The 57,671-nt window shown below is 36.6% G+C and carries 49 protein-coding genes and 1 pseudogene (2 of these 50 running past the window's edge); 37 read left to right on the top strand and 13 right to left on the bottom strand.

Annotated elements, in window-relative coordinates; translation table 11 throughout:
• The 31 genes from CAP51_RS01250 to CAP51_RS01105 form a co-directional block, all read left to right on the top strand.
• Window positions 1-2,214, top strand: the 3' portion of a protein-coding gene (locus tag CAP51_RS01250; protein ID WP_087618918.1) for a type VI secretion system Vgr family protein. Its footprint begins 333 nt before the window's first position; only the last 2,214 of its 2,547 coding nucleotides appear in the window; the start codon falls outside the window, past its left edge; the stop codon is at window positions 2,212-2,214.
• Window positions 2,215-2,217: 3 nt separating this feature from the next.
• Window positions 2,218-3,123 (top strand): hypothetical protein, encoded by a 906-nt coding sequence (locus CAP51_RS01245; RefSeq protein WP_087618917.1) that lies wholly within the window; start codon window positions 2,218-2,220, stop codon window positions 3,121-3,123.
• A complete protein-coding gene (locus tag CAP51_RS01240; protein ID WP_087618916.1) occupies window positions 3,113-6,070 on the top strand; it encodes a T6SS effector BTH_I2691 family protein in 2,958 nt (985 codons plus the stop codon). The genes CAP51_RS01245 and CAP51_RS01240 overlap by 11 nt, the downstream gene beginning before the upstream one ends.
• Before the next feature lie 15 nt (window positions 6,071-6,085).
• Window positions 6,086-7,180 (top strand): DUF6708 domain-containing protein, encoded by a 1,095-nt coding sequence (locus CAP51_RS01235; protein ID WP_087618915.1) that lies wholly within the window; start codon window positions 6,086-6,088, stop codon window positions 7,178-7,180.
• Window positions 7,164-7,334: a hypothetical protein gene (locus CAP51_RS17265; RefSeq protein ID WP_171294699.1), complete on the top strand. Its 171-nt coding sequence runs from the start codon at window positions 7,164-7,166 to the stop codon at window positions 7,332-7,334. Before CAP51_RS01235 ends, CAP51_RS17265 begins: the two co-directional genes overlap by 17 nt.
• Before the next feature lie 15 nt (window positions 7,335-7,349).
• On the top strand, window positions 7,350-7,730 hold the full coding sequence (locus CAP51_RS01230; protein ID WP_087618914.1) for a hypothetical protein: 381 nt from the start codon (window positions 7,350-7,352) through the stop codon (window positions 7,728-7,730).
• Entirely contained in the window at window positions 7,694-8,440 is a 747-nt protein-coding gene (locus CAP51_RS01225; RefSeq protein WP_342744242.1) for a DUF6708 domain-containing protein, read from the top strand. The genes CAP51_RS01230 and CAP51_RS01225 overlap by 37 nt, the downstream gene beginning before the upstream one ends.
• Window positions 8,441-8,793: 353 nt before the next feature.
• Window positions 8,794-11,520 carry a type VI secretion system Vgr family protein gene (locus CAP51_RS01220; RefSeq protein WP_087618912.1) on the top strand — a complete coding sequence of 909 codons (2,727 nt, stop codon included), beginning with the start codon at window positions 8,794-8,796 and terminating at the stop codon, window positions 11,518-11,520.
• Window positions 11,521-12,630 carry a DUF2515 family protein gene (locus tag CAP51_RS01215; RefSeq protein ID WP_171294698.1) on the top strand — a complete coding sequence of 370 codons (1,110 nt, stop codon included), beginning with the start codon at window positions 11,521-11,523 and terminating at the stop codon, window positions 12,628-12,630.
• A complete protein-coding gene (locus CAP51_RS01210) occupies window positions 12,614-13,498 on the top strand; it encodes a hypothetical protein (RefSeq protein WP_087618911.1) in 885 nt (294 codons plus the stop codon). Before CAP51_RS01215 ends, CAP51_RS01210 begins: the two co-directional genes overlap by 17 nt.
• A gap of 37 nt (window positions 13,499-13,535) precedes the next feature.
• Entirely contained in the window at window positions 13,536-14,120 is a 585-nt protein-coding gene (locus CAP51_RS01205) for a hypothetical protein (protein ID WP_171294697.1), read from the top strand.
• Between the two features lie 9 nt (window positions 14,121-14,129).
• A complete protein-coding gene (locus tag CAP51_RS01200) occupies window positions 14,130-15,287 on the top strand; it encodes a type VI immunity family protein (RefSeq protein WP_087618909.1) in 1,158 nt (385 codons plus the stop codon).
• A gap of 198 nt (window positions 15,288-15,485) precedes the next feature.
• Window positions 15,486-16,367: a hypothetical protein gene (locus tag CAP51_RS01195; protein WP_171294696.1), complete on the top strand. Its 882-nt coding sequence runs from the start codon at window positions 15,486-15,488 to the stop codon at window positions 16,365-16,367.
• Between the two features lie 187 nt (window positions 16,368-16,554).
• A complete protein-coding gene (locus CAP51_RS01190; protein WP_087618907.1) occupies window positions 16,555-17,082 on the top strand; it encodes a hypothetical protein in 528 nt (175 codons plus the stop codon).
• Between the two features lie 494 nt (window positions 17,083-17,576).
• The gene (locus tag CAP51_RS01185; RefSeq protein WP_087618906.1) at window positions 17,577-18,143 is read left to right on the top strand and encodes a hypothetical protein; all 567 of its coding nucleotides are present in this window, start codon (window positions 17,577-17,579) and stop codon (window positions 18,141-18,143) included.
• A gap of 9 nt (window positions 18,144-18,152) precedes the next feature.
• Window positions 18,153-19,106 (top strand): DUF2059 domain-containing protein, encoded by a 954-nt coding sequence (locus CAP51_RS01180; RefSeq protein ID WP_087618905.1) that lies wholly within the window; start codon window positions 18,153-18,155, stop codon window positions 19,104-19,106.
• Window positions 19,107-19,204: 98 nt separating this feature from the next.
• Window positions 19,205-19,873: a type VI secretion system lipoprotein TssJ gene (gene tssJ / locus CAP51_RS01175; protein ID WP_087618904.1), complete on the top strand. Its 669-nt coding sequence runs from the start codon at window positions 19,205-19,207 to the stop codon at window positions 19,871-19,873.
• 1 nt (window position 19,874) lies between these two features.
• Window positions 19,875-21,212 (top strand): type VI secretion system baseplate subunit TssK, encoded by a 1,338-nt coding sequence (gene tssK / locus CAP51_RS01170; protein WP_087618903.1) that lies wholly within the window; start codon window positions 19,875-19,877, stop codon window positions 21,210-21,212.
• 21 nt (window positions 21,213-21,233) lie between these two features.
• The gene (gene tssL, locus CAP51_RS01165) at window positions 21,234-22,481 is read left to right on the top strand and encodes a type VI secretion system protein TssL, long form (RefSeq protein WP_087619849.1); all 1,248 of its coding nucleotides are present in this window, start codon (window positions 21,234-21,236) and stop codon (window positions 22,479-22,481) included.
• A 27-nt stretch (window positions 22,482-22,508) separates the two neighbouring features.
• The gene (tssM, locus tag CAP51_RS01160) at window positions 22,509-26,027 is read left to right on the top strand and encodes a type VI secretion system membrane subunit TssM (RefSeq protein ID WP_087618902.1); all 3,519 of its coding nucleotides are present in this window, start codon (window positions 22,509-22,511) and stop codon (window positions 26,025-26,027) included.
• A complete protein-coding gene (locus CAP51_RS01155) occupies window positions 26,021-26,569 on the top strand; it encodes a TagF domain-containing protein (RefSeq protein WP_087618901.1) in 549 nt (182 codons plus the stop codon). The genes tssM and CAP51_RS01155 overlap by 7 nt, the downstream gene beginning before the upstream one ends.
• Before the next feature lie 11 nt (window positions 26,570-26,580).
• A complete protein-coding gene (tssA, locus tag CAP51_RS01150; protein ID WP_087618900.1) occupies window positions 26,581-27,621 on the top strand; it encodes a type VI secretion system protein TssA in 1,041 nt (346 codons plus the stop codon).
• A 15-nt stretch (window positions 27,622-27,636) separates the two neighbouring features.
• Window positions 27,637-28,152: a type VI secretion system contractile sheath small subunit gene (gene tssB / locus CAP51_RS01145; protein ID WP_087618899.1), complete on the top strand. Its 516-nt coding sequence runs from the start codon at window positions 27,637-27,639 to the stop codon at window positions 28,150-28,152.
• Window positions 28,153-28,171: 19 nt separating this feature from the next.
• Window positions 28,172-29,659 carry a type VI secretion system contractile sheath large subunit gene (gene tssC, locus CAP51_RS01140; RefSeq protein ID WP_087618898.1) on the top strand — a complete coding sequence of 496 codons (1,488 nt, stop codon included), beginning with the start codon at window positions 28,172-28,174 and terminating at the stop codon, window positions 29,657-29,659.
• A gap of 153 nt (window positions 29,660-29,812) precedes the next feature.
• Window positions 29,813-30,298, top strand: a complete 486-nt coding sequence (locus tag CAP51_RS01135; RefSeq protein ID WP_087618897.1) for an Hcp family type VI secretion system effector — start codon at window positions 29,813-29,815, stop codon at window positions 30,296-30,298.
• A gap of 80 nt (window positions 30,299-30,378) precedes the next feature.
• Window positions 30,379-31,155: a type VI secretion system accessory protein TagJ gene (locus CAP51_RS01130; RefSeq protein WP_087618896.1), complete on the top strand. Its 777-nt coding sequence runs from the start codon at window positions 30,379-30,381 to the stop codon at window positions 31,153-31,155.
• Between the two features lie 7 nt (window positions 31,156-31,162).
• Window positions 31,163-31,636, top strand: a complete 474-nt coding sequence (gene tssE, locus CAP51_RS01125) for a type VI secretion system baseplate subunit TssE (protein ID WP_087618895.1) — start codon at window positions 31,163-31,165, stop codon at window positions 31,634-31,636.
• A gap of 7 nt (window positions 31,637-31,643) precedes the next feature.
• A complete protein-coding gene (gene tssF / locus CAP51_RS01120) occupies window positions 31,644-33,524 on the top strand; it encodes a type VI secretion system baseplate subunit TssF (protein ID WP_087619848.1) in 1,881 nt (626 codons plus the stop codon).
• A gap of 10 nt (window positions 33,525-33,534) precedes the next feature.
• The gene (tssG, locus tag CAP51_RS01115) at window positions 33,535-34,524 is read left to right on the top strand and encodes a type VI secretion system baseplate subunit TssG (protein ID WP_087618894.1); all 990 of its coding nucleotides are present in this window, start codon (window positions 33,535-33,537) and stop codon (window positions 34,522-34,524) included.
• Window positions 34,525-34,544: 20 nt separating this feature from the next.
• Window positions 34,545-37,178, top strand: a complete 2,634-nt coding sequence (gene tssH, locus CAP51_RS01110; RefSeq protein WP_087618893.1) for a type VI secretion system ATPase TssH — start codon at window positions 34,545-34,547, stop codon at window positions 37,176-37,178.
• 110 nt (window positions 37,179-37,288) lie between these two features.
• Complete coding sequence (locus CAP51_RS01105) at window positions 37,289-37,552, top strand: PAAR domain-containing protein (RefSeq protein ID WP_087618892.1); 264 nt, start codon at window positions 37,289-37,291, stop codon at window positions 37,550-37,552.
• 215 nt (window positions 37,553-37,767) lie between these two features.
• On the opposite strand, the gene lon is transcribed toward CAP51_RS01105, so the two are convergent.
• Both lon and CAP51_RS01095 read right to left on the bottom strand, forming a co-directional pair.
• Window positions 37,768-40,194, bottom strand: coding sequence for an endopeptidase La (lon, locus tag CAP51_RS01100; protein WP_087618891.1), 2,427 nt, complete (start codon window positions 40,192-40,194; stop codon window positions 37,768-37,770).
• Window positions 40,195-40,335: 141 nt separating this feature from the next.
• Window positions 40,336-41,373: a helix-turn-helix transcriptional regulator gene (locus tag CAP51_RS01095; RefSeq protein WP_087618890.1), complete on the bottom strand. Its 1,038-nt coding sequence runs from the start codon at window positions 41,371-41,373 to the stop codon at window positions 40,336-40,338.
• 323 nt (window positions 41,374-41,696) lie between these two features.
• On the opposite strand from CAP51_RS01095, the pseudogene CAP51_RS01090 reads away from it, so the two are divergent.
• The 4 genes and pseudogenes from CAP51_RS01090 to CAP51_RS01075 all read left to right on the top strand — a co-directional run.
• A pseudogene (locus CAP51_RS01090) lies at window positions 41,697-43,130 on the top strand (circularly permuted type 2 ATP-grasp protein); the annotation flags it as partial.
• A gap of 24 nt (window positions 43,131-43,154) precedes the next feature.
• Window positions 43,155-43,757 carry an alpha-E domain-containing protein gene (locus CAP51_RS01085; protein WP_087618888.1) on the top strand — a complete coding sequence of 201 codons (603 nt, stop codon included), beginning with the start codon at window positions 43,155-43,157 and terminating at the stop codon, window positions 43,755-43,757.
• Window positions 43,754-44,533: a transglutaminase family protein gene (locus tag CAP51_RS01080; protein ID WP_087618887.1), complete on the top strand. Its 780-nt coding sequence runs from the start codon at window positions 43,754-43,756 to the stop codon at window positions 44,531-44,533. The genes CAP51_RS01085 and CAP51_RS01080 overlap by 4 nt, the downstream gene beginning before the upstream one ends.
• Window positions 44,534-44,549: 16 nt before the next feature.
• Entirely contained in the window at window positions 44,550-45,284 is a 735-nt protein-coding gene (locus tag CAP51_RS01075; RefSeq protein WP_087618886.1) for a proteasome-type protease, read from the top strand.
• A gap of 53 nt (window positions 45,285-45,337) precedes the next feature.
• On the opposite strand, the gene CAP51_RS01070 is transcribed toward CAP51_RS01075, so the two are convergent.
• The 11 genes from CAP51_RS01070 to ppk2 all read right to left on the bottom strand — a co-directional run bounded on the left by CAP51_RS01070 (window position 45,338) and on the right by ppk2 (window position 54,996).
• On the bottom strand, window positions 45,338-45,805 hold the full coding sequence (locus CAP51_RS01070; protein ID WP_087618885.1) for an Mpo1 family 2-hydroxy fatty acid dioxygenase: 468 nt from the start codon (window positions 45,803-45,805) through the stop codon (window positions 45,338-45,340).
• Window positions 45,806-46,155: 350 nt separating this feature from the next.
• Window positions 46,156-46,785 (bottom strand): septal ring lytic transglycosylase RlpA family protein, encoded by a 630-nt coding sequence (locus CAP51_RS01065; RefSeq protein ID WP_087618884.1) that lies wholly within the window; start codon window positions 46,783-46,785, stop codon window positions 46,156-46,158.
• A gap of 324 nt (window positions 46,786-47,109) precedes the next feature.
• The gene (gene mltB / locus CAP51_RS01060) at window positions 47,110-48,093 is read right to left on the bottom strand and encodes a lytic murein transglycosylase B (protein ID WP_245809047.1); all 984 of its coding nucleotides are present in this window, start codon (window positions 48,091-48,093) and stop codon (window positions 47,110-47,112) included.
• Between the two features lie 25 nt (window positions 48,094-48,118).
• The gene (gene rodA / locus CAP51_RS01055; RefSeq protein WP_087618882.1) at window positions 48,119-49,264 is read right to left on the bottom strand and encodes a rod shape-determining protein RodA; all 1,146 of its coding nucleotides are present in this window, start codon (window positions 49,262-49,264) and stop codon (window positions 48,119-48,121) included.
• A 129-nt stretch (window positions 49,265-49,393) separates the two neighbouring features.
• Window positions 49,394-50,059, bottom strand: coding sequence for a hypothetical protein (locus tag CAP51_RS01050; RefSeq protein ID WP_087618881.1), 666 nt, complete (start codon window positions 50,057-50,059; stop codon window positions 49,394-49,396).
• A 48-nt stretch (window positions 50,060-50,107) separates the two neighbouring features.
• Complete coding sequence (gene queF / locus CAP51_RS01045; RefSeq protein ID WP_087618880.1) at window positions 50,108-50,920, bottom strand: NADPH-dependent 7-cyano-7-deazaguanine reductase QueF; 813 nt, start codon at window positions 50,918-50,920, stop codon at window positions 50,108-50,110.
• Window positions 50,920-51,693, bottom strand: a complete 774-nt coding sequence (locus CAP51_RS01040; RefSeq protein ID WP_087618879.1) for an ABC transporter permease — start codon at window positions 51,691-51,693, stop codon at window positions 50,920-50,922. The genes queF and CAP51_RS01040 overlap by 1 nt, the downstream gene beginning before the upstream one ends.
• Window positions 51,690-52,655: an ABC transporter ATP-binding protein gene (locus tag CAP51_RS01035; RefSeq protein ID WP_087618878.1), complete on the bottom strand. Its 966-nt coding sequence runs from the start codon at window positions 52,653-52,655 to the stop codon at window positions 51,690-51,692. Before CAP51_RS01035 ends, CAP51_RS01040 begins: the two co-directional genes overlap by 4 nt.
• Window positions 52,656-52,837: 182 nt before the next feature.
• Window positions 52,838-53,425 carry a hypothetical protein gene (locus CAP51_RS01030; RefSeq protein WP_087618877.1) on the bottom strand — a complete coding sequence of 196 codons (588 nt, stop codon included), beginning with the start codon at window positions 53,423-53,425 and terminating at the stop codon, window positions 52,838-52,840.
• 91 nt (window positions 53,426-53,516) lie between these two features.
• Complete coding sequence (gene rlmH / locus CAP51_RS01025) at window positions 53,517-53,996, bottom strand: 23S rRNA (pseudouridine(1915)-N(3))-methyltransferase RlmH (protein ID WP_087618876.1); 480 nt, start codon at window positions 53,994-53,996, stop codon at window positions 53,517-53,519.
• 79 nt (window positions 53,997-54,075) lie between these two features.
• Window positions 54,076-54,996, bottom strand: coding sequence for a polyphosphate kinase 2 (gene ppk2, locus CAP51_RS01020; protein WP_087618875.1), 921 nt, complete (start codon window positions 54,994-54,996; stop codon window positions 54,076-54,078).
• 317 nt (window positions 54,997-55,313) lie between these two features.
• On the opposite strand from ppk2, the gene CAP51_RS01015 reads away from it, so the two are divergent.
• Both CAP51_RS01015 and pstC read left to right on the top strand, forming a co-directional pair.
• Window positions 55,314-56,345 (top strand): substrate-binding domain-containing protein, encoded by a 1,032-nt coding sequence (locus CAP51_RS01015; RefSeq protein WP_087618874.1) that lies wholly within the window; start codon window positions 55,314-55,316, stop codon window positions 56,343-56,345.
• Window positions 56,346-56,448: 103 nt separating this feature from the next.
• Window positions 56,449-57,671, top strand: the 5' portion of a protein-coding gene (pstC, locus tag CAP51_RS01010) for a phosphate ABC transporter permease subunit PstC (RefSeq protein ID WP_087618873.1). The gene runs 157 nt beyond the window's last position; only the first 1,223 of its 1,380 coding nucleotides appear in the window; the start codon lies at window positions 56,449-56,451; its stop codon lies beyond the right edge, outside the window.

Here is a 57,671-nt window from a genome sequence, read left to right as displayed (position 1 = left end):
ACCGAACAAACGAGTCAGAATCAACTGAGCGGAACCAGATATTATCGGGGCTTGGTCAATCGGGTGGAAGCATTATCAGTGCGCAACCGCCATGCCTTGTATAAAATCATTCTGGTACCCTGGCTATGGTTACTGACTAAACGCACAGATTATAAAATCTATCAAAATAAAAATGTGCTGCATATTATCGAAGAAGTATTACAGCGTTATCCGTATCCAGTTGATTATCGTTGTCATACGGACTATGCAGCCCTGGATTTTCAGGTACAGTATGGTGAAACGGATTATGACTTTATCGTTAGGTTAATGCAGGAACATGGTATCAACTATCATTTTGAGCATAGCCGTAATCACCTGACCTTAGTGTTATCCGACCATAATGCAGCTTACAAAGAGATGGAAGCCAAAGGCTATCGGCAATTGAGTATCTATCCACCGAATCAGCGTTTTCCGGAACAGGCCGAATATATCGAACAGTTTGAACCTGCCCAGCAACTGGTGAGCGGCATAGTAAGCTTAAGTGATTACCAGTTTAAACAGCCACAACTGGTGCAGACAGCAAGTTCGCAATATCTGTGGGAACATCGTCATGCGGAACAGGAAATATATGAATGGCAACAAGGTGACTTTGTCGATGGTGAAGCCGGACAGATCAAAGCAACGACATTATCAGAAAGCCATTATCAACAGGGTTATCGAGCACGAGGGAAAGGACGCTTAAAAGGCTTGCAAACCGGGTATAAATTCACATTGAATAATCACCCGAATACGGCCAGTAATCGTGGTTGGCTAGTGTTAGGGACACAAACCCTGATAAGAGATATTAGTGAAGAAAAGGCTGATAACCAGTTTTATGATGCACAGGTAGAGTTTCTAGTGCAGCCGGAGGACCAGACCCTTCGACCAGATAGAACCTTTGAGAAACCCTATGGACGCCCGCAGACGGCTACAGTAGTGGGTCCGGAAGGAGAAGAAATCTATACCGATCAGTATGGTCGGGTGAAAGTGAAATTCCACTGGGATCGTTATGGACAGGAAGCAGAGCAAGGTATTAACACTTGCTGGTTAAGAGTATCGACTGGCTGGGCAGGCAACAATTACGGGACGATCCATCTGCCAAGGATTGGTCAGGAAGTGATCGTAGATTTTTTTAATGGTGATCCGGACATGCCGTTTGTCGCGGGACGACTGACGAATCCTGAACAAATGCCATTATGGGAGTTGCCGAGTCAAAAAGCATTATCGGGAATTAAATCAAAAGAACTGGACGGCCAGCAAGGCAACCAGTTGGTGATGGACGATACGCCGGAACAGGTACAGGTTCATTTGAGAAGTGACCACCAAGCCAGTGAATTGAATCTGGGTTATATCACGCGTATAGCTGATGTGAGTGGTCGAATGGATTACCGTGGAGAAGGCTTTGAGTTAAGAACGGATGGGCATGGCGTCGTTCGGGCAGAGAAGGGCTTGATATTGACCAGCTATGGCAAGCGTGATGCAGAGAGCTATGTAAAGGATATAGCAGCAATCACAGGTCAGTTACACAGTGCGGTTGAGCAACACAAGGCGCAGACAGAAGTAGCGATACGACAAAAGGCAGATGATCGTACGATAGAATCGACAGCACAAACAGAGTTGAAAGCACAAGTAGAAGAGATAGAAGGCAAGACTGGAGAGGGTGATTATAAAGAATTGTCTAGTGCGCATGTCGTGATTGGCACACCCTCGGGTGTTGGAATTGCTGCAGGTCAAAGTATACATCTGACATCTGAAGAACAGATTGCGTTGAGTAGTGGAGAGGATGTAAGTCTGGCCGTAGGAGGACGCTTATTTGCCAGTAGTTATTCGGGCATAAGTTTGTTTACGCAACAGGGTGGTGCGAGGTTATTTTCGGGTCAGGATAAGGTTGAGATTCAGGCGCAGGATGGGAAACTAGAGGCGATTGCAAGGCAAAATGTTGAGATTATTTCTACAGAAGATCAAATTGAAATCACTAGTCCTACAGAAATTAATCTATCTGCGAATGGTGCACAAATCAAAATTAATGCAGAAGGAGTATTTATTACAACTGCGGGTAATTTTGAGGTGAAGGCGTCTAACCATAAGTTGCTAGAAGGACAGCAAGTGGTTAAAGGTGTTCCACAGCTTAGTTCGTGTCAATTACGGATGGCTGGTGCTGCCAGTCAGGGTGATGCAGAGGTAGAAATAGGTTAGGCCATGCATATTATTCCATTAGAAAAGAATTTAGATATAGAAACTTATCAATATGCAATTATTGACCAAGCTTTGGTGGGTGTATTAAATGGATATGAAGAAGTAAAAATTTCATTAGCACCAGAATTTAGTATTCTAGAAGAAAATATTTATCCTGTACTTATTGATTTAACCAAGCTTGATAATGAAATGCGGCAAGAGCTGTATAGTGAACATCAGTCTTTTATAAAATATTATCAACAGCCTTTATTAAGTATTTTATTTACTTTGAAACAAGAGATAGCAGAGGATAAAAACTTTGATTTAAAAAAGTATTTTCATACTTTATTTTATTATAAAAAGTCAGAAAAATTTTATTTAAGAAGGTTATATGATCCAAGAGTAATCCTACAATTGAATTGGTATGATGATCAGATCGATTTATTAAATTTAGTTTTTTCCCCATTTGAGTGTATGAGTTTATACCATGATCTGAATTTATATAGTTTCAAGTTGGTTACCTATAGAGAAGCAGCCAAAATAAATTTACAAAAGGTAAGCAAAATATTAGAAAATATTGATTTTATGCCGATAAGTTATGCGAATCGCCTGGTTAATAAGTTAAATATAAAAGATTTAGAGCTTGGTTTTTTTGCTCAAGTTTGTAAGACAGCCTATACGAATTTACAGCGTATTCAGCAAAAAAGTAATCAACAGATTACCCAGTTTGACATAGTTGCTTTACTTTTTCATATGCAACTATTAGGAGTGAATTATTTACAGCTAGATCAGGTGTTAAGTTTGCTTGCAAGTGATGAGGGCTACGATCAGGCCAGTAAAGCACTTGATATCCAAAATTGGGAGAAAGTTTTTCAACAATTAAATGTATCAGATATGAATTTAAAGAATAGGGTGATATATGAGTCTTAGTCGAACACCATGTGATTTTTGTCGTCGTGATGATGGGTTGGTAATTATGCCAATTCGTTATGTAGCAATACCCACTTCTTCAGATGATTATCAGATTACATTAGATGAAGTTAATCATGAAATAGATGCATTGTATGCGGAAATGGTGGACTTTTCTTTTGAAAAACAAATGGTTTTATCAGAAATAATAGATGAAAAAAATCAAGAAACGACTTCTTTTGAGCAGTCAAGCGATAATAATGAACAAGAAGGATCTACCTCTGAAGGTACTTCATCTCCTCCTACATTGGAAACAATAACTGTTAAAGCATCTAAAAGTTCTTATAGTTACCTTAATTCTATAAATGAAATTAATGCCCCGGCTGGTTATGGCTTTGCACAATCATTTATGCGGTTGGGATATCTGTATGTTTATTTAGAGCATTCTAATCAATTAGAAGAATATATAGTGAGTTCACAAGGTTATTTAAAAAAATTATTAAACACTAAACCTAATACCCACCCTGATACTGAACCTTGCAATAATTATGGGCATCGCCAAGTATCACGTACTATTACAATTCCGCACATAGAAGAATTGACTAATATTTATTTGTGTTATTCCACAGTTAAATGGACGGAGCAAGTACGGGCAAATATTTCAAATCATTTAGATATTATGAAAAGAATTGATGCTAAAGCTTGGTTAAATGGTCAGAGTTGTCAAAATATTCCTCCTTTGTTAGGAGGCTATAACGCCATCGAGATGATAGAGGAATCATTTGGTGGCGAAAAGAAAAAACAAGCTGGCTTTTGGGGATGGTTTAAAAGAAAACAAGACGTTGTAGATAATGATGAGCGGTTTTCCCAAAGTGTAACGATTACACCACAATTTCAGCAAAAACGGGATATTATAGGTTTAACTGAAGTTGATGGTCTATTATATATTAAAAATGAAGATAGTGAGACTGAGCAAAAAGAGCAACTATTAAATGCTCGTGTTGCTCATCTTTCAGAAAGCAAAAAGGTAGAGTTGGAAAGTAATCCCATTAAAAAACGCGCTTTTATGGGAATGGTCGTGACATTGGATGATCCGACTGGTTTAGCCATGGATATTGGTGGCTATATCGCAAATTTTTATACAAATGCATTAAATGATGATAAATATTTTAGTGATTTAGAACGTACGGCAGTTCATATTGAAACAATGCGTACACAAATTAAAAATCAAGCTATAATGGCTGACTTAGCAGACCGAAGACAAGATGCTTTTCAAAATGTTGGAAATAATACAATTTCTGCATCTGTTATTGCAGCCACAGCACCTCATATTTATCAACAAAATAAAGATAAAATTTTAGGTTTAGATCGTCTTTACCCCACTGCAAATGAGGTGAAACAAATTGAAAATTCTGCTTGGGCAAAATATAGTCCTACAATAAATTTATCTCTCTTTGAAACGAATCTTAATGTCGCTAAAACTAAAGAAACAGAAATTAAGCAAGATGCCCAACCAATTGAAGAATGGTATAAGCAGATATTACAAACGACAGAATTTAAAAATGTATTTACATATCATTTTGATGAGAATGATGTATTTAGTCAGTTATCTTATCTCACTGTTTCTACCATCATTTTGCAAGGGATTTCAGTTAGTGAAGAACTGATAAATTTTGTGAATGATAATTATCTTAAACAGGAGTTCAAGCCTGAGAATTTTGTGGGTAATGCTTTGGTGGTCAATAATCCGAAAATCAGAGCCAAATTTGAAAGCCTTACGTTGCAAAGATCGGATATTAATTTGCCAAGTTTGGTTGATGCAATGCGTAACTACCTACTTGAATTACCAAAACCGCAGTTAGAGGTATTATTTGATTATATGGGGCATTTGCTGGTTGCGATCAGTCCGGCATTTTCTAAAGTCACAGGTTTGTTGAGCACTGGATTTAGACGAGAGTATACATTGCTCAATGGCTGGCTAGAAGCTGGTGATCCTCGTACAGTCAGACGTGCATATACTTGGACTGGATTAGCAAGCCAGTTTAATATTGCGATGACTGAATTGCAGTTAGGTTTGACGACAGCTGCTGGACCCAAACGAACAGCTGAGAACCTAACAAAAGCACTTGATTCAGCAACAGCAAGTCAACCGAACAGTGCTGTGGCACAGATGCAAAATCAGGCAGCAGCATTAGGCGATCAACGGATTACTGTGACTTTTGCTATTCATGACATATCCAATTTAAATATCCGAGGCAGTAATTCAACAGTAGCACATCAATTTGTGAGTCAATTTGAAACAAGTTTATTAAATGTTAAAGAGTTAGGGAAAAGTTCAATTGCAGGATTCTCAGATATTGCTGGTGGAATATTTCAGGGATTATTTATTGGCTCGGCCTATCGTGACATGATGCGTCTGAAAAATGCAGAAATGATTAGTAAGTTCACTGGTACTGCGATCGCAATGACCTATTCTATGGCAGGTGGTGTTTATAGTATTACCGCAGCCAATGCAGCGAAAAGTTATGCTATGCGGGGATTGGTGTTTACCCCGAATAAACTTTTGGAATATATATTTAAGTCTTCGCCTATAGCGAAGTTTGTCGTTATTGTGACTGGGGCGATGACTACTTGGGCAGATATTGCAAGGGGATTTAAAATAATGATCGGGCAAAATGTTTTAGTAGGGAGTGCTTATTTTACGGGTAATATTTTATTATTTTCAGGTCCGGTGGTATGGACTTTTGCAAAAAAAGGGTTAATTGGTAAAGGTACTCGTAATGTTGCAACTGCAATGATTGTAGCAGGGATTGCACTATTGTTTTGGTCGGCATCCAAAGTACGTCAAGAAGAGGTGCTAGCATGGTTAAATGCCTCATTATTAGGACAACGATTACCTAATAATCTGATCGCACCATTTGCCACATTTGAACATCAAATGGATAAATATAAAGAAATTTTTAGCTAATTGGATATTAGAAACATGAACTTAAAGGCACGATTAATAAGGCAACTAATTAATATCAATAATCGTATTAATAGTGGGCAATATATAACTAAAGTTAAAAGAGAAGATTTATTTGCAACGAAATTTCTAAATCAAAATGGGTATAATTCAGGACTGGATCAAGATCGCTGGAATTATTTCTCTGTTATTAAGATGAATAATACTTATCTGGAGATGAGTGATCCAAGTTATGCGACTCGTGGTTTTGGCAATATGTTAATAGCCTATTGTTTATTAGTTTGGGCCTCATTTATAGCATATTTCTTTTGGGAGTCCATTCTTAGTTATTCGATTTACGGAAGTAGAGTTATTACGGGGTTTTTATATGCTAGTATTCTTTGTTCTTTGTTCTTTGTGCTAGCCCCTTTATGCCTCGGCTTTAGTTTCGATAACTATCATTACACTCACTATCCCATTCGTTTTAATCGCAAAAATCGTAAAGTCTATTTTATGGATAAAGGTGGTCAGTTTTATAGTGAAAGCTGGGAAAAGGTACTATTTTATATTACTAAAGAGGGTTCTGAACGCTGGGATGATATGTCAGCAAGTTATGAGTTGCGAGCAGCGATTGTTGATGAACAAGGTTTAATTCAGCATATTGCCGGGATTGGTGCACCAGTCCCGAAAGAGTTTTTGGTCGAAGCGCAATTTAGAATGATTACTACGTATATGAATATAGGTCCGGAGCTTTTATATCCGGAATATAAAGAGGATATGGAATACAATGAAACCGAGCTCATGGCACGAGTGACGTTTTGTAATGATATAGATGGTAAGAAAGAAAGTCCCGCATTTAGCCGTTATCGAGTGAATATGCGTAATTATGGTGGACGGTTGTGGCATCTTGTAAGTTGGATTGGTCTACGTGTACCTTTATTGATGATAGGACGAATCATTGGAATGAAGACCTGTACCGTACCTGTATGGCCAGAATGGATTGAAGCAGAGAATAAGATTGCAAAGAATGATAAATATATCGTTGATGCCAGCATTAATGAGTACTATCACTATAATGTTTGGAAAAGAAAGGTTGAAGTGATAAAGAAATTTCCAAATGGTGAACCTTTATAAGTTTGTATTTTGGTCGGCATCCAAGGCGCGTCAAGAAGAGGTTCTATCATGGCTTAATGCCTCGTTATTAGGACAACGACAACCCAATAATCTGATCGCACCATTTGCCACATTTGAACAGCAAATGAAAAAGTATCAAGAAATCTTTAATTAGTTGAGTAATAATTTGATGAGCTTAAAAGTAAAAATAATGGAAAAGATTATTTCTTTTGGAAGGCGTGCTCATTCATATGGTGTAAATATTCCTAAAGAAGAGCTAGGAGCGACGAAATTTTTGAATCAGAATGGTCATAACTCAGGATTGGTTCAAGATCGTTGGAATTATTTTTCCATCATTAAGATGAATAATACTTATCTGGAGATGAGTGATCCAAGTTATGCGACTCGTGGTTTTGGCAATATGATAATGGGTTATTGTTTCTTGTCCTGGTTTTTTTGGATTGGATATATATCTATTGATACCATTAGAATGATATTTGAAGGGTATTATGGCTTATGGCATATTTTTGTTAAATTTTCTTTTTTCTTTTTTCTTTTTTCTTTTTTCTAATTCCTTTATGTTTCGGCTTTAATCATGATAACTATCGCTATACCCACTATCCCATTCGCTTTAACCGCAAAAATCGTAAAGTCTATTTTATGGATCAATATGGTGAGTTCCATACAGAAGATTGGGAGAAGGTACTGTTTTATATTACTAAAGAAGGCTCCGCTCGTTGGGATGATATGTCAGCAAGTTATGAGTTGCGAGCAGCGATTGTTGATGAACAAGGTTTAATTCAGCATATTGCCGGGATTGGTGCACCAGTTCCGAGAGAGTTTTTGGTGGAAGCGCAATTTAGAATGATCACCACGTATATGAATATAGGTCCGGAGCTTTTATATCCGGAATATAAAGAGGATATGGAATACAACGAAACCGAGCTCATGGCACGAGTGACGTTTTGTAATGATATAGATGGTAAGAAAGAAAGTCCCGCATTTAGCCGTTATCGAGTGAATATGCGTAATTATGGTGGACGGTTGTGGCATCTTGTAAGTTGGATTGGTCTACGTGTACCTTTATTGATGATAGGACGAATCATTGGAATGAAGACCTGTACTGTACCAGTATGGCCAGAATGGATCGAAGCAGAGAATAAGATTGCAAAGAATGATAAATATATCGTTGATGCCAGCATTAATGAGTACTATCACTATAATGTTTGGAAAAGAAAGGTTGAAGTGATAAAGAAATTTCCAAGTGGTGAAAAATTATAGATTCATTTGTATTTAAAAATAGTAATGAAAAAGGACGTAGTACAATTGAGCAAATCAATAATTATGTTCTTGTGATGTCAATATTAGAACTTGATAATATGTGGAGTACTTTTCAATAAACTGAATAAATTTCCATTTGCTAAAAGTATGAGGCATGCCTTACTAATATTTTGAAAAAATTTTAGTTTCAGTCGTTGCTTGGATATTATTGGTTTATAGCTACCTTCATCTTAGTTAAACAAAAAAGATAAGATAAAATGAAATGCAGTGTATATTTGCATAAACAAAATACAACAAACATTTTTTGAGAAATCCATTATTCTTTGATTTTTAAAATCAATTTCATATATAAAATGCACCATCAAATCCAACTATACGGCACAGCCTTGCCAGAAAGTGATTATGGCACACCTTACTTTTGGTTTGACACCTTGTCTGGCCATGAAAAGATCAATGCATTATTTGAATATCAACTGATTGTTAAAGTACGTGATCAATACTTTAATCCGGCCCATGGATATCGGGGACTAGAGGGTTATGTATCACCGCAAGAAGCAGCGACAGGCGGAAGTCCGGCCTCACATCTCAATTTACAAAGTTTGATTGGCACAGAAGTCGGCATACAAATGCGACTGGACGGACTCATTCCGTTGTTAAATGGATTGGGCGGTAATTTACAAGCGACTACTGAACAAACGAGTCAGAATCAACTGAGTGGAACCAGATATTATCGGGGCTTGGTTAATCGGGTGGAAGCATTATCAGTGCGTAACCGCCATGCTCTGTATAAAATCACTCTGGTACCCTGGTTATGGTTACTGACTAAACGCACAGATTTTAAAATCTATCAAAATAAAAATGTGCTGCATATTATCGAAGAAGTATTACAGCGTTATCCGTATCCAGTTGATTATCGTTGTCATGCGGACTATGCAGCCCTGGATTTTCAGGTGCAGTATGGCGAAACGGATTATGACTTTATCGTTAGGTTAATGCAGGAACATGGTATCAACTATCATTTTGAGCATAGCCGTAATCACCTGACCTTAGTGTTATCTGACCATAATGCAGCTTACAAAGAGATGGAAGCCAAAGGCTATCGGCAATTGAGTATCTATCCACCGAATCAGCGTTTTCCGGAACAGGCCGAATATATCGAACAGTTTGAACCTGCTCAGCAACTGGTGAGCGGCATAGTAAGCTTAAGTGATTACCAGTTTAAACAGCCACAACTGGTGCAGACAGCAAGTTCGCAATATCTGTGGGAACATCGCCATGCAGAACAGGAAATATATGAATGGCAACAAGGTGATTTTGTCGATGGTGAAGCCGGACAGATCAAAGCAACGACATTATCAGAAAGCCATTATCAACAGGGTTATCGAGCACTAGGAAAGGGACGCTTAAAAGGCTTGCAAACTGGGTATAAATTCACATTGAATAATCACCCGAATACGGCCAGTAATCGTGGTTGGCTAGTGTTAGGGACACAAACCCTGATAAGAGATATTAGTGAAGAAAAGGCCGATAACCAGTTTTATGATGCACAGGTAGAGTTTCTAGTGCAGCCGGAGGATCAGATCCTTCGACCAGATAGAACCTTTGAGAAACCGCATGGACGCCCGCAGACGGCTACAGTAGTGGGTCCGGAAGGAGAAGAAATTTATACCGATCAATATGGTCGGGTGAAAGTGAAATTCCACTGGGATCGTTATGGACAGGAAGCAGAGCAAGGTATTAACACTTGCTGGTTAAGAGTATCGACTGGCTGGGCAGGCAACAATTACGGGACGATCCATCTGCCAAGGATTGGTCAGGAAGTGATCGTAGATTTTTTTAATGGTGATCCGGACATGCCGTTTGTCGCGGGACGACTGACGAATCCTGAGCAGATGCCATTATGGGAGTTGCCGAGTCAAAAAGCATTATCGGGGATTAAATCAAAAGAATTGGAAGGTCAGCAAAGCAATCAATTGGTGATGGACGATACGCCGGAACAGGTACAGATTCATTTGAGAAGTGACCACCAAGCCAGTGAATTGAATCTGGGTTATATCACCCGTATAGCTGATGTGAGTGGTCGGACGGATTACCGTGGAGAAGGCTTTGAGTTAAGAACGGATGGGCATGGCGTAGTACGGGCAGAGAAGGGCTTGATATTGACCAGCTATGGTAAGCCTAATGCAGAGAGCTATGTAAAGGATATAGCAGCAATCACAGGTCAGTTATACAGTGCGGTTGAGCAACACAAGACGCAGACAGAAGTAGCGATACGACAAAAGGCAGATGATCGTACGATAGAGTTGACAGCACAAACAGAATTGAAAGTACAAGTAGAAGAGATAGAAGGTAAGACTGGAGAGGGTGATTACAAAGAATTATCTAGTGCGCATGTTGTGATTGGCACACCATCGGGTGTTGGAATTGTTGCGGGTCAAAGTATACATCTGACATCTGAAGAACAGATTGCGTTGAGTAGTGGAGAGGATGTGAGTCTGGCCGTAGGAGGACGCTTATTTGCCAGTAGTTATTCGGGCATAAGTTTGTTTACGCAACAGGGTGGTGCAAGGTTATTTTCGGGTCAGGATAAGGTTGAGATTCAGGCACAGGATGGGGCGCTGGAAATGCTTGCCCGTATGGGAATACAAATTATTTCTACAGAACAGGGCATTAATATCACAGCCAAAAATGGTATTAAGCTTAATGGTGGTGGATCACAAGTTGAGATAAACAATGGTGTAACATTTACTACAAGCGGTAAATTTGAAGTAAAAGCTTCGGAACATAAGTTTTTAGGGCCACAAAATGTTGGTGTAAATATAAATAACCTCCCGGCATTAGAAGTTTTTAATGAGCAGTTTGAGATGAAGTTACCTTCAGGGGAGCCACTGTCCTTTATCGATTATAAAATTTCATCAGCAGAAAATGGATTTATTGCACAATCAAATGAAATAGGAAAAACGCAAGTCGTTCATTCAAAACAAGAGGAAGAATTAAAACTCGATTTATTATGGATGAATTTAGATTTTTCCGAAGATGCAGAATCTGCAATAGATATAAATAATAAAGGAGAAGATTAAATGTCTGATAGTTTAAATTGGACAAGTAATACCAATACAACTGAAAATAGTTGTCAAAATGCTCAATGTGATTGTTTGACTTTTTGGGAAATTTATCAGCAAGAAGCCATCAAACGTCTTTCTAATATAACGAATAAAAATACATATAGTTACAAACTCGAACCAGGTTATGAAGCACGTGCCCGGAGGATTGCCGCAGTATATGCAAAAATTTATCTGGAACAGGAATTAAATGGTAATAATAATTTAAAAGGACGTTATTACTGGATGGGTTTAGGAGCTTTTGCTTCTAAAACAGTTGCTGCGGTATTTAAACATGGCTTAACAAGGTATGGATATTATTTTACTCCATTATCATTTGTACGTGATCCCGTTCATGCTTTTGCCAAAGGTAATCTTTGGCTGTTTATGGATATTGCTACATGGCATTATGCATGGAGTGTTTCGCCAAGTTCATTTAACAGTTGTAAATCAATACGTAATACCAATAACTACAAGCATATTAAAACCTCGCTAGATAATTTGCCTTGGTCATCGTGTTTATCGCAAATTAAATATTTACAACTTACGCCGGAAATTAATCAGGCATTTGAACTATTACCAAGTATTGAACGGGTGTTTAAAACAATTAATACTCGGCAGACAAAATTTAGAAATGCTAGTGAAGACTTATTTAAACATTTACTCACTATCGCTGTACAGGAACAGCATAATATTCTACAACCTGTTGTATGGGAAGAAAACTCTGTACAGCGGATGGCACAAATACAACGTACAACAAAAATACCTGATGCTACGCTGGTACTGTCTAGTGACTATGAAGTTGCCGCAGTTAAACCGAACTCCAAAGGGCAATATGTAGGCAGACATGCTGAGGACTTGGCAAAACTTCCTGAAGCACCTTATAGCGAACCTTTAGATGGTACTAGAGTTGAAAATTATGATAGTCGCATGAAATGGATACAGGAGGCAGCAAAAAAATATCATAGATTAATGCAACGTGAAAGAGGTCGTCTTTTTTTAGAAAAAGAACTCGCTATTATTGCAGGATGGATCAATAGTACAGCCAACTTCCATATCGGACGAAATAGTAATGATGGCAAGATTTAAATTATTTGTGCTTATTCTAGTAGTAAGCTTAATTGTGGCATGTCAACCTAAAGAAATAAAGAGTAATGAAAATATGAGAAATGATAAAATTATAAATTTACATTTTGGTGAGCAAGGCATACAGGACTTTCAGAAATATACAGGAGGCAAAATTGATCGTCAGCCTGCTGGTATGAATTTTATGACTTTGAACTGGCAACCGCCTCATTTAGGTAAAGTAAAAATTGACAATGGACAAGCCAGTTTAGTGATTGACCATGTGTTTTCAGTCATGGGAGTTCAAGTTGCTGATGATCCTCATATTAAAGGTATAACAGCCTTAGATATAGATGCAAGCTTACACCAAGCAGAATTTGTAAGCCCGCAAGATGCTTATATTGCGTATGTAAAATTGATGGAACATTTAAATCAACAAGGCTGGAAGCAATTTTTTTATCGGTCTGATGCTCGTATTGCCAAAGAAGATAACTTAAAACATGTGTTTGAAAGATTTAAAGTGATTGATCCAACATATCGTTTTAGTTATGAAGAATGGCAAAAAGTAATGAATAATTTGCCTGCTGGTATAGTATATCGTTTATATAATAATGGAATTTTCTTAAGTGTTAGTTTATACCGAAGTGCTGTCAATGAAAAAAAACAGGAACAATATATGCTTCGTTATGATATTCAAACGATTCGTTATAATGAACGAAATACAATTGAAAAATCATATGAAATGAATGACAGTGAGTTTGCAGCAGCATTTGAAAAAGCTCGTGAGCGTGAGAAGCTTTCAAGACAAGAAGAAGAGCAAGAAATGAAGGCAAAAGGTTATCGTATAGATGAAAGTTATGTTGATCCTGATGTGTGGGAATATATAAAGTAATGTGATCAAGGATTTACCCACATCGAAAGCGAAAATATTGGCACAGTGGGCAGGTGTAGTATTAACAGAAATCTATGATATGGAGCTTGATGATGCATTTATTGTAGTTAAGCTTAAGCAGTTAGCTGCGTCTATTATGTTTGAATTTATCGACGAAGTTTTACAATGTCAAAGTTCATTAAAAACAGAAGTGTGTTTTGGGGCAAAAAATGAAGACCCCAGAACGATGATTCCACCAACTCGGCTAACCCGTGCAGGTGCTCTAGGTATTAATCCTTTTTATCCTAGTCCTTATCATAACCAGAAAGGCAGTATTTCTGCGGATTTGATCATTCTAGAAAGTCGGCTTGAACCAGTCTCCAAAACCAATCTCTTTGCCATAATAGAAATTAAATTTCAGAATGATAGAATAAAAGATCAACAGTTTAAATCTTATGAAAGATTATTGAAAGAATCGAAAGAAGTTAAACAAACTAAATATGGAAAAAGTAATAATTATTCGAGTAAAGGTTTGGTGAAAGGTGGTTGTATTTCTTTATTTCGTTATCCAGAGGATAAAGCATTAGTAAGAGGAGAGGACAAAGAGCAATCGAAAAGCCAGCAAGGGTGTAGAAAGAAATAAGGAAAAGATATGAGTACTACACAAATTTATATGACTAATGAAGACATAAAAGGTTGGATTGATGATATTAAGAATGACAATGCTCTTGTCTTAACTGGTTTAGAAGGTGAAGATTGCTATGGTATTGGACCATATTTTAGTTGTTATATCCTACATGATGAAGCAGAAGTACATAACCTGATAAAAAAGATAGTAAGGCTATTCCATTGTTTTAGTGAAATAAAAAATGAAGATTGGACATGGGTATTGAACCCAGCCAAAGACATTATGGTTGAGATAGATAAATTTGACATAGTAACCCTGGAACAGCAATGTTTAAAAGAATATGAAAAAGAGGATTTTGTTTCGTTTAGTGCAACTTGTTCAGATGAAACAGTATTTAGTTCAGCAGTGTGGGGATTTGAATTTACTATAGATAATAGTGATATTTGTTATGCCACATTCAAAGTTAACTTTAGGTATGCTTGGTATTTAGCAAGTCATCAAAATCGAGAAATTTGGCATGACTTTATCAATGAGTGTATTCAGAGCTTAAAACCAATGCATGCTTATAGCGGCTTTGAAATAGCCTCTGCACCACTTGGACGCGAAGGTGGTTTCGAGCGTAATACTTTGGAACGTATTGCAGCAGATTATTTTTATGGACTGGATATTGATCATCCAATGAAAATGGGATTCCATACCCACTTTAAAACGAATGGCTATATTGATTATCAAGGATTAGGCTCAGGTATTCGTACCCCGGTATGGAGCTTTATGTTGGCACCATATTGGTTAAAGCAATTGGGCATGACATGGCAACAAGTTATTGACTATTTTGCGCCCTATCCACAAGTTAAGATTAGTCAGTATATCTACGATGATCATCGAGTTGGGCTATGGATACAATTGGGTGAGCTGGATTTATATCCGGTTGAAGAAGGTTTACCCCCTTTATTGGTATATGCCAATAAACTGATTCGACCTATTCGATGTGATCATCTGGAATTGACCATTTATGATCGTTGGGAAGATGATCCAAATCCATTTTTTGATTATGAGAGCGGTGTAGCATGGATGCGCCGTTTTGATGTTGCAGAAGATGTTGAACAATATAATAAAACAAAAGAAATTCCAGAAACACTAAGAGCTTTGCCTGAAGATATATGTCCGAAAACGGGTTGGTAGATTGCGCCACATTTGCGAGGGAAGAGACAATATTTTAAACAAGGTGAAATAATTGAAGGAAATAAAGCCACAGCACAGGGAGATTTAATTATTTGGTATTATCGATATGATGAACAGGATTTATAAATGAGGAAGTAGGTTTTAAAATGGAGAAAGTTACTTTGGTTGGGAAGTATTGAAAATGTGTGAAATAGTACTATGACAAAAGTTAAATTTTTGTTTCGGATATTGTTCTGTATCACATTAGTATTGTTTATTAATGCTTGTCAACAAGAAAAATCTATAATGAAGAATAATGAAATTATAAACTTACATTTTGGTGAGCAAGGCATACAGGACTTTCAGAAATATACAGGAGGCAAAATTGATCGTCAGCCTGCTGGTATGAATTTTATGACTTTGAACTGGCAACCGCCTCATTTAGGTAAAGTAAAAATTGAAAATGGGCAAGCCAGTTTAGTGATTGACCATGTGTTTTCTGTCATGGGAGTTCAAGTTGCTGATGATCCTCATATTAAAGGTATAACAGCTTTAGATATAGATGCAAGTTTACACCAAGCAGAATTTGTTAGTTCGCAAGATGCTTATATTGCGTATGTGAAACTGATGGAACATTTAAATCAACAAGGCTGGAAGCAATTTTTTTATCGGTTTAATCCCCGTATTGCCAAAGAAGATAACTTAAAATATATCTTGGAAACATTTAAAGTAATTGATGTTACGCATCGACTGAGTTATGAAGAATGGCAAAAAATAATGAATACGGTTCCTATGGGAATAAATTATGAGCTCTATAGTCAGGGTATTTTACTACAAATAAGTTTATATCGAAGTGCAGTAAATGAAAAGAAACAGGAACAATATATGATACGGTATGATATTCAAACGATTCGTTACGATGAACGAAATACAATTGAAAAATCATATGAAATGAATGACAGTGAATTTGCAGTAGCATTTGAAAAAGCTAGTGAGCGTGAGAAGCTTTCAAGACAAGGAAAAGAGAAAGAAATGAAGGCAAAAGGTTATCGTATAGATGAAAGTTATGTTGATCCTGATGTGTGGGAATATATAAAGTAATGGCAATACGAGAGACTATCAGAATATATAAAATCTATGGTGAAATTGTACAGAAGAGAAAGTAAAAGGCTCACGGCTTGCCAATCCCAAGCATTTTAATGAATTTGAACAAATATATGCATATTTAATATCATCGTTATAATATTTAAATGTATAATTATATCAGTTATTTTTGGTAAATTTTCTTATGAATAGAAAACAGAAAAATAAATTTTTATTAATTTTCTTTTCAATTATTTTGATTGTAATTTTAGTGCCTGCATATCCTCGTAATGATTTTGAAATCAAATTATTGATGTTTATTGCAAATAATTTAAAAGTGACTATTGGTTCAAATGGTTCATTACCATTCTATACTGCTATAACGAGTATTTATATTTTTATAGTTAGTTTAGTTTTTGGTGGTGTTATTGTATATAGAATTTTAAAAAAGATTGGTTTAAATAAAAAATTTCAACTTGCTTTTTATCATCATTTTTTTGAAATGTCTATTTCACATCAAGGTTGGGAAAAACGTTGGTTAAAAACTCCATTACGCAAGAAAATTTATATCACATGTATAATGCTTTTTTTAGGCTTTTTCTATATATGCCATTTCTTTTTAGAAGATATTAGTTTTGCTTCTGGTAAGCGAGGGGAGATAATTGGGCTTGCTTATAATAATAAAATTGGAGTTATCATATTCGAAAGTTGCTCTTCAATTTTTTTATTATAGTTGTAATCTATTTTTTATTCTTATTTATTTATATTTTTAACATTATACGAGGTGTAGGTTGTGGATTATCACCACAAATAAAAAAATAATCGTCAAAAAAGAAATAATTAATGTGAATAGCGAAGTGAATCAGTTAAGATAAAGAATGGTAAATTCACATTTAGGTGAACAAAAAATACAGCATTTCCAGAAATATAAAGGGGGGAAGACGGATCATCAGCCTACAAGTATGAATGTAATGACATTACGATGGCAAGCTCCTCATCTAGGTAAAGTGAAAATTGAAAATGGATAAGCCAGTATGATGATTGACATGTGTTTTTAGTCATGGGGGTTCAATTTTTTATAGAAATGTTGTTAGCTGTGTCGAAGTTTTGGATATGAACAATACGAAATTTTGAAAACCAAAATGATACAATATGATATAGAAATAACGAATTGAAAATAATAATATACAAAACACATGGATCATGTCATAAAATTAAGAATTTTGTATGAATCAAGGGTTGTATATCTATCGTAAAAAATGGTTAAAGCTATCTATGTTTTCTAAATTATATATATTTACATGCATGTGCATTCTTATCAGCGGTTCGAGTATCGTGCAAGCAGCACCTGTCTCAGAGCAAACGACACAACAATTTTTTAAGTTGATTGATGAAGATAATATTCTTATCCAGAAAAAAGTGAACTCCTCACTTTATCATCAATATGCGTTATCACGTGTTTATAGCTTTCTTGGCGGGGAACAACCATTAAATGCTGAACAAAGAGAACTAGTTGCAGAGATTGAAAAACTTTATATGGATATGGACACTGCTCGCTTAAATTCGATTAGATCCGAATCATTTGAAACATATAAGGAATTATTTGAAACTATACATAGTGAAGAAAGCGTACAAGCACAATTAAATTTTATGTCATCGTCTATTGGCCAATCAATTTTATCAAAACAACCTCAGCGTCAAGTTGCAATTCAGCAACTTTATCTTTCTCTACCTATAGAGCTTAGTCAACAAGCAGATTTGCAAGATGCTCTACGCAGCATATTAAATAAATAGGATTATAATATGAGAAAGATATTTTTAGCCATTTCTTTACCATTCTTATCGTCGATAGTGGCAGCAAATACTGAGAATGAAAATAAATTTTTTGTGGCTTATCAAGTCGCACAATCAAGTAATTTACCCCAAACTATCCATCGTTATGTGGTTTCAGAAGATATACTTGATCAAATTGCAATAGAAAGCCTTAAACAGATAGGTACACAAGAGTTGATTGCAAAGTATAAAGATGATCAAATTTTTAGAAATAAGATAAAAAGTGCAGTAAAGGAATATCTTGATAGTCGTCAGGTTGCAAACCTATATGATGATGCAGCGACAAAAATTTATAATCAGATCTATTCTTTAGAAGAGTTGAAAGCACAGTATCATTTGAATCGATCAATTCAAGGTCAGAAATTTTTATCTGATAACCTACAAGTTAATCAAAAAATGCAGCAAGCATTAGCCGAGATTAACAATAAATATGATAATGCTAATTTTCAGCAAAAACTGGAGCTCGGTGTACAGAAAAGTTTACAAAAGTTATTACCAGTGGTTGAGGAAAATGACAATATAGAGCAGCAAAGTAATAAGATTGATAATCTAAAACAAGAGGAAGTTTCAGGAGTAACGTCGCCCCTTGATATCAGTCAATCTGAATCTTTAAATCAATCGTCACTTATAGATAAATCTCCTCAAGATGTGATGCAGATTGCTGATCAGCAATCGATTACAATAGAAATAAAAAAGCAATTACCGGTTGATGATTCCACGATAACCAATAATGCCAAAATAACGCCTGAACAGGCTAATCAACAGATTTTATCTGAAACAGACTTAAATGCCAATATACAAGAGAATCCGGCTATAATCGATAATGATCACTCAGCTTTAAATTCTTCTTTAGAATCTCAGTCTGTACAGGTTGAAGATCATGAAGTTGTTAGCTCAGAGATACAAGGAGAAAACAATCAATAATAAAAACACCCTAAACGATGAGGATAATTTGTTATCAAAGTTAAATTGATGGGCTTTGGTGATTCAAAAACACAAATATTTAATTTGAGTGACTAGATATGATTTTTTTAAAATTTATAGTTATAAGTGTAATTTGTATGGCGCTATATGGCTGTGTTTCAGTTCCAGATAAAAAAAATGCTAAAAATGATTTGGATGTTTTTATTTTCTCATCGGACGATATTAATGAAGACGTTTTAGGTGAAGCTTCTCCGGTTCGTGTCAGTATTTTACAACTAGCAAATGCTGTGGAATTCAATCAAATGAGTGAGTTAAGCGCTAATGCCGGTTATAAAACGCATTTGGGTGAAAGTGTATTGGACGAAGTAAATTTCACGATTCGACCATCTAGTCAGATGGAATTCAAATTACCCTTAAAGGATCAAACAGAATATTTGGGTATTGTTGTAGCATATCGTGATTTAAGTAAAAACTGGAAATTGGCGCTTTATAAACAAGATAAAAAATGGTATCAGAGCGGTGGCGATTTTCTTTATTTACAAGTGACATCGGATGGAGTTATTCCATTAACCAAGAATGAGGCTTTAACGAAAATTGCTGCTAAGAAACTTGAGCAACAAGGGCAAGTTTTGCAAGATTTAACAGATAAAGAAAAAGACAAAATTCTCAAGCAGCTTGATAAAGCGATGGAAGATAAAAAGGCAGCTGATTTAAAACGCGGGATTTTTATTGAACAAAGCAATAAAAATATACAGGTTGGAGAATAAGATGGTAATCGAACGTAAAGTCGTATGGGGAGAAGGTACATTAATTTCTCCACAACATTTTCAGCAACTAGAACGTTATTATGATTATCAGCTTAGTCAGTATTATTTGGCTGGTACAACATATGGTTGGGGATTTCAGGAATTAGTACTTAATCTCGCAGCAAGTCGGACAGGCGTATTATCTGTTGAACGATTAAGTGGTTTTTTTAAAGATGGAAGCTTTTTTAATGAAACTCTGGATTCTGCACCCCATTTAACGTTACATATTCCGGCAAATATTGAGAATGAATATGTTTATTTGGTTTGGTCAAATTTGTCGACATATCAAAGAAACTATAGTTTTATTGGCGATCGGGAACAACAATTGAGTCGATTTATCTCTAGTCATTTAGAGTTAAACGATTTAACCGAATTAAATTTACCCAAGCGTAATATTGTAGTTGCAGCACCTAACCTAAGATTAGCGCTTGCTCAGGATATTCCAGAAGGAACATTGAGCCTACCTATTGCATTAGTTGCTTCTACGACCAATACAGGTGAGGTATTCTTGAATGAAAATTTCATTCCACCATGTATTAATATGCAAGTAAACCAAAGATTAAGAGACTATCAGTCTGAGATCATGGGATTATTAAAACAAAGGGCGATTGCACTTGCCAGTATATTGACCAATCCTTCATTGACTTCTACAGGCGATGTTCGTGATTTTTTAATGTTGCAAACTATTAATCGCTATAGCGCTTATATGCACCATATTTCTACGATTTTATCTATACATCCATGTCAGGTTTATGAGAGTTGGCTAAAACTTTATGGTGATTTGAGTACGTTTAAAACCGAAAAAATGCATATGGATTTACCGGTTTATCATCATGATCAATTGCAGGCTAGTTTTGAACATTTGGTGCGCTTGTTACGTGATGTGTTATCAATTGTTCTTGAGCAAAGAGCAATTTTGATTCCATTAGAGATTAGAGATGAAGCAACACGCGTTGCTATTACACCAGATCGTACACTTTTAAATTCGTGTAATTTTGTGTTGGCAATTCAGGCTAGTATGCCATCTGAAGTATTGCGGCAACGTATTCCTGCAACAGCAAAAATTGGCTCAGTAGAAAAAATTAAGGATCTGGTATCCTATCATCTACCGGGAGTTCGTTTAAATGCATTATCAACAGCACCGCGTGAGTTACCTTATCATGCTGGTTATAGCTATTTTGAATTAGATAAAAGCTCTGAATTATGGGCGGATTTAAACAACTCTTCAGGCATGGCGATTCATCTGGCAGGCGACTTCCCTGATTTACAAATAGAATGCTGGGCAATTAAATCAATTTAATGAATTAAATCGAGAATGATCATGCAAACAATAAAGTTTGAAGAAATTGAATCAAATATTCTGAACCAAGATAATGCTGAATTAAAGCAGAAGGGAAGGAATTATATTGTTGAAGCGGCAATTCCGCTTCTAAATCGTGCTTCTCAAATGAAATATTTTCAAAGTAAGTTGTCAACACAAGAAATATTAAATTTATTGCGTAAAGAAATTGAGCAATTTGAAGAAGTAGCAGAAGAAAATGGTGCGACCTATGAAACGGTTAAAGCCGCTAGATATTGCTTGTGTACACTTTTGGACGAATTTGCTGCAAAAAATGGTTGGGCTACTCAGGAATGGTCTGCACATAGTTTGTTAGTTACTTTCCATAATGAAACATGGGGAGGAGAACAGTTTTTTCAACTTTTGGATCGAATTAAAACAGAACCACAAAAGAATATTAATTTAATTGAGTTAATGTATTATTGTCTTGTATTGGGATATATGGGCAAATATCAGGTATTAAATAATGGTAAAGTTACTGTAGAAAATATAAAAAAAGATCTGGAAAAAATCATACGTGAATATAAGGGTACAACATCAAATAATTTATTAAAAGACAGTGTAGATAAAAAAGGTTTATTCATTGCTAAAGGTAAGCGGATCCCATTATGGAGTATATTGGTAAGTGGCTTGGCTGTAGCTGTTCTGACGCATACTTTTTTAAACTGGAAGCTTGCACAACAAACTAATAATGTAAATACACGTATCAATGCTTTGCAAGTGCAGCAAAATCTACCTATATCTAATGAACGCGTACAATTGCTTGCACCTTTATTAAAAAATGAAATTGACAATAAACTTATTCAGGTCTATGAAATTCCTGGTAAAAGTACGATCACTATACTTGGTGATGAATTATTTGCATCAGGGTCAGATAAGATTCAAGATAGATTTTATCCTGTATTGGCAACAGTAAGTCAGGCATTAAACAATGTCGATGGTCAGATTACAGTTTCTGGATATACTGATGATCGGCCTATTAGTAGTGCGACTTATCCTTCTAACTGGCATTTGTCACAAGGTCGGGCTGATGCAGTTAAAGCGATTCTTCTTAACTACATTCGTGATGAATCAAGAGTTCGTTCTGAAGGCAAAGGTTCAGATAATCCAGTTGTTGCAAATAATTCTCCTGAAAATAGAGCAAAAAATCGTCGAGTTGAAATTACTGTTTATATCCAGCCTGGCTCGAAACAATTGGCTACAACTACAGGCGTTAATGTTCAGAATTAATTCTATTTCAAAATTAAGGTAACTAAAATGGGAATTTTATCAGGATTGGGTTGGAGTAGTCTGTGGAGTGTATTTGGTATACTTTCCCTGATTACCATGATATGGGTCGCAGGACCAACTTTGTCAATTGCAGACTATAAACCTTTGGCACCTATATGGGTAAGAGTTTTATTGTCTGTTTTAATCTGTCTAATTTTCTTAGCTGTCTATTTATATAAATGGTATCAAACTAAAAAATTAAACCAACATGTGATAGAAGAAATTAAAGCAAGTGAACTTGGTTCAGATAATAAAACTGGTAGTATCGGCAATAGTGCACTTCAAGAACAATTTTTAAATATTGAAACGGTTTTACAACGGCACAATGATCAACAATCAAAAAATCTATTCCAAAAGTTATTTGCAGATAAAAATGAATACATCTATCAAAAACCTTGGTTTTTAATGGTAGGTGCATCCGGTGTTGGTAAAACAACGGCAATCTTAAATTCGGGACTAACATTTCCTGTTGGTACAACAGATAATGTTTCAAAACTTATTGGAACACGTGATTGTGATTGGTTTTTAACAGATGAAGCCTTATTGTTGGATACAGCAGGTCGGTTTGTTGAACAGAATGATGATATTAATAATAGTGAAGACTGGAATGAATTATTAGGTTTACTTAAACGTTGTCGTACCAAGCAACCGATTAATGGTTTGGTATTAATGGTAAGTACTGATGATATATTGTCTAAAGATGAAGGAAGAGTACAGCAGCAATTACAACAAATCAGATTAAGACTACAAGAACTACAAGCTTCTTTTAAAACGACTTATCCATTATATATTATGGTGAATAAAATTGATTTAATCTCTGGATTTAATCAATATTTTAACTATTTAACTGAAGAAGAACGGAAAAAGGTATTTGGCGTAGATTTAGATCCTCTTACGCCAACTTCTGCAGAGAAAATTAATCGTATTACGTCTGAAATTGATCAAATTTCTGAGCGTATTCAGAAAAATCTATTTACAAGTGTTGCTTATAATAATCAACAGAATGATCCATCAGATCTGGCGATTGGTTTTGCTTCTGAATTTTCAAATTTTTCACAAAGTTTGAAATTGTATTTAAAACGTTTACTTAATTTATCTAGATATGATTCTGATCTAAATTTGGCAGGGGTTTATTTTACTAGTGCTGTGCAACAGGAAAATGAATCTATAAAATCAACTGATGCTTTAAATTATGATTTGCAAGAGAAATATAGTGGTAATGGACATGCGACTTTAGTCCCAAAAGCGAAAGCATATTTTGTTAATCAGATTTTCCAGACATTGTTATTAAATACTGCAAATCTTGCTGGTATGGATAATGCGTGGTTGAAAAAACGACGTAAAATTTACTGGATCTGTGTTGCAGTTACAGCCTTAGTTTTATTAATTTTTTTATTTTTGTTGATTCGGGCATATAGCCACAATCATCATTATCTCGATGCTGTATCGACACAACTGAATAAAGTCGAAAGTGATGCTAAAAATGTAGATGCAACCAATGTATCTGATTTACTTAACTTTACTCAAAAGGTTTATCTATTACCCACATACAATATTAATAAAGAATATTTAGATGATTCATTTATAAAAAATTTGGGTTTAAGTCAATTTAAAGATGTTGAAAAAGCTGCAATGTCGAAACATCAAAGCTTGATTGATGAAAATTTGATTCCTGTTATTTCTACTGAAATTGATGAGCAACTTAAACGTAGTATAGATTCTAAAGACTATAATAGAATTTATAGGAATTTAAAAACTTATTTGATGTTGTATCAGCCAAACCATTATAGTAATGATTATATTAATCAATGGATTGTTACAGATTTAATGAAATATAATGCGAATGGAGATGATGTAAATCATCAATCTATCCAAGCATTAAAAAATGTATTAAGTTCAAAACGTATTATTGCAAAAAATAATTACGATCCTCTATTAGTGAGTCAAGCACGTGAGTTATTATTGCATCAGGATATTGCAAATTTAATATATGCTGATTTGGTGCATTATGTAAGAAGTCTGGATTTGAGAAGTATGCCTGTTGTTTCTTTTGTATCAATGGGGGGCTCATCTACCAATACATTATTTAGACGAGTAAGTAATAAAACATTAAACGAACCTATTTCTGTTTTATATACCAAATATGGATATAAAAATTTATTTATGCCGTACGTTGGAGAGCGATTAAATAAATTTTATAAAGAAGAGAAATGGGTGCTAGGCGATGGTGTATTAGTACAGTCCGAAGATCAGGTCTTGGCTGATATTTATCAACTCTATGCAATTCAATATACGGAAGCTTGGAAAAATTATCTAAAAGATATACGAATGTTGCAGCCACAAAATTTGCAGCAAGCTATTGCTATGTCTAAACAGCTTTCTGAAAAAAACTCTTCATTGGCTGGTATCATTAAAGGGATAAGTGATAATACTAACTTAATGACACCTACTGTACTTAATGCAGAGACAGAACAATCTCAGCAAAAAAATCAGGACAAAGCGTTAGAGATAGGTAAAAATCCAGTATTAGATGAAAGTAAAGTGCAAGGCTACTTACAAATCATTGCCAGTAATTTTTCACAATTTCAAAGTTTAACTCAAACAGGTTCGGAGTCTGGTGCACAGCTTGATGAAATTATTAAATCTATTAATGATTTATATGTGTATTTGGTGGCTTTACAATTGAGTATGCAAAGTGATGATCAACTTATGCCTGATACGACACCTTTGGTAAATTATAAAGCACAAGTGAATCGGTTACCCGAACCTTTTCGACCTATGCTTGATCAATTTGTAACCCAAGTAACATTATCGAGTCAGCAATATAAAGATGCACAAACTTTAGGTGTGGCTAAACAGCAGGATCAAATGGTACAGTCAAATTGTAGAAATCTGACTAGTAACAAATATCCTTTTGTTGCAAAATCTACTCAAGATATTTCCTTACAAGAATTGGGATCACTTTTTGGTAAGGAGGGTATTTATCTAAAGACTTTAGGGGCTAATGTCGCTGTTAGCCAAAATCAAAATACGCCATTTATTCTGTTATTGGAAAACAACCAAATTAAGCGCAAAGCAAATTATCTAGATGCTGAAAAAATTAATATGCAATATTTTGCAGGGAGAAATACACCACATATAGATTTTGTGATGAGAGTCATTGCTATGGATAAAAGTATTGATAATCTGAATATTTCTTATGGTGGTAAGAAGATTCAGTATTATCATGGTCCCCAGCAAAATGTCATGTTGAGTTGGCCAGCACAGGATAATCAGATTATATTAGAAGCAACTTCTGCCAATGAGAAACCAGAAACTCTGGAAGTTAAGGGAGAATGGGCTATCTTTAGATTAATTGATCAGGCCAATAAAGCGATCTTGACAAATGACGGTAAAGGTATATTAGCTACATTTAATCTTGATGGAAAGAAAGTCTATATTGAATTTCGAGCAGTTTCTGGTAATAATCCTTTTAACTTGACTTTATTCAGAGAGTTTAAATGTTAAGTCAATCTATTGGCTGGTGTGGAAAATTACCCATACAAGCAGATTTTATTCAATCCAATCGTTTTTCCAATATTGAAAAAAACATAATGGATTGGATAATAAAAGGACAAAATCACCTAGGTGAGAAATTAGTCAAAATGAATGATTCTTATATAGTAAATTTTTACTATTTTTCTAATAAGAATTTTTCGGAAGAAGGTAAGTTTGTCCGTGGAGTTCTATTTAATAGTCGGGATCAACGTGGTCGTATTTGTCCATTTGTCATGTTTTGTGTAGATGAAAAAGCTCCTTTAAAAGAGATATTCTTGATTTTCTTTCAAAAACTTAATGACTTTAAATTTAAATTTAGCTTATTGAATTCATTGTTAATTGATGATCAAATATTTACAAATTTAATGGAGGCTGTTCCTACACTTGATTTAAATGGGCGGATACTTGAGCCAATGGATTATTGGGTGGAACTATATCCAACGTTTTCGGGACTTGAATTAAAAGTTGAAAAAACTAATCATATCGTTTATAGAAAATTAATGCTTAAGTAGGATACTTCTTGATGGAAGATTTTATAAAACCTATAAGTTCAGAACAGATTGCTGGACAAAATATTGAATATGATGAAGATTATCAAAAATTGCTCAACCTAGTACAAGAGAAACCGGAGCAACAATTTGGTGATTTAATCATTGATGCACAAGGTCCAAATTGGGAAGATATCTATAATCTTGCTAGTGAAATTCTTTTACATAAAAGTAAAGACCTGAATGTAATGAGTTATTTTACCCAAAGTGCAGTAGCAAGATATGGTCTAACAGGACTATCAAAAGGTTTACATATTATATATGAGAATCTCCGATTATATTGGGAACAAACATATCCTCATCTAGAAGATGAAGAGGGGGATTTTGATCCAGATTATCGTATTAATGCACTTTCTTTATTCTTTTCGCATGATGGAATTATTAAAGAAGTTAGAAATGCATTTTTAATCAAAAATGGTTTATCACAAACCCAGTATAATGTGCGGGAAATTGAAGGTATACTTGAGCATAGAGTAGATACTAGTGATAAATATCCTGGCGGATTGGAGCGATTAAATATTGATTTACAAATTGCAATGGAAGCTCAATTGCCAGAGTTAAAAGCTATAAAAGATGCATTGACGAGTATTGATGGAATTAAACAAATCTTTGCAGATAAATTGCAATCTAGTTTCTTAAAATTTGATCTTCTTGAGCAAGTTTTATCAAAGATAATAAAAAATTTAAATGATATCCCTACCGGACAGATGAGTGAGAATACATCAACAGAATTGATACAAATTAATGATAATCCAGCTAAAAAAACTCCACAGGCTGTATTAAACTGGTCAAATTACCAGATTAATTCTCGACAAGATGTGGAATTGTTGTTAGAAAAAATATTTATATATTTTGAGAAACATGAACCTTCGCATCCTGCTCCCTTATTTATTAGGCGGATTCAAAGGTTAATGAATCTTAATTTTTATGAAATTATGAAGGATATTAGTCCAGATTCGCTTGATCGATTGGAAACATTGATCGGTCAACCCATGGATAATGATTTTCAAGATTAATGATATAGGTGAAATATGAGTAAAAATTCAGGACAAAAATTCATTGCACGAAATCGTTCTCCTCGTGTACAAATCGAATATGATGTAGAAATCTATGGGGTTGAGAAAAAAATAGAATTGCCCTTTGTAATGGGAGTTTTTTCTGATTTGGCAGGTAAGACCAAACAGGAGTTACCCAATTTAAATGAACGTAATTTTATGGAAATAGATGTCGATAATTTTGATGATCGTATGAAGTCTATTAAACCGCGTGTGGCATTTAATGTAGAAAATACCTTGAATGATGAAGGTGGTTTTCTTGATGTTGATATAGAGTTTGATAAGATGGCTGATTTTTCTCCAGATCAAATTGCACAGAAAGTTGAACCACTCAGGGATCTTTTGAATGCGAGAACAGAGTTATCGAATCTACTGTCTTATATGGATGGTAAAACTGGGGCAGAAGAATTGATTAATAAAGTTCTGTCTGATAATGAGCTTTTAAAGTCTCTTGCAAATTTGCCAAAGAAAACAGATAACCCAGAACAATAATTGGTTTAAAGGAAAGATTATGTCTATATCTCCATTAGAGCAACAGCAAACAGGTGATGAGCAACTCACCAATAATGGTTTTGAACAACTCATCAATAAAGAATTCAAACCAAAAACTAAACAGGCAGAAAGTGCCGTTCAGGATGCGGTTAAAACTTTAGCAAAACAGGCATTAACTAGTGTAGTGCAACATTCATCAGATACTTATCAAACTATTGAAGCAATTATTGCTGAAATTGATAAAAAACTATCAGAACAAATAAATCAAATTATTCATCATGAAGAATTCAAACAGTTAGAAAGTGCATGGCGTGGTTTACATTATTTAGTAAATAATACAGAGACTAATCAATTACTTAAAATTAAGTTTATGCCTCTGAGCAAGAAAGAGCTCAGTCGCAATCTTAAAAAGTTTAAAGGTGTGATGTGGGATCAAAGTCCGATCTTCAAGAAAATATATGAAGAAGAATATGGTCAATTTGGTGGTGAACCATTTGGTTGTATTGTAGGTGACTACTATTTTGATCATGGTCCACAAGACATTGAAATGCTATCTGAAGTTGCCAAAATTTCGGCAGCTTCTCATTGTCCATTTATTACTGGTGCAAGCCCTAATCTGATGCAAATGGATTCTTGGGAAGAACTTTCTAATCCACGTGATATTTCCAAAATATTTCAGAATACAGAATATGCAGCTTGGCGTAATTTACGAGAAAGTGATGATGCACGTTATTTAGGATTAGCACTACCTCGATTTATGGTTCGGTTACCCTATAGTGCACAAAATAATCCCGTTGAAGATTTTAATTTCCAGGAAGTGAATAATGGTCATGAAGATTTTTCTTGGGTGAATGCTGCTTATGCAATGGCAGTTAATATTAATCGTTCATTCAATGAATTTGGATGGTGTACCTCAATCCGCGGTGTAGAATCAGGAGGAATTGTCGAGGATCTTCCAACATTTACATTTGAAACCGATGATGGTGGGGTCGATTTAAAATGTCCTACAGAAATTGCAATTAGTGACCGCCGTGAAGCTGAGCTCTCAAATAATGGTTTAATGCCATTGGTTTATCGTAAAAACTCTAATCTTGCTGCGTTTATTGGTGCTCAATCTTTGCAACAACCAACTGAGTATTATGATTCAGATGCAACTGCGAATGCAAAATTGTCTGCACGTTTGCCTTATTTATTTGCATGTTGTCGTTTTGCCCATTATTTGAAATGTATTGTTCGAGACAAAATTGGATCATTTCGAGAGCGTGAGGAAATGGAGCGTTGGCTAAATGATTGGTTAATGAATTATGTTGATGGTGATCCAACAAATTCTTCACAAGAGACCAAAGCGCGTAAACCTCTAGCAGCAGCGGAAGTCATTGTAGAGGAAGTGGAAGATAATCCGGGATTTTATGCATCAAAATTTTTCTTACGTCCCCATTATCAACTCGAAGGCTTAACAGTTTCATTACGTTTGGTTTCAAAATTACCATCTTTGAAAAAAGAATGATACAAAAATGAATAACTGTTTAGGGTTATAATGCGATTTAATTAAAATTGTAATGTATTGTGAGGAATAAAATCTCTTAATATATTTTGAAATTTCCTCACAATAATAGTTTTGATATTTATATATTTTTAACAACACAAAGGTAAATTTAGAATGGCTATTGATATTTTTCTAAAAGTGGATGGTGTGAGTGGTGAATCCAAGGATGCCAATCATAAGGATTGGATCGATGTTCGTGATTTTACATGGGGGGCTAGCCAGCCAGCAACATTAACTACCGGTGGTGGTGGTGGTGCTGGTAAAGTGAATTTTCAGGATTTGAAAATTACAACAGCAATTGATAAAGCTGCGCCTACAATTTTAAAACATAGTGCAATTGGACGACATATACCAAAACTTGAAGTTTCTATTTGCAAAGCTGGTGGGGAACAAATTGAATATTCTCGTATTACGCTAGAAGATGTTATTGTAACTGGTGTTGAGTTCGTCGGTTCGAAAGACAATGAAGTGTTATATGTAAACTATTCATTCCAAGCAGTTAAGATTAAAAATCAATATTGGGAGCAAACTGAGCGTGGTGGTAAAGGACCTGAAACTCAGATGGCTTATGATATTAAACTCAATAAAGCAACAAGCTAATTTGTGGTTCAAAACTTTACAGTTAGCGTGGTAGTTGCTACGCTAACTGTTTTTATATTATCTAAACCTTGCTAAATTATATGAATATTAAAGAACAGATAGAACAATTAATTGTTCAAATTAAACAACAACCTACAAATTACGATTTACGTGTTGCCTTAATTCAATATTATTGTATTGATGGACAATGGGATAAGGCACAAAAAACCGTTGATCAATATTTGAAGTTAAGTAATAAAAAAGAACAAGTTAAATTTTTATTACAATTTAATATCATAGCAGAAATAGAGCGTTTAAATACTTTAAAGGGAATTTTAGAATTAAAATTTTTCCCGGATTCTGAAATCAAAATTGGAGAATTAAATAAAAAAATATTTAAATCAGTGATTCAGGATACAAACCAAATTGCAGTAAAAGAACAATTTCTAAATAGTTTTGAATATTACACTGAGAGTTTTAATATATCCCTTAATAATGGGCATAGTTTTAGTGGAATATGGATTGATAGTGATGTACGATTTAGTTTTATATTGGAAATATTTGTTCAAGAACAATATTATTGGCTTGCTATTTCTGAAATAGCTTCTATTAAATTTAAAGCAAATCAATATCTCACAGATATTTTATGGCGAAGAGCAGAAATTATTTTAAAAGACGGACGCCATATTGCATGCTTTATACCAGCTAGATATCCTTTCTTTGAATCAGATAATATTTCTGATAAATTAAAATATTGTAAAGAAACACAATGGTTAGATTATGGGGAACTATCTGTTGCTCAGGGGCAAAAAACATGGACAAATGGTACAGTTGATGTGGGAATCTTAGATATTTTTAGTTTTGAAAATAAATCGTAATGGTACTATGAGAAAGAATCAACGAAATATTGCTACTATTTTTGATCGTTTGAATAATGATATGGATGAGGAAAATGTAACAGGCTTATCAAATCATAAATTAAAACTATTGGTTATTCGTGATTTATTGCATCTTCTCAATACTTCAAGTTATTATTATCACCATGAAGAGGTACTTGCAAATGAATATACTACATCTGTAATAAACTATGGTGTTAGTCCGATATCTGGTAAACGTGTTTCAGAAATAGATTGGGCACAAGTTGAACGTAATATTGAATATGCAATAAAAATCTTTGAACCAAGAATTTTGAAAGAAAGCCTTGAAGTGAAATGTGTGCTAGGAAGTGATATAAAAGCAAAATATAATCAGATGAATATTGAAATTAAAGGATTAATTAAATCTACACCATTCCCTGAAAGATTTGTTTTATATACACATTTAGATGTCGAAACTGGTAATTTTAAAGTTGCAAATTGAGGTAAATGTGGATAAGGATTTTTTAAGTAAATACCATCAGGAGTTAAAGTTTTTTCGTGATGCATCGAAAGAATTTGCTGCCGAACATCCTCAGGCTGCAAAAAGATTGGGACTTTCAGCCCCTGAGATTGAAGACCCCTATGTCGAGCGACTAATTGAAGCAGTGAGTTTTTTAACCGCTCGCATTAATTTAAAGATAGATGCCGAATATCCACAATTTGTTCAACATATCTTAAAAGTTATCCATCCTGAATTTACGCAACCTATCCCTAGTGCAGGTATTGTTGCTTTAGAAAGTTCTTCACAAGAAGCTGTATTTATTCCTAGATTAAGCCAAATTGTTACACATGCAAAAAAACAAGGTCAAGCCATGTGTCAATTCTCAACTTGCCATGATTCACAAATATTACCTTTTACGCTTACTTCGTTACGTTATAGTCGTAATAGTTTAGAATTTGCTCAAAATTCAATTGTATCTCAGACAAATTATTCAAAATCGATATTAACATTCAGTTTATTTATTCCCGCTAATTTTAAAATAAATAATATAATATCTGACTCGATACGTTTTTTTATTAAAAATAATGATTTGCGTGCTAGTTCGGAGTTATTATATTTTTTATCTCAAAAAATAGTAAAATTATATGTTGAATTACCGGGATATTCCTGGAAAAAAGAATATAGTCCTAAAATTGTTTTGGCTGGTTTTGATGATTATTTAAGTGTTTATAATGATCGCAATATCAACTATTTAAAGCATCTTTTAGAATATGGTGTTTTACCAGAAAAGTATCTGTTTTTTAAAATTGAGAATTTACAAGAAGTATTTAATGATCCATTTATTTTAAGATTGTTAAAAGAACATAATTTATCAAGTTCTGATAAATTAGACGGTAATTCTTCTTATGAGTTAAAATTTACATTTACTTTTAATGATATATCTAATTATTTAGAAAAATTTTTGGATGAAGATACACTGTGTCTGAATAGTATCGTAATCAATAATGCATTTCAAAAAACGACACGAGTTTTACTTGATCCTCATCAAAATGAACAACATATTGTTATAGATAAGTTGCGACCTAATGACTTTGAAGTTATTCATGTGGATAGAGTTGAGGGATTTAGTAATGCAAATTATAAAGTTAAAGTTTTTGAACCATTATACAAGTTAGATAATGATACTGATCATTTTGATGATAACAGCTATGGTTTTTTCTCCGAAACTCATAAACCATCGAATTTAAATACTAAAAAAAATTCCTATAAAGGTAGTGAATGCTATTTAATGTTGACGAATCAGTTGAAACATATTATAGATGAAGATCTAAGTCAGCTATCAGTCAATGTATGGTGTAGTAATCGAGGTTTACCAAGTGAAATTAGCTGGAGTCTAGATCAGGATTTACGTATTGTAAATGATGAATTTAAAATTAATAAAATTAGAAGACAATGTAGTTTTACTCAACCTTTACAAATGCCTATGGAAAATGCTTCGTTATGGAGATTAATGAATTTAATTTCCGCAAATTTTATACCATTGCAACTTAACAGCAATGATGCACTTACTGAGCAAATTAAAAACAGTTTGTATATCATATATGAAATAACTGGCAGTGAATCTTTAAAAGCACAAATTAATGCTATTTTAAATATTTCAGCTGATAAAACGTCTAAAGTTAAGCGTATAAATTATCAATTAACACCAGTAAATGGTCTTCATTTTAGTATTATAATTGATGAGATGTTGATGAGTCATGTTCATCCTTTTTTATGGGGTAGCGTGCTAATGGAATATTTAAAAGGATTTGCCCCGATTAACCATTATATTGAGCTTTCTTTACAAAATAAGAAAAAGAATGTCATCGCTGTATATAGTACAATTTGAAGAGAGATGAATGGAACAGAACAAGGGTTTTCAACTATTAAAAGATGAAAAAATAGACAATATTCCCTATTTATTCGATATGGGATTATTTACATTACTGCGTTCACTAGAAAATATTTTTGAATTACAACAAAAATTAGGTGATGAGTTAAGGTTTGGTAAAAATAACTTTAGATTTGGTCAATCTGCTCATATGTCTTTCCAGCCTAGACAGGTGAGACAAATTGAACAAAAGAACAAGTACGTAAAAGTTGATATTAATGGTTTTGGTTTGTTTGGTCCGAATGGACCTTTACCTTTACATATTACTGAATATATTTATGAGAAAAAAATACATCAGAAAGAGCAAACATTTAATGATTTTCTAGATATTTTTCATCATAGATTAATTTCTTTATTTTATAAATCTTGGCGTAATGCACAGGATGTTATCTCCCTAGATAATCAGGATATTTGGCAATTTAGTCGATATATTGCAAGTTTAACAGGCAGTGCTGATCATCAAAATTTAAAAAAAGATATTCATATATACAATAAGTTTTATTATACAGGATACTTATTAAATCAAAATATACCTGTGAATAACTTAAAAGATATTTTATCTCAATATTTTGATGTTCCTATAGAGATTAAGGAAAATATTGGTCAATGGATATATGCTAAAGAGTTTAGTACATATTTGTCTTATACTAAAGAAAATGTATTGGGACAAGGTCTCCTTATTGGCGACAAAATATTTGACGCAACGCAGAAATTTAGAATCGTAATTGGACCTTTAGCACCTAATGTATATTTAAAATTTTTACCTGGTAATATTTTGGCTAAAAAACTAATCGCTTGGGTAGAACAGTATATTCGTTATCAATATCAATGGGATGTCGAAATAATTATAGATAGACCGAAAATTATTCAACAAACATTGGGGGGGGAGCTTTCGCTTGGGTTTACTTCTTGGATTGGACAGCCCCAACAAGATCCGATTGTAATTATTCAATATTAATGTAAATAGGAACAAATCAAATGTCTGAGATTAATCGTTCTGCATTGTTTTCTAAGTTAAATAAATCAATGTATAAAAGTTTAGAAAATGCTTTTTTCTTTACAAAGTTAAGGGAAAATAAATATGTAGAATTATCACACTGGATATATCAAATATTACAAGTTGAACAATCAGATTTATTTTTTATTCAAAATTATTTTGAAATTAATCAAGAACAGCTTCAACAGGATATTGAGCAACAGCTGAATGTACTTAAAAATGGTTATACTGAGGTCAGTGATTTTTCTGAAGATATTATACAGTTTTTAGAGGAAGCATGGCTATATTGTTCTTTAAAGTTCAATGCAACTGAAATTCGAGGTGCATATTTACTTTATACATTACTTACTTCTAATCAATTTAAAAATCAAATTGTTCGTTTGTCCAGTGAATTTGCAAAAATTAAACCGGAACAATTACTTGAAAATATGGCAGAAATTTGTGCGAACTCTATTGAACATGCTGAAATTGATGTCTTACAAAGTGCTAACCAGATAAATAATGCTTCTGGTCAGTCTGCATTGGCAAAATTTGGTACGAATCTAACTCAGCAAGCCCGTGATAACAAACTTGATCCTGTAACTGCCCGTGACGATGAAATTCGTCAGATGATCGATATTTTATTGAGAAAACGTCAGAATAACCCGTTACTTACTGGAGAAGCAGGAGTAGGTAAAACAGCAGTGGTAGAAGGGTTGGCACTAAAGATTGCTGAAGAGGATGTCCCTCCGAGTTTACAGGATGTTGAAATTATTTTATTGGATATTGGTGCACTTAAAGCAGGGGCTAGTGTATCTGGGGAATTTGAAAATCGTTTAAAATCTGTGATTCGGGAAGTGCATCAGAGTGTTAAGCCGATTATTCTATTTATAGATGAAATTCATACTTTAATTGGTGCAGGAGGCGCAGCTGGTACTGCAGATGCTGCAAATTTATTGAAACCTGCTTTGGCACGAGGAGAGTTGCGCACGATTGGAGCAACAACCTGGGCTGAATATAAAAAATATTTTGAAAAAGATCCTGCATTAACCCGACGTTTTCAGGTTGTCCAAGTTGGCGAGCCTTCTGAAGATATTGCAATTAATATGTTAAGAGCTTTGACTGAAAAATTGGAGCAGCATCATCAAGTCATTATTCTTGATGAAGCGATAGAATCCGCTGTTAAACTTTCTAAGCGTTATATACCTGCAAGACAACTCCCAGATAAAGCAATTGGAATTTTAGATACAGCATGTGCCAGAGTAGCTGTTAGTCTAAGTGTTAATCCTATCCGATTAAAACAATTGCAGCAGGAAGTATCTGCATTAGAGTTACAGCAACAGCACTTATTGAAACAACAAAGATTGGGTTATCCTATAAAATCACAATCACTTGAAGCCTTGCAGGAAACACTAAGTCTATTAGAGCAGGAACAAGCCGAGCTTACGCAGAAATTTGAACAAGAAAAGAGTTTAGTGGATCAATTACGAGCGATACGCAATCAATTAAATTCACCATCAGAATTACAGCAGTCTAATAAACAAGAGTTAGAGCAGTTATTGTCACAGCAGCAGCTATTACTGTCCGATCTAAGACAGATACAACAGGATCAGGCATTAATTTTTCCTGTTGTGAATGCAGGGTTAATTGCAGAAATTATAGGGGAATGGACTGGCATACCTGTAGGTAAAATGATTGATGATGAAATTCATAAAGTGTTACATCTTACGGAAACTTTGAATCAGCGTGTTATAGGACAAAAGCATGGTTTACAAACAATTGTTAAGCGCATTCAAACCTCACGAGCACAACTTGATGATCCAAATAAACCAATAGGCGTATTTATGCTTGCAGGTCCTTCTGGTGTTGGTAAAACTGAAACAGCTTTAGCGTTAGCTGATGCAATGTATGGTGGTGAACATAATTTAATTACGATTAATATGAGTGAATATCAGGAACCACATACTGTTTCAACTTTAAAAGGAGCCCCTCCTGGTTATGTGGGGTATGGGGAGGGAGGTGTCCTAACTGAAGCCGTTCGTCGTAAGCCCTATAGTGTAATATTGTTGGATGAAATTGAAAAAGCACATCCCGATGTTCATGAGATTTTTTTTCAGGTATTTGATAAAGGTTGGATGGAAGATGGGGAAGGTAGATATATAGATTTTAAAAATACTGTAATTCTCTTGACGACCAATGTTGGTTCAGATTTGGTTATGAATCTATGTGAGGATGAAGATTTAAAACCAGATGTAGAAGGATTGCAGCATGCATTAAGAGAACCATTGTTAAAAGTTTTTCCTGCGGCATTATTAGGACGTATTCAGACGATTCCATATTATCCACTTTCATCTGATATGATGAATGAAATTATTAAATTACAACTGAATCGTATTGTGGACCGTATTCTTATTAATCATGATATTCGATTAACTTATGATGAAAATGTACTCAACTCTATTATTGCACGTTGTAATGAAATAGAATCAGGTGGACGTATGATCAATTCAATTATTAGTAATACAATTTTGCCAGAATTGAGCCTAGAGATTTTATCAAGAACAGGAACAGAAGATAAAATTTCAGAAATTAATATTGGTATAGAAAGTGGTAAATTTAATTATCAATTTTTATAAAATTCAATTTTTAACTAGAGGATAAATCACAAATTGTAAAAAATTTATTGTCCTCTAGTTGAATATTATGCAATATAATTTTAACAGTATTTTTAATTCAGAATAATATTATGAGTAAAGCAATTATTACTGTAGGTGCAACAACGACGCACGGGGGCGTAGTGACGAACTGCTGTGAGACTTTTAGCATAGAAGGTAAAAAAGTTCATTTAGAAGGAATGACTCATTATTGTCCAAAGTGTAAAACGACTGTAACAGCTGTTTCCGGAGATTCAAGTAAAAATGTAAATGGTAAAGGTATTATAGTTGAAGGTGACAAAACAAGTTGTGGCGCAAGTTTTATTGCTAATCAAGGTAATGCATCGATTGGATAATAATTGATTTAGTTAGAATGTTAGGCCCATTTTATAAAGAATAACTAAAAATATTAGCTGGTAATCAAAATTGGCCTGATGAAAAAGATATTTCACTATTTTTATGGCTATAAATAAAATAGCAACGAGATATAAAAGTGCCCATTAAGAATCTAATGGGCACGATGTTTATGGATCTAACCGCTTTTCAAAATAGAGAAGAAAAGTAGTAAGGATTAATGCCTAGCTGCTTTCCCTTCATCAATTGCTTTGACAATCGGTGTTTTGGGTAAAGGTTTTGGTTTTTCAGTTAAAGCCAATGGTAAAACATCATCGATACTTTTCACGGCTTTAATTTCCAAACCTTCTTTGACATTCTCCGGTATTTCCTTCAAGTCACGTACGTTTTCTTGTGGGATAAATACCAGTTTAATGCCACCGCGGTGTGCAGCCAGCAATTTCTCTTTTAACCCACCAATACGAAGCGCATGACCGCGTAAGGAGGTTTCACCTGTCATGGCTATGTCTGCACGAATTGGAATGCCTGTAAAAGCAGACACAAGGGCAGTGGTCAATGCCAGACCTGCTGAAGGACCATCTTTTGGTGTAGCACCTTCAGGCAAGTGAACATGCACATCAGTTTCTTCAAAACGCGATGCTTCAATGCCTAGTTCATCGGCACGGGTACGAACGACAGTCATTGCCGCAGTAATGGATTCCTTCATCACATCACCCAAAGAACCGGTGGTGATAAATTTACCTTTACCTTTCACTGCTGCAACTTCAATGGTGAGTAATTCACCACCGACAGAAGTCCATGCCAAGCCGTTGACACGTCCTACCTGAGCTTCTTCTTCGGCAATGCCATAATCAAATTTATGTACGCCTAGATATTCAGGTAAGTTTTCCTGTGTGACATCAATATGCAGATTTTTGGTTTTGTTCCCAACTGCCTGTTTCACCACTTTACGGGCAATTTTGGATACTTCACGTTCCAGACTACGCACACCAGCCTCACGGGTATAGTGGCGTACAATGTCACGAATCGCTTCTTCATGTACAGTCAGTTCTTTACCACGTAAGCCATTATCTTTAATGGCTTTTGGCACCAGATAACGCTCGGCAATATTGACTTTCTCTTCTTCGGTATAACCGGGTAAGCGAATGACTTCCATACGGTCAAGCAATGCCTCTGGAATGTTCATGCTATTGGCAGTACAGATAAACATCACTTCGGATAAGTCCAAGTCAAGATCCAAATAATGGTCGTTGAACTTATTGTTTTGTGATGGATCAAGTACCTCAAGCAAGGCAGATGCTGGATCACCGCGATAGTCTTGTGCCATTTTGTCAATTTCATCCAGTAGGAATAATGGATTTTTAACGCCTACTTTAGTCAGTGATTGCACAATTTTACCGGGCATCGCACCGATATAGGTACGACGGTGACCACGAATTTCTGCTTCATCGCGTACACCACCCAAAGCCATACGAACAAATTTACGACCAGTGGCTTTGGCAATGGATTCTCCTAGAGAGGTTTTACCCACACCTGGAGGACCAACCAAGCAAAGGATTGGACCACGTAGTTTTTTGACGCGGGATTGTACTGCCAGATATTCGACAATACGATCTTTTACGTCATCCAGACCATAGTGATCAGCATCCAGAATCTCTTGTGCTTTGCCAAGATTAATACTGACTTTGCTAGAGATATTCCATGGTGTATCCAGAATGACTTCAAGATAATTACGCACCACGGCAGCTTCACTGGAAGCAGGTTGCATCGCTTTGAGTTTACGAAACTCATTTTCAGCTTTTTTACGCACATGTTCCGGTAAATCGGCTTCTTCCAGACGTTTTTCAATTTCAGCAACGTCATCTTCGCCACCGCCATTCATATCAGATAGTTCACGCTGAATGACTTTCATTTTTTCATTTAGAAAGTATTCACGCTGATTTTTTTCCATCTGACGTTTAACGCTGTCATGCAGACCTTGCTCAATCTGTTGTTCTTCAGATTGTTGAAGCAGATAAGTCATCAAGTCTTTGAGATGGTTTTCAAATTCGTCCAGCTCAAGGAATTTTTGTTTGACTTCTATACTCAGTGGTACGCGTGTGGCAACAAAGAATAACAGCTGCGCCAAGTCATCAATTTTTGCAGCAGCAGAAATCAATTCACGTGCATTACGTAATTTTGCCTCTGCATATTGTGCAAATAACGCATTGAGTTCCTGTAATCGGGTTTGTTCTGTTTCTTTGTCCAATTCCACATGCATTGGGCTGAGTGTATGTTCAGCTTCAAGATGATCTGGAAGTTCAATAATTTTTTCTAATTTTGAACGGTGTAAACCTTCAATCAATACTTTGATGCAGTTGTCATCATTTTCATGATTAACAACTTGTACAATACGGGCAACGGTACCATATTGATAGAGGTTGTCCTGATCAATGTCTTCGGTCAAAGAATCTTTTTGAGCAACGACAAAGACCAGATTGTCACCATTGCGAGCCACTTCAACCGCATTAATCGATTTTTCACGACCCACAAAGAGTGCAATTTGCATGTGTGGATATACAACGACATCACGCAATGCTAATAAAGGCAAAGTTCCAGGGATATGTTCCTCTTGGGTCACTTGCGCTGTAGTGAATTCAGTCATGGGCACTCCTAAGGTAGAGTGACAAGTTATTTTGTCATGGTTTTATTAGTGATGGATTTATTTAAAATTACAAGGGTATTCACAAAAAAAATTAAACTTTTTTGGTCAAGTTTGCAAGATTTGATGGAATTTAATGCATATTTACTGATTTTCCCAAACTAAATCTGCAATGTGTTGTGGTTCTATGGCTTCAATTTTTTTACCAAAGCCGCGCAGCCACCAGATGAGTTGTGAGTTAAGTGGTACAGTTGCTGAAACTTGCACTATATCGGGGCTGATTTCTTCAATTATTTGGTTTTTGGACAATTTTGATTCATAAAATGTGGTTGCATGTTCACGTTTTAGATTTATTTTGAGATCTACATCATGGGTCGGTTCATCTAAATTGATTCTAAATCCTAAAACGCCAGAATCTATATAGTGATCTACATCAAAGTTTATCGGATGTAATGCCCGCGATTCCAACACTTTGGCTGATCTGAAACGGTGCAAGGCAAAGGTTTGTACATCACTTTTGTCTAGACGGGTGCATAAAAGATAGATCACTGCACCACGTTGAACCAGTGCTAAGGGATTGAGAATATATGTTTTTTCTTCTTTCGCCCCTGATCTCCCGACATAAACACATTCAAGTTGCCGATCCTGTAACAGGGCTTCATAAATTGCAGTTTGCGCTTTACGATCGACCGTTGGAGGAATCAGGGGTTGGGTTGCAGGAATAATACGAACACGGTTGATCCATTGGCGTACATTGTTTTGTTGTGAAGACAAACTGCGTCGTGCCAGATCAAACCATGGATTAATTTCTGCCAGTAAGCTGGGTGGCAATAAATGTTTAAGGTGTTCTTCCACCATCATAAAGGTTACAGCCTGCGAGCTATTCATATGCGGTAAGCTTTGTAAGGGTGCATCAGTTTTCCAGCGCCAGCCTTGTGGTGTTGCACCGTTATTTTCGATTGGAAATCGCTCGGCAATTTGATTGAGATCACGTTGTACGGTACGTAGGCTGATTTCTATGCCTTCTCGTGTCAGTTGTTGTTGTAATTCTCTGGTGCCAATCCACTTGCCATTTGGTAGGCGGGATAAAATCTGCCATTGACGATACAGACTATTTCCAGTTTCCTTTTCATGGACTTGAGTATCTTTTTTGTCTTTGATTTTTTTAGTCTTTTCTATCATTGTGAAATTCTGTCTGCTATGCAATATAAGGAAAAAGGAGATCAGCTAAATTTTGCACAATTTTCATGTGGCTTGTCAATGTAACAAAAAATCTCATTGCAACTATATTGTAAGCTTTCTGTGTAGAATGATAAGTGACTCATTTTGAGTGAAAAATACGCAGTAGAATAGATACTAAAACACATTGTGGCACTCATTTTGCATTTACTCTAAGGCAAGTAAACCACAAGATAGAAGGGGGATATATGCTCGGAACAGTTGAACATACGACGGATGCATTAATGCCCAATACTGAAGAGACAACCAAGGCTCTTGCTACACCGCTGGAATCGAAATTTTTTAATGAAATGCGCCATGCAGATGGTTCTATTCGTGATGAATTTATTAAGATTCAACAATGGCTTTCAGAAAAGTCTTTAGAAGAAATTGAACAGTTAAACGCACAAGCAAAACAACATTTTATTTATGAAGGAATCACATTTACCGTTTATAGCGATGCAGCAGGTACAGAACGTACCATTCCATTTGATATCGTTCCAAGGATTATTGAGAAAAAACAATGGGATATTGTTTCTGATGGTTGTAAACAACGGGTTAAGGCCTTAAATGCATTTTTACACGATATTTATCATGAGCAATCAATTTTAAAAGAAGGTGTGATTCCTGCGGAGCAGGTATTACAACATGAGGCATATCAACCATGGATGTTAAATTTTGATGTAAAAGGTCAAATTTATTCTCATATTAGTGGTGTGGATATTATCCGAGACGGTACTGGAGATTTCTTTGTTCTGGAAGATAATTTACGTACCCCATCCGGTGTGTCTTATATGCTGGAAAGTCGGAAAATCAGTGAAAAATTGATGCCTGATATTTGTGATAAATATCATTTACTTGGTATTAGCCAGTATCCACAATTATTGAAACAGACCTTGATTGAAAGCACAGATGTTGAAAATCCTGTGATTGTGATTTTAACGCCGGGACATTTTAACAGCGCCTATTTTGAACATGCCTTTTTGGCTCAGGAAATGGGTGTGCCATTGGTAAATGCCAAGGATTTGTTTGTGGAACACGGTAAAGTGTTTTTGAAGTCTATCCATGGACGCAAACAGGTTGATGTAATTTACCGTCGTTTGGATGATGATTTTCTTGATCCACTGGCATTTCGACCGGACAGTGTCTTAGGTGTTGCTGGTTTGATGTCGGCTTATCGTAATCGTACTGTGGTCATTGCCAATGCACCAGGTACGGGTGTGGCTGATGATAAATCGATTTATCCTTATGTCGATGACATGATTCGCTACTATCTAAATGAACAGCCTATTTTAAAAAATGTCCCGACTTATCAATGTCGTAAGGCAGAGGATTTGGACTATGTACTCAATAATATCGAAAAACTGGTGGTAAAAGAAGCTCAAGGTTCCGGTGGATACGGCATGTTAATTGGACCACAAGCCGATGAGTTGCAAATTGAGGAGTTTAGACAAAAACTTAGATTTAAACCGCATGCTTATATTGCACAACCTACATTGGCATTGTCTGTATCGCCAATTTTAACTGAACAGGGTTTTTCAGATCGTCATATCGATTTGCGTCCTTTTGTTCTGAGTTCTCAAAAAGAAATGCGTGTCGTTCCCGGTGGATTGACTCGGGTTGCCATGACAGAGGGTTCTTTGGTTGTAAATTCATCACAGGGTGGTGGCATTAAAGATACCTGGGTTGTAGAACGTAGAGATGAAATGACAAAGATATAACCGCACACAGTAGGGAGTATAACAATGATTTTACTTAGCTCAGCAGCACAAAATATTTTTTGGTTAGGCCGTTATTTATCCCGTATCCAGCAAGCATGCAATCTATTGCCTTTTCAGGATGATAAAGAAGCAATTGAATATGCGCATGCCTTTTGTTTACCTGCATGGGATGCCAATAGTTTAAATGCCCTTTTTCTTGATCCGGAACAACCCTTTTCAATCGCAGCACAATTTCACAATGTACGGGATGATATTCAGCAGCTTCGTGCGGTATTAAGCCCTCAAACCTACTCAGAGTTAAACCGCTTAACCAAAATCTTGGATGACAAAGCCGTTTCATTGTGTGAAGTGGTTAATGAATGTGCGGAAGTACTCGAAGGTGAAGTGGAGCAGGTCTTTTTGTTTTATGCTTTGGGTCGTGCAGTTGAGGATCTGGATCATCAGTGTCGTCTGGAGCAGGTGAAAGATGCCCAGTTGCAGGAAATAGAAAAGATTCTAGGTTTATTAAAAACCTATGGCTGGCATGCTTGTCACGATAGCTGGCAATCGCTTAAAGAAGAGCAGAATATGTCTGCACTGTATAATTTCTCTGACGATCTGGCGACAATGTTTGAGGTTTGCGAATGAAATTATTAATTAATCACCAAACCCATTATCGCTATGAACAGCCAGTAAAAAGCTCGGTACAATATATTCGTCTGTTGCCTCAGGATTCTTCCCGACAGAAAGTATTGCAATGGGGCATAAGTGTACCCGGTGAAACATTGCAACAACTGGATGGCTTTGGCAATCTATGGTTGACCAGCTCGCAGCGTTTTAGTTATCAGCAGTTGATTATTATGGCACAGGGTTTGATAGATCTGGATGACAAAGCGAAATTTAGTATTGATGATCATATTAATCCGCAAATTTATTTACAGACAACACATGCCACACAATGTAGTCCGGAAATGATGCAGTTTGCACATATGCATTCATTTGAGAAAAAACACGACAATTTAATTGATTTAGCAGAAGCAGTTCTCGATCATATTCCGTATAATACCGGACTAACGCAGGTCGAAACGACCGCAGCAGAAGCATTTGAGCAAAAGAAAGGCGTATGTCAGGATCATGCACAGGTATTTGTTGCATTGGCAAGATATCTCGGCTTTCCTGCTCGTTATGTGTCTGGATATCTCTATGTCGAGGATGGCAGCCATTTGGCCAGCCATGCTTGGGCAGAAGTATATCAAGAGGGTAAATGGTATTGCTATGATGTAAGCAACCAGTTATTTACACCACAGGCACATGTACAGCTTGCTGTGGGACGTGATTATGCGGATGTTGCTCCGATTCGTGGTGTACGCAGTCAAGGTGCGGAAGAAACCATGCAAACGGTAGTGCAGGTATTGGCGTGTTAAATTAAGGTAATCTTAGATGACCTATTGTGTAGCTTTACGTTTGAAAGAAGGTCTGGTTTTTGTCAGTGACACACGAACCAATGCTGGTGTTGATCATATTTCTTCTTTTCGTAAATTATTTAGTTTTGGTGTGGAAAATGAAAGATTTATGGCTGTGCAAACAGCAGGTAATCTTGCAACCACTCAAGCCGTGATTGCACATTTAAAGCATCAGATTGCAGCCAAGATCGAACCAAATCTATATAGTGTTGCAACAATGTTTGAAGCAGCAGAACTGGTCGGACAATGCTTACGTAAAGTGATTAAAAATATTGCCGACAGTCCGGAACAGGAAAGTTTATATGGCTGTAGCATCATTTTAGGTGGACAGATTTCTGGACAGGAAACAGAGCTTTATAATATTTATTCGCAAGGGAATTTTATCAAGGCAACGGTGGATACGCCTTATTTCCAGATTGGTGAAATCAAATATGGTAAACCGATTATGGATCGGGCATTAAATTTTTATACATCGCTGGATGAGGCTTTACGTTGTTCACTGATTTCTTTTGACTCGACCATTCGCTCCAACGTATCGGTGGGTATGCCTCTCGATGTACTGGTTTATCCTGTCGATAGCCTGAAAGTCCCACAGGGCAAGCGGGTATTTGATGATGATCCATATTTCCAGAATATCAGCAAACAATGGTCTGATACTTTAAAGAAAGGTTTACAAATTTTGCCAGAACCAACAGCGGATTATTTTAATTAAGTTCCGCCGGATTGAAAAATAACCCCTGATCATCTCAGGGGTTATTTTTATGCTTAGACGATAGTATTGTGTATCGTCAACTGTTGTGGATTACGTCTTTTCCAGCGCGGAAAAACTTTTGCAAGGTAGGCATCCATACACCAGACCGGACCCACCAATAAAAATTGTAGATCTTTAAAGAAAGATGGCTTTTTACCTTCTACCTTGTGGCCATAAAACTGTCCAATCCAAGCCAGAACAAAAATGGCAAAGTAAAAACCTGCACCCACTGGTAAAAGATGAATCAGTGTCGCCATTGCAGCAATTAAGGCAGCCATGGCAACGGCTAGGACCAGATCCAGACGGCTATAAAAGATCAGGGTGAGTACGAGTAATAGCGCTGTAAGCAATGCGCTAAAATGCATTAATATTCCGATAATACTAAATAGAATTGCTGGCACACATACCCAGTGAATGAGCTTGTTGGTCTTATTCTGGTGGCTTTCATTATATTCGCCAAACCATTCCTCTACTGTTTTCATTGTATTCCTCTCGCTGCTATCCATATGTGCAGTAGTGCTAATGTACTATAGATGAGGAAATAAGAGCAACTACTCTAATTTTAATGTTTCGTTATTAGCGATGCTGTTTTTCAATATCTATTGTTATTTTGTGCTTAACATCAATTTGACATCTATTTATGTATTATTGGGGGAACAGGGCAGGGTGGTTGATTTAAGTGGAGTAAAGAGCAGAATCCTGTATTGAATAAGACAACGATAATAGAAATGGAAGAGTGCTGAAAATTTCTTGGATTTGGCATTAAATATTTCAGACATAAAAAACCGCCATAAATGGCGGTATAGAGACAGGCGTGTATTTTAATCCTGAATTATGAGTTTGGCCCATCTACACGTTCAATAGTGACATTACCTACACCAGAACCTGCCAAACCAATTGCCTGAGCAGCACCATAAGATAAGTCAAGTACACGGTTGCCATGGAAAGGACCACGATCATTGACTTTAACCACTACACTTTTACCGTTACTCTTATTGGTTACACGGATATAACAGTTTAGTGGAAGGCTACGATGAGCAGCGGTTAACGCATTCATGTCAAAGCGCTCACCACTAGCGGTAGGGCGACCATGAAACTGGCGACCATACCATGATGCCAAACCACTTTGGCTGAATTTCTTGACCGTGTTGGATGCAACAGTATTTAAACGATCTAATAAGCCAGGTTCATCATCAGGTACATGAACTTTTGCTGCAACAGTTTCTTTGTTGACGATACGATTATTTGATGTTTCAGTAATGCTTAAGCCTGTTAGAGCGTTACCATTACCTTTAAATAAACTATCACTTAATGCTTGAATATCTTTATCAATAACACGGGAAGATAAACTGGTATTGTCACTGTTATTGTGAAGATTCTGGGTCGGTAGCATATCGGCTTGTGCCGTCAGCGCTACTGTACTGGTGACAATAAACAGTAGGTGTTTGAAAGATTTTTGCATGCGGTTACTCCATAGTATACGACCAATGCTTCTTAGTCCGGCAAATAAACCATTCACTGAACAAACAATCGGCAAATTGATCGCATAAAATATGCATGATGCGATCTTTAGAATGCACAGATGATAGGGGGAAAGTTTTAACCTTGTCTATCATTGTTACAGAAAGTTTGGCAAAAAGTTACAAAGCAGTATTTTTTTGATTAATAAATATACTAAAATGTAACAAGATATGTTTTTGGTATGAAATGCGATCTAAATAACAAAAAAATATCTTGCTTTCTGGTTAAAGTCGGTTTCTGAATTGTAACACACGATGCTCTAGCCCTAGCGACTATTGACTTCCTCGCCTAATAACCATACCGCAGCTGCATACATGCGACTGTTATTATACGTGGTAATGACATTGAAGTTCGGGTAAATAATATAGTAAATCATGCCTTGTACATCTTCGAGCTGAATACCATTGACCATATCTAGCGGATCAATTTTGACAATTGGATTAAGTGGTTGTAAACCCAACTGTTTCATTTGTCCATAAGGTTTGGTATTTCCCAATTCAAAGGGCTTGGCAATGATGTCGGCTGGATTATTACCAGAGTAGTATGCCGCAAAGCCAATCGGCTGATTTTTTTGCCAGCCATTTTTGGCGAGGTAATTTGCAATTGAACCAATGGCATCGACTGGTGAATTCATCAAATCGATATGGCCATTCCCGTCAAAATCTACACCAAACTTATTGATATTACTTGGCATGAATTGTGGATAGCCAATAGCACCAGCATAAGAACCGACGACGCTGGAGGTTGGGCGTCCATCCTGATAACTCCACGCGATGAGCGCAGCCAATTCGTCACCAAAGTATTCGGCACGGCGAGGATAACCAAAAGCTAGCGTTGCCAGCGCATCACGGGTTACAAACGAGCCTTTATTTGCGCCATAACCAGTTTCTACACCTAAAATACCCAGAATGACTGATTGTGGTACACCATAGACTTGTTCTGCACGTCGTAAGGTATCTGCATATTGATTTTTAAAACGTACACCGCGTTGAATAGTGCCTTCAACCAGAAAGTTCTTTTTATACTCGTACCACGGTTTACTTTCTCCGGGGCTACTCATGAGGCTTAGGATCCGGTCAATTTGTTTGGCACCAGACATGGCATTATCAATCTGTTCTGATGACAAACCATAGTTCTGCATGGTTTTTTGTTTGAATGCAAAATAGTTTGGGTGGGTAGCAAAGTCATTTGCAAACGCAGTGTGTATAAAGGCAGTAAGTATTGTTGTGAGGGTTAATTGTTTAAGCAAAATAGTAACTCCTTAATTTTAAATATTAACGATGCGTATGTATGGACATGATGAGTCCAAAGGTCGCCATAAGTGTAATAATCGCTGTACCGCCATAACTCATAAAGGGTAGTGGAACCCCTACCACAGGCAAAATACCACTGACCATGCCTGCATTGACAAATACATAAACAAAGAAAGACAAGCCTAATGCACCCGAAACCAGACGACCATAATTGTGAAAGCTATATAGGCTAATCTGAAAAATACGAATGATGATGGCAAAATAGATCAACATCAGCACCGCGATACCGATCAAACCGAATTCTTCAGAATAAGCGGCAATAATGAAATCGGTATGACCTTCGGGTAAAAAATGTAGATGTGATTGTGTCCCTTCCAGAAAACCTTTGCCAGAGAATCCACCTGAACCAATCGCTGTTTTGGACTGGATAATATTCCATCCGGAACCCAGTGCATCAGCTTCAGGATTAAAGAGGGTTAATACACGACGTTTTTGATAATCATGCAATAAAAATTCCCATGCAATCGGAATAATGACTGCTACAGCACCCAACGCTGCCAAAATCAGACGCCAGGACAAGCCACTTAAAAACAAAACAAATATGCCGCTTGCCAGAACCAGCAATGATGTGCCCAGATCGGGTTGTTCTGCAATCAGTAAAAAAGGAACACCAATAATAATCAGACTGATAAAGACTTGCTTAAAGCGTGGCGGAAGGGGATAGCGTGACAGATACCAGGCCACCATCATCGGCATACCGATTTTGAGAAATTCACTGGGTTGCACACTACCGAATCCTGGAATATCAATCCAGCGCTGCGCACCCATACGCACTTCACCAAATACCATTACAGCAATCAGTGAGATCACCCCGATACCATAAAAATACGGTGAAAAACCCTGATAAATTTTGGGTGGAATTTGTGCCATGATAAACATGACAATAAAGCCAATCCCAAAGCTCATGGTTTGTTTTAATACCATGCCCGTATCTTGGGCAGATGCGCTATAGAGTACTGTAAGACCTAATAAGGCATTTAATAATAAAAAACTAAGCAACCATGGATCTAAATGAATACGTTCCCACATAGATAAAGGATAGCGAACTTGCGAACCATCACGTGGCGCATAACGAAGAAATCTATTCGGGGGCGTAAGCTGAGACATAAGTACTTTATAGAAGTAAAAAAAGCCGACTTATGCTAACACAGTCACAACTTCTGATTAAGCGCAAGAAAATGTGCTGAAACAAAAAAACCTGACATTTGCCAGGTTTTTAAACGAAATTAACCGTACTTAATTGGTTTGATGAATTAACGCATCATGTTCACGGGCAAGTACTTTTAATTCTTGACTGTTGAGACTAGGAATCAGTTTGTCGATACCAATATGAATCGCTTTGGTCACTGCGCTGGCACCAATATCGGCGGCTTTGCGTTTGATTATACCGAGATCCAGTGTTTTATTGAAATCCACCATAAAATGATGTACCAGTTGATCGGCAAACTTTTTATATTGTTCAACCAATACCGGACGCAATTCTTTGGGATTGCCACCATCTAAGATTGCGGCAAAGCTACTTTTAAGCTGAGCAGCAACGGTTGCATCCAACGGTGCGCCAACACGCAATTGGCCTTGTTCATCCGTAAACAGGCTGCGTTCGATGAAAGCTAGCGATTGTAGCACCTGTTCATTTGGCGTTTTGCTCAATAACTGTTTTAGCAATACATGCACAGTTGATTTGACATAACCCACCAGTTTTTCGGCGGTATCTCTTTTTTCGCTAGGTGGAAAATGATGAATCATGTTGGTCAAGACATTATCAAGAATTTCGTCATTCAATTGCATGGCAATTTTATCACGAAGCGGATACATCGGCTCGCTACTATTGCGACTCGCTTGCGCTTCCTTAATATCTTTTAATAATGTTTCTGATGGGATAAATCCAAAGAAGCTTGGCATAACTAACCTCGATAAACTTGTATTTTTTGTGAAAGCGTATTCCACGCTCTATTGTCGCGCCAAACGTATAGGCGTTGGCATCCAGGATAGATCAGACACTCGGCAGGGATTAATGTCCAGTCCACCTCGACGAGTGTAAGCTGCATAAACCATAAGTTGTTGTGGCTTAAGCAGGGTCCATATATCAGCAAAAATATGTTCGACACATTGTTCGTGAAAACCATTATGCTGACGGTAAGAGATAATATAGGCTAACAAGGCCTTTTCACAAGGTTTTTTACCACGATAACGGATAAAAACTGTGCCCCAATCGGGTTGATTGGTGACTGGACAGTTACTTCTTAATAAATGTGAATAATAGCTTTGCTCTATGACATCATCATGACCTGAATCATACTTGAGCAGTTGCGCATTGGGATGATATTCAATTGTACTGGGTTCAAACTCATCCAGACAAATCCCCTCTGGTACGGTGATGGCCAGATCATCCACTGAACGTAATTCAAGTTGAACCGATGCACCGGCTGCCTGCGTCAGATCGCGTTCAACCGTTTCAATAAACTGCTGGCGACTTAGTTTTTCAAAATTAAAACTATTAAAATATAATTTTAACGATTTTGATTCGATTAAATTGGGTGAACTGGCAGGAATGTGTAGACGTCCGATGGCAACCTGAGGTTTGCCCTGTAAATCCAACCAAGAGATTTCAAAGACATGCCACCAGTCTGTCCCTTGCTGTATGCCTGCGATAGCGGCATAGGCCTGTCTTGCCTGCTGACGCGCAATCGGAAATAACACCTCCGGTGCATATTGTGTGGGATATTCAGTTTCTTTACCCAGTTGTGATGTTTCTACACTCATTATTCACGCATTCCTGTACCACGAATTAATAGTTGATAAGCGATAGCATACATTAAAAAACAGCCTGCACTGATGACCCCGAGTGAAAGCCAGACATTCACGTCACTATGCCCGAGAATGCCATAACGAAAAGCATTGACCATATACACAATAGGATTAATCAGCGATAACGTTTGCCAGAACGGCGTCAAACTGCTAATGGCATAGAATACACCACCAAGATAGGTAAGCGGTGTCAATACAAACGTCGGAATAATCGAAATATCATCAAAGGATTTGGCATAGACTGCATTGATAAAACCACCGATTGAAAATAGCATCGAGGTGATCAGTACCGTATAAATCGTCACGAAAATATTGTGCAGTTCGAGCTGAGTAAAAAACAGACTCATGATGGTCACGATTAATCCCACACATAAACCACGTGCCACACCACCGAGGACATAGCCCAGCAAAATGATGTGATTTGGGACTGGACTGGTGATCAGTTCTTCAATACTGCGCTGAAATTTTGCACTAAAAAAACTGGAGCAGACATTATTATAACTATTGGTAATGACTGCCATCATAATCAGACCTGGCACAATAAATTGCATATAGCTATAGCCACCCATTTCTCCGATCCGCGAACCGACCAGATTGCCAAAAATCACAAAATACAGACTCATGGTGATCGCAGGTGGTAACAAGGTTTGTGGCCAGATGCGTAGAAAACGGCGAATTTCCTTGCGTAACAAGGTCATAAATGCAATACGAAGTTGTTCAGCATTCATGACGTTTCTCCTTGCCCATTATTCTCAACGACATTTGTTTCGGTCAGATTTTTCTCCACCAGATTCACAAATAACTCTTCCAGACGATTGGATTTATTTCTCATACTCTTGATACGAATGCCACTGGCTTCAAAGATGGCAAATAAGTCATTTAGACTGTGTGATTTGTCCATAGTAACTTGTAAGGTCATGGCATCCAACAGGCTAAAGTTAAAGCCGATAATATTTATATCAATTTGATCAAGTGGTTGTTCCAGATCAAAAATAAATGATTCTACCGATAATTGATTGAGAAAAGCCTTCATGCTGTTATCTTCCCTGATTTCGCCTCGATCAATGATGGCAATGCGGCGACACAACATTTCTGCTTCTTCAAGATAATGGGTGGTCAGAATAATAGACGTACCATTTTTATTGAGTTCACTGAGAAAATCCCACATTGAGCGACGTAGCTCAATATCGACACCGGCAGTTGGTTCATCCAGAATCATGAGTTTGGGTTCATGCATCATGGCACGGGCAATCATCAGACGACGTTTCATTCCACCTGAGAGCAAACGTGCCTGATTATTGCGTTTTTCCCAAAGTCCCAGCTTTTCCAGATAATGCTCAGCACGTTGTTCGGCAATTTTCTTGGCGATGCCGTAATAACCTGCTTGTGTGACTAAAATATCAAAGGTCTTTTCAAATTGTCCAAAGTTGAATTCCTGCGGTACAACACCTAGATATTGCTTGGCAAGTGAAGATTGCGTATCCAGATCATGACCAAAAATTTCAACCGAACCCGATGTTTTTTTAGTAAGGGAGCTGATAATACTAATAGTGGTGGATTTTCCCGCACCATTGGGTCCGAGTAGTGCATAAAACTCACCTTCTGGTACAGTCAGGTTGATGCCTTTTAAGGCTTGAAAACCATTTTTGTAGGTTTTGCAAAGATTTTTTAAAACCAAGGCATCAGACATGTTTTTTTGCACCTTTGTAAATCAAAGGACGATATTGTGCGCTAATTGTGATAAGAAACCAAGTGTCATCTGTAATGACGATGTAAGTAATAAGGCATAAAAATCATCTTATGCCGATCAACGTTGAACAATTTATTTTATCTACATCGAATAGAAGGATTTATCATCTATTGTGCTTTCTTTTAGGCAGGAGGTTGGTAACCGAATTTCGGTAAAAACCAGTGCAGAATTGCGGTTAAAACTGCAATCAATACCACAAAGAAAATGACAAAATAGGACTGTGCAACATGTTCGGGAAATAATACATAGAATGCACTGATTCCAATGCTATTACAGGCCAGAATCAGAATGGCACAGGCATAATCATGAAAACGTCGGGCATGATTGGAATCATTGACCCATTGTTGATTGGTATTATAGCTGGGGATCGCCAGATGTGCATCGTGATAGCGTTCTAAAGAGGACAGGAAACTGCGTAAATTGGTGATGATACGTTCGTACTTATAATTCAAAAAAGCAAAAGTTGCAGATGCGACAGGAAAGCCAAACATGATCCATTCAATATGCGAATTCAAGTTGGTGGTGACATTGTGTGCTGCAATCAGTGCAGCCAGCAAACCAATAAAAAACGTGATAAAAATAGTCAATGCTTGTTGACGTTGTGAGGTTCTGGCATTGAGTTCGTTATATGCAGAAATATAACGATAATTTGCAGTCACATATTCCTGTGCAAATTTTTCCATCATTTGTGGCTGTGGTTTATCTGTCACAACATACTCCGGTCAATAAAGGCAATATTTTGAATTAATTAGCACGATAAGTAATTTTAGCATTGATTGTCATTTAATAAATGTATCGATTTTATGCTCGATGATACGGATGGTGATGATTAATGCTCATGGCACGATAGAGCTGCTCAATCAGTATAATGCGTACCATGGGGTGTGGTAATGTGAGTTTGGACAAAGACCAGTGCCATGCTGCGGCTTTACGGACATCGTCAGATAAGCCATCCGGACCGCCAATCGCCAGTACCACATCTTGTCCTTGTAACATCCAGTCCTGCATGGTATCAGCAAGTTTTTCGGTACTTAATTCTCTGCCACCTACTTCTAGTGCAATCAATAGCTCATTCGATTTGATATTGCTTAAAATACTCTCACCTTCAATTTGGCAATATTTTAAAATATCGGCAGGGGAGTCATTCTTGCCTCGTTTTGCCATGGGTAATTCGACCAGTTGTGTGGTGACAAAAGGTTGGATGCGTTTGAAATAATCTTCAAAGCCCTGTAAAACCCAAGCAGGCATTTTCTGACCGATGGTTAATATCCGAATTTTCATAAACTTTTGATAAAAAAATACTCGCCAAGTATTATGAGTCAGCTTGGCGAGTAATTAAATAAAAAATTGAAAAAAGAACTTAGTCGTTGGTTTCCATATTGCCTTTCATTTGTGCATTCGGAACATGAACGATCAGTTGGTCGACTTTTTGGATGGCTTTTACATCTTTATCCGGATAATCCAGTTGATGTAGAAAAGCACGGATACAATTTAAACGGGCACGTTTTTTATCGTCGGATTTGATGATGGTCCACGGTGCATCACCTGTATGGGTATGGAAAAACATCTGATTTTTGGCTTCGGTATAATCATCCCAGCGATCCAGTGACTGTACATCAATCGGGGAGAGTTTCCAGTGCTTTAATGGATCATCACGACGTGCGACAAAACGACGCAATTGTTCTTCCCGGCTGACTGAAAACCAGAATTTAAATAAATGAATACCGCTGTTGACCAGCATACGTTCCACTTCAGGGGTCTGACGCATGAACTGTAAATATTCATGGGGCTGGCAAAATCCCATGACACGTTCGACCCCAGCACGGTTATACCATGAGCGGTCAAAGAACACCATTTCGCCAGCAGTTGGTAATTCCTTGATATAACGCTGGAAATACCATTGACCTCGTTCTGCTTCGCTGGGTTTTTCCAGTGCGACAACCCGTGCACCACGAGGATTTAAATGCTCCATAAAGCGTTTAATTGCGCCACCTTTACCAGCTGCATCACGGCCTTCAAACAGGCAAACAATTTTTTGACCGCTGTCTTTGACCCAGCTTTGTACTTTTAACAGTTCAATCTGTAATATTTTCTTTTGGGCTTCGTAGGTTTTGCGGGTCATGCGGGTTTTATAAGGATAACTTTCGGGTAAATCATTGGCTGAACCATCTTCAGAGAGTTTCCGTCCGGTATAATTGAGGACAGCATTTTCAAAAATTGGTAGTTTTTCGCCTTCAGGTTCTTTTACATGTTCAAATGGTTCTAACTGATGATTAGTCATTCGTTATCCTCTTTGTGGAAGTGTTAATTTATGTAATAACCATAAATTATTTAGGGAATTATTACTATGGCAATATGTGAATGATAAAGTGATGGAAAGGTTTTGATACATTTCAGGATTTGTTATAGAATAAAAGATATAACAATAAGTAAAGATTAATTTTATCAATAAGTAATTTTCATATTTCCGGGCTTTCACAAAAAGGTCATCTCTTTGTCACTTAATTGTCATATTTAAATTTCACAATAAGCATACACAAGAAGCATTATTAAAAAAGCTTCTCAACCATCATCTATTTTTAGAAAAGAGAGATAAGAATGCGCTTAACTCAACGTCAATTAGGTCTAGCTTTAGCTGTTGTAACAGCAACGACTTTGACAACTGCACATGCTGCGCGCGACACAATTCAAATCGCAGGTTCTTCTACTGTATTGCCATTTGCAAGTATTGTTGCAGAAGAGTTTGGTAATACTTATCCGCAATTTAAAACTCCGGTTGTTGGTTCAGGCGGCACATCTGGCGGTTTGCGTCAATTCTGTCAAGGTGTTGGTGATAACACCATCGATATCGCAAACGCTTCTCGCAAAATCAAATCAAGCGAAATTGAAAGCTGTAAAAAAGCAGGCGTAACTAAAATTCAGGAAGTGAAAATTGGTTATGACGGTATCGTTTTTGCATCAAACTCAAATAAAGCTGCATATGCATTAAAACCTTACCATGTGTTTGCTGCACTGGCTGCACAAATGCCATCAAACGGTAAACTGATTCCTAACCCATATACACACTGGAACCAGATTGATCCAAAATTACCTAAAGAGCCAATTACTTTGGTGATTCCTGCATCTAACCACGGTACACGTGAAGTATTCCAAGAAAAAATGGTTGATGCTGGTTGTGAAGCATACGATTACTTCAAAAAACTGGACGAAGATGCACGTAAGAAAGCATGTACTTCTTTCCGTAAAGATGGTCGTGTTGTTGAAATCTCTGGTGACTATACCGAAACACTGGCACGTTTGAAAACATCTCCAAGTGCAGTCGGCGTATTTGGTTTAAGCTTCTATGATGAAAACAAAGACCGTTTACGTGTTGCAACAGTGAATGGCGTAACACCATCTGAAGCAACAGTATTAAGTGGTAAATATCCTGTATCTCGTCCTTTATTCTTCTATGTGAAAGGCGAGCATTTAAAAGCGATTAAAGGTCTTGAACAATACCCAGAGTTTTTCCTGAGTGAAAAAGTTTCTGGTAAAAGCAGCAAATTGGCAAAAGCTGGTTTAATCCCATTAAGCTCTACTGAACGTAGCAAAATTTTGGCAGATTTCAAAGCTGGCAAAACAGTTAAGTAATTGCTGAATAATGAAGCTGATGATGGAGTTGCTCTGTCATCAGCTTTTCGTCAATAAAATAATATGGGTTATGACCCAGTAAAACAGCAAACTTGGAGCATCGATGAATTTATTACTGATCGGCATCCTACTCGCAATTATTGCAGTTGCCTATCAGATCGGCTTAACACGAAGTAAGTCGATTGCTGGTAAGGGGAATAATTCTGCAATTCTGCACTCTCGTCCGGGGTATTACGGTAGTCTGGTGGCTTTATGGTGTGGTATTCCTGCTGCGATTTTATTAATTGTCTGGAATATTGCAGAACCATCTATTTTAAAACATATTGCACTTAGCCAACTGCCTGCACAAGTCGTAAGCGGTTTATCTGCGTCTGAGGTTGATATACTGGTACAACGTATTCAGTCAATTGCCTCTGGTTTTGGGGTAAGTGACACGCCACAAGCCTATGAAGTGGCAGCAGCACAAACATTAAAAAATTATGAAACAATTGCTTTAATTGCAAAATTTTCAGTCGTTATTTCAGTTGGCTTATTTGGTTTGGCCTATGCTAGACAACGCATTTCTAGTCAATTTCGTGCACGTAACCAAGTCGAAAAAATTATTAGCATTTCCTTGGCACTTTGCTCTGGTATCGCGATTTTAACTACTGTCGGTATCGTCATGTCGATGCTCAGTGAAGCCTTACACTTCTTTGATTTTGTTAGTCCGGTAGATTTCTTCTTTGGTACACAGTGGAACCCCGGCTTTAGTACAACTGGAACTGCCGAAGGTAGTTATGGTCTGTTGCCTTTATTATGGGGCACGATCATGGTCAGTATTATTGCTTTACTGGTGGCTGTACCTGTCGGTCTGATGACTGCGATCTATCTTGCAGAATATGCGAAGCCTCGTTTTCGTGCGATTGTCAAACCGATTATTGAGATTTTGGCAGGTATCCCGACCATTGTATATGGTGTATTTGCCTTGATGATCATTGGTCCATTCTTCCATCATATGGGGGAAATACTGGGTTTAAATATTAATGCAACCAGTGCTTTGACCGCAGGTTTTGTAATGGGAATCATGATTATCCCATTCGTTTCGTCTTTGTCTGATGACATTATTACTCAGGTACCACGTTCTTTACGTGATGGTTCTTTGGGACTGGGTGCCACAAAATCTGAAACCATTTTGAAAGTTGTTATGCCGGCAGCGTTGCCAGGCGTGGTGGGTGCATTTTTATTGGCGGCTTCTCGTGCTATTGGCGAAACCATGATTGTGGTACTTGCCGCAGGGAATAGTCCACTGTTACATGCCAATCCGTTAGAAGCGGTATCTACAGTCAC

It is taken from the genome of Acinetobacter populi, assembly GCF_002174125.1.
Classification (GTDB): domain Bacteria; phylum Pseudomonadota; class Gammaproteobacteria; order Pseudomonadales; family Moraxellaceae; genus Acinetobacter; species Acinetobacter populi.
Note: the sequence above shows the minus strand (reverse complement) of the source record. Positions and strands in the feature narration are given on the sequence as shown.

Excerpts from the sequence above, each read along its gene's own strand:
- CAP51_RS01245 (WP_087618917.1), top strand. The coding sequence starts at position 2,218 with ATGCATATTATTCCATTAGAAAAGAATTTAGATATAGAAACTTATCAA.
- CAP51_RS01240 (WP_087618916.1), top strand. The coding sequence starts at position 3,113 with ATGAGTCTTAGTCGAACACCATGTGATTTTTGTCGTCGTGATGATGGG.
- CAP51_RS01235 (WP_087618915.1), top strand. The coding sequence starts at position 6,086 with ATGAACTTAAAGGCACGATTAATAAGGCAACTAATTAATATCAATAAT.
- CAP51_RS17265 (WP_171294699.1), top strand. The coding sequence starts at position 7,164 with ATGGTGAACCTTTATAAGTTTGTATTTTGGTCGGCATCCAAGGCGCGT.
- CAP51_RS01230 (WP_087618914.1), top strand. The coding sequence starts at position 7,350 with ATGAGCTTAAAAGTAAAAATAATGGAAAAGATTATTTCTTTTGGAAGG.
- CAP51_RS01220 (WP_087618912.1), top strand. The coding sequence starts at position 8,794 with ATGCACCATCAAATCCAACTATACGGCACAGCCTTGCCAGAAAGTGAT.
- CAP51_RS01215 (WP_171294698.1), top strand. The coding sequence starts at position 11,521 with ATGTCTGATAGTTTAAATTGGACAAGTAATACCAATACAACTGAAAAT.
- CAP51_RS01210 (WP_087618911.1), top strand. The coding sequence starts at position 12,614 with ATGATGGCAAGATTTAAATTATTTGTGCTTATTCTAGTAGTAAGCTTA.
- CAP51_RS01200 (WP_087618909.1), top strand. The coding sequence starts at position 14,130 with ATGAGTACTACACAAATTTATATGACTAATGAAGACATAAAAGGTTGG.
- CAP51_RS01195 (WP_171294696.1), top strand. The coding sequence starts at position 15,486 with ATGACAAAAGTTAAATTTTTGTTTCGGATATTGTTCTGTATCACATTA.
- CAP51_RS01190 (WP_087618907.1), top strand. The coding sequence starts at position 16,555 with ATGAATAGAAAACAGAAAAATAAATTTTTATTAATTTTCTTTTCAATT.
- CAP51_RS01185 (WP_087618906.1), top strand. The coding sequence starts at position 17,577 with ATGAATCAAGGGTTGTATATCTATCGTAAAAAATGGTTAAAGCTATCT.
- CAP51_RS01180 (WP_087618905.1), top strand. The coding sequence starts at position 18,153 with ATGAGAAAGATATTTTTAGCCATTTCTTTACCATTCTTATCGTCGATA.
- tssJ (WP_087618904.1), top strand. The coding sequence starts at position 19,205 with ATGATTTTTTTAAAATTTATAGTTATAAGTGTAATTTGTATGGCGCTA.
- tssK (WP_087618903.1), top strand. The coding sequence starts at position 19,875 with ATGGTAATCGAACGTAAAGTCGTATGGGGAGAAGGTACATTAATTTCT.
- tssL (WP_087619849.1), top strand. The coding sequence starts at position 21,234 with ATGCAAACAATAAAGTTTGAAGAAATTGAATCAAATATTCTGAACCAA.
- tssM (WP_087618902.1), top strand. The coding sequence starts at position 22,509 with ATGGGAATTTTATCAGGATTGGGTTGGAGTAGTCTGTGGAGTGTATTT.
- CAP51_RS01155 (WP_087618901.1), top strand. The coding sequence starts at position 26,021 with ATGTTAAGTCAATCTATTGGCTGGTGTGGAAAATTACCCATACAAGCA.
- tssA (WP_087618900.1), top strand. The coding sequence starts at position 26,581 with ATGGAAGATTTTATAAAACCTATAAGTTCAGAACAGATTGCTGGACAA.
- tssB (WP_087618899.1), top strand. The coding sequence starts at position 27,637 with ATGAGTAAAAATTCAGGACAAAAATTCATTGCACGAAATCGTTCTCCT.
- tssC (WP_087618898.1), top strand. The coding sequence starts at position 28,172 with ATGTCTATATCTCCATTAGAGCAACAGCAAACAGGTGATGAGCAACTC.
- CAP51_RS01135 (WP_087618897.1), top strand. The coding sequence starts at position 29,813 with ATGGCTATTGATATTTTTCTAAAAGTGGATGGTGTGAGTGGTGAATCC.
- CAP51_RS01130 (WP_087618896.1), top strand. The coding sequence starts at position 30,379 with ATGAATATTAAAGAACAGATAGAACAATTAATTGTTCAAATTAAACAA.
- tssE (WP_087618895.1), top strand. The coding sequence starts at position 31,163 with ATGAGAAAGAATCAACGAAATATTGCTACTATTTTTGATCGTTTGAAT.
- tssG (WP_087618894.1), top strand. The coding sequence starts at position 33,535 with ATGGAACAGAACAAGGGTTTTCAACTATTAAAAGATGAAAAAATAGAC.
- tssH (WP_087618893.1), top strand. The coding sequence starts at position 34,545 with ATGTCTGAGATTAATCGTTCTGCATTGTTTTCTAAGTTAAATAAATCA.
- CAP51_RS01105 (WP_087618892.1), top strand. The coding sequence starts at position 37,289 with ATGAGTAAAGCAATTATTACTGTAGGTGCAACAACGACGCACGGGGGC.
- lon (WP_087618891.1), bottom strand. The coding sequence starts at position 40,194 with ATGACTGAATTCACTACAGCGCAAGTGACCCAAGAGGAACATATCCCT.
- CAP51_RS01095 (WP_087618890.1), bottom strand. The coding sequence starts at position 41,373 with ATGATAGAAAAGACTAAAAAAATCAAAGACAAAAAAGATACTCAAGTC.
- CAP51_RS01085 (WP_087618888.1), top strand. The coding sequence starts at position 43,155 with ATGATTTTACTTAGCTCAGCAGCACAAAATATTTTTTGGTTAGGCCGT.
- CAP51_RS01080 (WP_087618887.1), top strand. The coding sequence starts at position 43,754 with ATGAAATTATTAATTAATCACCAAACCCATTATCGCTATGAACAGCCA.
- CAP51_RS01075 (WP_087618886.1), top strand. The coding sequence starts at position 44,550 with ATGACCTATTGTGTAGCTTTACGTTTGAAAGAAGGTCTGGTTTTTGTC.
- CAP51_RS01070 (WP_087618885.1), bottom strand. The coding sequence starts at position 45,805 with ATGAAAACAGTAGAGGAATGGTTTGGCGAATATAATGAAAGCCACCAG.
- CAP51_RS01065 (WP_087618884.1), bottom strand. The coding sequence starts at position 46,785 with ATGCAAAAATCTTTCAAACACCTACTGTTTATTGTCACCAGTACAGTA.
- rodA (WP_087618882.1), bottom strand. The coding sequence starts at position 49,264 with ATGTCTCAGCTTACGCCCCCGAATAGATTTCTTCGTTATGCGCCACGT.
- CAP51_RS01050 (WP_087618881.1), bottom strand. The coding sequence starts at position 50,059 with ATGCCAAGCTTCTTTGGATTTATCCCATCAGAAACATTATTAAAAGAT.
- queF (WP_087618880.1), bottom strand. The coding sequence starts at position 50,920 with ATGAGTGTAGAAACATCACAACTGGGTAAAGAAACTGAATATCCCACA.
- CAP51_RS01040 (WP_087618879.1), bottom strand. The coding sequence starts at position 51,693 with ATGAATGCTGAACAACTTCGTATTGCATTTATGACCTTGTTACGCAAG.
- CAP51_RS01035 (WP_087618878.1), bottom strand. The coding sequence starts at position 52,655 with ATGTCTGATGCCTTGGTTTTAAAAAATCTTTGCAAAACCTACAAAAAT.
- rlmH (WP_087618876.1), bottom strand. The coding sequence starts at position 53,996 with ATGAAAATTCGGATATTAACCATCGGTCAGAAAATGCCTGCTTGGGTT.
- ppk2 (WP_087618875.1), bottom strand. The coding sequence starts at position 54,996 with ATGACTAATCATCAGTTAGAACCATTTGAACATGTAAAAGAACCTGAA.
- CAP51_RS01015 (WP_087618874.1), top strand. The coding sequence starts at position 55,314 with ATGCGCTTAACTCAACGTCAATTAGGTCTAGCTTTAGCTGTTGTAACA.